The organism is Prochlorococcus sp. MIT 0603, from assembly GCF_000760215.1.
In the GTDB taxonomy this organism is placed as follows: Bacteria; Cyanobacteriota; Cyanobacteriia; order PCC-6307; family Cyanobiaceae; genus Prochlorococcus_E.
This window is the reverse complement of record NZ_JNAW01000003.1, coordinates 113,707-171,377: the sequence shown is the minus strand read 5'-3', so window position 1 is coordinate 171,377 and position 57,671 is coordinate 113,707. Positions and strand designations below refer to the sequence as shown.

The window sequence follows — 57,671 nt, the reverse complement described above, 5'->3', positions numbered from 1 at the left end:
TAACTCAAGTCCTCTCGACTGCAACATTAGGAACACCAAGTGATGCTCAAGAAATGGATGACTTAAACCCTAGTCCTGATAAAACTTATATTCATCACTATAATTTCCCTCCATATTCTGTTGGTGAAACTAGACCAATGAGGACTCCAGGGAGAAGAGAGGTTGGCCATGGTGCTTTAGCAGAACGAGCAATTATTCCAGTACTGCCAGCTAAAGAATCATTTCCTTATGTTTTGAGGGTTGTTAGCGAAGTACTTAGTTCAAATGGCTCAACATCAATGGGATCTGTATGTGGAAGTACAATCGCACTGCTTGATGCAGGAGTACCTTTAAAGGCTCCTGTTAGTGGAGCAGCTATGGGACTAATTAAAGAAGGAAAGGAAGTTAGGATTTTAACTGATATTCAAGGAATTGAAGATTTCTTGGGTGATATGGATTTCAAAGTTGCCGGTACCGAAAAAGGCATCACTGCTTTGCAGATGGATATGAAAGTATCTGGACTACCTGTAAAAACTATCGCAGATGCAATTAATCAAGCAAAACCTGCAAGAACGCATATCCTCGAAAAGATGGTCGAAGCAATAGACAAGCCTCGTGAGGCATTGTCCCCACATGCTCCACGACTTTTAAGTTTTAGAATAGACCCTGAGTTAATAGGAACTGTTATTGGTCCAGGTGGGAGAACAATTAAAGGAATTACAGAACGCACGAATACTAAAATCGATATTGAAGATGGTGGCATAGTCACAATCGCATCTCATGATGGCGTTGCAGCTGAAGAAGCTCAGAAGATAATTGAAGGTCTTACCAGGAAAGTTCATGAAGGTGAAGTGTTTAAAGGCTCAATAACACGAATTATCCCAATTGGCGCATTTGTAGAAATACTTCCTGGCAAAGAAGGAATGATTCACATATCACAATTATCGGAAGCAAGAGTTGAGAAGGTTGAAGACGTCGTGAAAGTAGGCGATGAGGTTACTGTAAGAGTTAGAGAAATTGATAATAGAGGAAGAATAAATCTTACTCTCAGAGGTATTCCACAGAATGGAGATATGCAGTATTACCCTCAACCAACGCCTACGCCAGTAGCTCCTTTAATGTAAATAGGACTTCTATCTTTTGATTAAAGTAAAATGTTTTGATCAATAGTTAATAACTCATATTGAATGGTTTTACATAGTTCTTCGTGGTGCCTTCCATGACTGGCAACTATGCATCCCCATTGATTGATATCTCCAGTGTTATAAGAAATTGCTTTATTATTAGCATGGGTAAATTTACCACCTGCAGCCTTAAGAATAATTTCAGGAGCAGCAATATCCCAGTCTTTTGGGGCTGATTTCCCAGATAGAGATAAATAAAAATCAGCCTCACCTTTTAAGATTTTAGCAATTTTGCAACCGATACTACCGACTGCTTTTTTTTCAGCAAAAGGTATGCGTTCCAGCAAATCTTCTAATATTCCGTCCCTATGATTTCTACTTGAAACAAGTATCATTTCTGAGATTTGATCTCTATCACTAAAGGAAAACGGTTTCTTATTACCCAATCTATCTTCGCACCATGATCCAGATCCAATTAATCCAATCCAAAGTTCTTCCAACTCAGGTATCAAAACAACTCCTAAAATAGGCTCATTGCTCTTAACTAAAGCTAAATGGACTGCGTACTCCCCTGTCTTCTGAAGGAAGTCCTTTGTTCCATCAAGAGGATCTAAAATCCATATCCACTCATCTTCTATAGGAACACCTTTTACAATTTGCTCCTTTGCCGTTTCTTCGCTAACCACAGTCCAAGAAACAAGAGGGAAATTAGAATTCAAGCCATTAATCAGCCAGCTATTAACTGCAAGATCTGCTGCTGAGACGGGACCATCTCCTCCCTCTTGAACATTTAAAGCTTGAGGGAATCCATATGGAGGTTTCTCTCCTTTTGCATAAGCCTTCAAGATGTCTGCGGCGCCCCAACTAAGGACCCTAAGCTTCTGCAACAAATCATCCAAATCTACTTTCTTTGGCAGTTCGACCTTTGTATTCATAATGGATCTAGAAACAGGTTTCATTTCAAAAAATCAACTTGAACCAAAACCAGGTGTTCTTTATATAGTAGGAACTCCTATAGGTAATCTTGGAGATTTCTCAACAAGAGCAAAAAATCTTCTTTCAAAAGTTTCAGTTATTGCATGCGAAGATACTAGACACAGTAAGAAACTTCTTAACAGCTTTAACATTAAAACTAAACTTTTAAGCTTTCATCAGCACAATACACGTGCAAGAGTCCCGATTATTATTGAACTACTTGATAAAGGTGAAAGCATTGCTCTAATAACTGATGCAGGTTTGCCTAGCATTAGTGATCCTGGAGAAGAGCTTATAGCTGCGGCAAGAAAAACGATGCATGATGTTATATGTGTGCCAGGACCATGTGCTGCAACAGTTGCCTTGGCAATAAGTGGGCTCCCCTCACAAAGATTTTGCTTCGAAGGATTCTTGCCTTCTAAAACAAAAGAGAGAAAATTAATTTTAAATTTAATTGCTCAAGAAAAAAGAACTACAGTAATCTATGAATCTCCATATAGGCTCCTGAAACTTTTAAAAGATTTAAGTGATTTATGTGGAGAAGAAAGGCCCATTAGTATTTCAAGAGAACTTACTAAAAAACATGAAGAGCAAATTGGACCAACAATTGGTGATGCAATTAATTATTTTTTAGATACAAAGCCAAGAGGTGAGTTTACCATTGTTTTAGGTGGTGCAAAAGGAATAAAGAAAGTAGAAATTAATGTCAATGAATTAATTGAAGAAGTTAAAAGGCTTATTAGCAATGGATCGAGTACAAATAATGCAGTCAAGGAAATAGCGCAAAGAACAGGATATCCACGAAACTTTCTTTATTCACTAATTCATGAAAATAATAACAAGAATATCAGTGCATAAATTATCTTATCTCTATAATATCTTCTATATAAATCCAACTTGCTATAATGCGCAAAGCCTTTATCTTGGGAATTAGCATAGCGCAGACTTCGCTTCTTGTTTTGATGTTAGCCTTAGGCTCTCAAAACCTAAGTGAAAGACATAGTGTTAATTTAGGTATCTCTTCTACAGAGAAATTGCCATCAGGCTTCTTAATTGGCATTTCAATTGCATTAGGTTCCTTAACCGGCGGTTTGGCAACAACTTTTTTGATGCCTCTTAAGCAGTCAAGATATTAGAAAATGTTATTTAGATAAATTATCAATAGCGATTAAAGATTCATCCATTATTAATCTAGTAATACCCTTGGAAAGTAAATACGAAGAAGAAAGAATGAATACTCTCGAATCAGGAACTTTTAAAACTTTTTGACTTCTACCACAATTTCTTTTAGCAACACGTTGATTTGAGTATAGAGGAATTGCCAATCTGGCTTTATCCTGATCTGAAAGGAAACTCCACTCTGAGAATTCATTTAGAGCTTTTGAATCAAGTTCATTCTTTTTATCAATTAACATATATACAATTTGTGGTAATGCTTCTGATTCAAGTGGAATGCAAGCAATCTCTTTCTGATCCTCGCAGAAAGGGTCTGAATTCAAAGGGGCAATCTCCCTAAACATACCTATTTGATTATCAGGAGAATTGGTCTCTAAATTGATTGGTTTTTCGTTCTCTCCATTTATCTCCCCAGCTAATTCCTTTGAATCAATATTAATGTTATTAGAGACATTGGATACCTCTGGCTTTATAGCAGTATCTTTTTCAGAAATTCTTGAAGCTTTAGACTTGCTTTCGAGCCTATTAGATGAGCGGGCTTTTTTAGCTCTTTTCTCTTTTAATTGAACATACTCATCCTCTGTTAAAAAAGTTTTAACTGCTCTTGTAATTGTTGCTGGAGTGCATCCATAGGACTTAGCAAGAGCGCTAAGGGAAATACCTGAAGAAAATCCTTCGAAGATTTCTTTTTTTAGAATTTCTGTGAGTTTTTTAGCCACAAAATTCTATTCAAATATCCTTATTAACTTACTTTGGAACCTATTCCACTAGGTGAAATTTAAATATTACTTCTTCCCTCTCTGACTATTAGAGTAACGAGAATTCTAGCTCTTAATGCAGAAAACTATAAAACATAAGCTAAACAGCCACTTCTCTGCTCTGCAAAGCAAGGCGCTTGAAAATAAATCTCAATTGAATTTAGACAACTTTGTTTGCAGCCCTGAATTTAGATGGCCTATATGACTAAATGTTAGTAATGTTGTACATACGGCAAAGCAATGGTGTCTTCCTGTCTTTTATTAAAGCTAATTTTGGGCATCATTAGTCTTCCGAGCTCCGTTAGCTCAGCTGGATAGAGCAACTGCCTTCTAAGCAGTGGGTCTCAGGTTCGAATCCTGAACGGAGCGTTAGAAATTTACTTTTATTAAACAGTTCATGAACAGATGAATGAAAAATTTCAAAGAAGATTTAGCTCTAAGAGTATTTCAATATAAATCTTATAAAAATTCAATTATAAATTTAATGGGGGTATAAGAATCCATTTGGATTTAAAGATTGCCATTTATAACCGTCATAGCACATATCTTCTAGACTTCTTTTTGGGGTCCAATTTAAAAGACATGTTGCCAATGAATTATCTGCTATTACTCGAAAGGCATCTCCTTCTCTTCGACCAGTAAAAACATAAGGTATTTTGATATTATTAACTTTTTCAAAAGTATGTATCAATTCTAAAACACTAGTACCTTTTCCTGTTCCTAAGTTCAAATTTAGAACTTGTGGTTCTTTACTTAATAAGTATTCGAAAGCCTTTTCATGACCATCTGCAACATCCATTACATGTATATAGTCTCTTACTCCAGTTCCATCTGGAGTTGGCCAATCATTGCCATAAATATTTAACTTTTCAATATTACCTGTCGCCACCTTTGAAATTAGAGGGAATATATTATTAGGTGTACCTAAAGGATCTTCACCTATCAGTCCTGAAGTATGAGCACCTATTGGATTGAAATAACGTAAGTTTGCGATTCGCCATTTCCCAGGCGAGCTAAGTGAGATATTACTTAATAGATTTTCCACAACAGCTTTTGTTGTTCCATAAGGATTAATTGGTTTTACTTCAGATTCCTCATTAATATTATTCTCATAAGTATTTCCATAAATGCTTGCGCTACTGCTAAAAACAATTGATCTACATTTATAATGATCCATAACTTTTAATAAATTAATTGCGCCATTTACATTTACGTCCCAATACTTTAAAGGGTTTCCAACGGATTCTCTAACTGATTTCAACCCAGCAAAATGAATAACACCATCAATAGATTGACCATCTAATGAGGCATCTGAAAATATTTTTTTTAAAATATGTTCATCTCTTAAATCACCTTTAATAACGTGCAATTTATTAGAAACTGAAAATTTATTGTCCTCACATATCTTAATTACTCTTTCAAGAGATTTATTAGAACTATTTATGTATGAATCTATCACAAAAACTTCATAACCTTTTTGAAGCAAAACCAAGCAAGTATGACTACCTATGAATCCAGCCCCACCAGTTATTAAAACTCTCTTCATTTATTAGCTATCTAGTATATTTTAATGATACATCGTTATTATGCTAAAAAACTCAATTGGATTAACTAAAGTTGCAATCATATGATCAAGAGCCTATAATTAGATTTTTCTAAAAGGCTTATATCATAATTAAATAAATGAGCATTCAAATTAAAGAAATTTGCTGTATAGGGGCTGGATACGTAGGTGGTCCTACAATGGCAGTAATTGCTCATCATTGCCCACATATTAATATAAATGTTGTTGATTTAAATGAAAAGCGTATAAAGGACTGGAATGATTCTGATCTCTCTAGGTTGCCAATTTTTGAGCCAGGTCTGAGAGAGTTAATTATAAAATCAAGAGGCATAAATCTCCATTTTTCAACTCAAATAGAAGAGAAACTTAGATTCGCAGACATGATATTTATATCTGTCAATACACCAACAAAAACCAAAGGTATAGGAGCAGGACAAGCTAGTGATCTCAAGTGGGTTGAAGCATCTGCAAGGCAAATCTCAAGATATGCTAAGGATAAAGCAATTGTGGTTGAGAAAAGTACACTGCCAGTTAGGACAGCACAAACTATTAAACAAATACTAGAGGCACCAAAAAGAGATTTAATTAATGATACATCTAAGCTTAAAAGTTTTTTTGTTTTATCAAACCCTGAATTTCTATCTGAAGGAACCGCAATAAATGACTTGGAGAATCCCGATAGAGTATTAATTGGTGGCGAAGATAATGAGGCTATTAATTCCTTAATAGAAATTTATTTAAATTGGGTAGATAAAGAGAAAATATTGACTACTAACCTTTGGAGCTCTGAACTGTCAAAGCTAATCTCAAATGCTTTTCTTGCCCAAAGAATTAGTTCTATTAACTCTTTCTCAGCTCTTTGTGAAGCTACAGGGGCAGATATTAGAGATGTTTCTCTAGCAATAGGAGCTGACAAGAGAATTGGGAAATATTTCTTGAATTCAGGGCCTGGTTTCGGAGGAAGTTGTTTCAAAAAGGATCTCCTGAATTTAGTATATATATGTAATCATTATGGACTCTATGAAGTTTCATCATATTGGCAAAAAGTTGTTGATATTAATAACTGGCAAAGAAAGAGAATAGCAAAAATCATTATAGAGAAGCTGTTTGGTACAATTACTGGGAAAAATATAGCTATTTTCGGATTTGCATTTAAAGCAAATACAAATGATACGAGAGAATCATCTGCTATAAGTATATGTAAGGAATTAATAGAAGAAGGTGCCAATTTATGTATTTATGACCCTAAAGTAAGTAAAAATCAAATAGAAAAAGATTTAGAATTAGATGAAAATAATCGAGACTCAAGCACTAATCAGGAAGGATCTTGGTCATTTTGCGAATCAATTGTTGAAGCAGCAAATGACGCTGATGCAATTGTAATTTTAACTGAATGGCGTGAATTTAAACAAATAAATTGGGAATTATTATCCAATGTTTTAAGAGAACCAGCATGGTTGTTTGATACAAGGTCCATTGCAAATACAAAGCAAGCAAAAGAATTTGGTATAAATGTATGGGAGTTAGGGAATGGAGTCTGAAAAGATAAATACTTCTAATTTGATCCCTTCACTATTAAAGTACTAATTAATGGAGTTTAATTATTAAAGTGAGAATTCTAGTTACAGGATCTGCAGGTTTTATTGGCTTCCACCTTTGTCAGAAACTTATAGAAAATGGGAATGATGTATACGGATTGGATAACCTTAACTCCTATTATGATATATCTCTAAAAGAAGCAAGATTAGGAGTCCTTGAAAAAACCTCAAGCAAACTTTTGGGGAAGTGGCATTTTTTTAAAGTAGATCTTGAGGATAAAGAATTATTGGAAAAACTTTTTAAAGATAACTCTCCTCAGGTGGTTGTTCACTTGGCAGCTCAGGCAGGGGTTAGATATTCTATAGATAACCCCAGTGCGTATGTCAATTCCAATCTAGTTGGTTTTGCCAATATCCTTGAATGTTGTAGAAGATTTCCAATAGATAACTTGATCTTTGCAAGTAGCAGCTCTGTATATGGAGGAAATACAAAGGTGCCATTTTCTGAAAAAGATGGAGTTGACCATCCCGTCAGTCTTTATGCAGCAACAAAAAAAGCAAATGAACTAATGGCACATAGCTATAGTCATTTATATGGGATATCTTGTACTGGAATAAGATTGTTTACTGTCTACGGCCCATGGGGGAGGCCAGATATGGCGCCAATGATTTTCACTAAAGCAATTCTTTCTAATAAGCCAATTCAAATTTTCAATAATGGAAATATGAGTAGAGACTTTACTTATATTGATGACGTTATAGAAATAATTACTAGATTAATTGCTAAGCCAGCAACTCCTGATATTAACTTTCAAAAGGATTCACCAGATCCTTCATCTAGTTGGAATGCATACAAAATAGTTAATATAGGTAATAGTAAGCCAGTGAATTTAATTGATTTTATTCAAACTATAGAAAATGAATTAGGAGTCAAGGCTAAAAAAATATTTTGCTCAATGCAAAGTGGAGATGTTCAGGCAACATCAGCTGAAACAAGTATAGTAGAAAACTGGACAGGGTTCAAGCCAAATACGCCTCTTTCTATAGGGATTAGGAAGTTTGTAAAATGGTATAAGGAATTCTATAATCATTAAAATATGATCAAGTTTTCTGGAATTAATTAGAGATTTAAATATTTACTCTTTCTTATTTTAGTGCAATAAATAATGCCAAAGAAGAACTACATAATGAGCCTGAGCAAATAGTTAGCAATGATTTGTTTAATGAAATACCCTTTGCAAGCATTCTATGATGTATGTGACTCCTATCAGGATGAAAAGGTGATCGACCACTCTTTAGTCGATTTAAAATAACAAAAACCATGTCTGCTAAGGGAATAAACAAAATTAATAATGCTAATAATGGATTTAGGCCAAGGTTCTCTTTAGAAAGACCAATTATACTAATAATAGAAAGGGAAAAGCCAAGGAAATAAGAACCACAATCTCCCATTAGTATTAAAGCTGGTTGACAATTATAGCGAAGGAAACCTAAGGAACTTCCTAAGAGAGCAGCAGAATATAAAGCAAATAAATAGTTATTAAATGACAAGCATATAATTATCAATGCTATAGAATTAATTGATAAGATAGTAGAAGCAAGACCGTCTAATCCATCAAGCCAATTGATTGAATTTGTAACACCTACTATCCAAATAACTGTAATTAATAAACTAAAGAAATCAGGTATTGATATTATTTCAATATTACTGGAAAGCCAACTTAAATCAATAACCTGAACACGAATATCAAAACCCCAAAGGATTATTGCTAGTAAGACTTGAAAAAACAATCTATAAAATGGTGAAATCTCAAACAAATCATCAAAAAGCCCTATTAGAAAAAAAGAGAATGCACCTCCTATAGCAATTAAGAAGATTTTATAGTTAAGAATTGATAGCCAATCTCCTGATAAAACTATTGAGAAAAGTAAAGCTAAAAAGAAACCTATGAAAATTGCAATTCCTCCAATTCTTACTAAAGGCTTTTTATGCTGTTTTCTTTCATTTGGGTTGTCAATTATGTTTAGCCTTTCTCCTAACCTTCTCAATGGAGGTGTTAAAACTATAGTTAGAAAGGTACTTGCAATTACGCTAAGCACTAGTAGCAGAGAGGTGCCTGACAAAGAATCCTAGTAAAGGGACAACTTATGATCACATTATAGTTAAAAGAAGGGGTTAAAAAAAGAACTCTTATTGTGAAAGCCAGTTTTTCAACGATTCAGTATCCTTTGAAAGTAGGTAAGAACTCTTGTTTTCCAAAAGCTGTTTATAAATCTCTATGGTTTCTAATGTAATTTTTCTCTCTGAGAAAGTTTCTTTGGTAAGTTCAAAACAAGTTTTTATTTTATTTGTTATGGAACCTTCTTGATATTGATGAATCAATTCTTTAAAAGAATCTTTATATGAGATAGGAGTATTATTCAAAGGGAGATAAATATTTTCTTTAGTAAATACATCACATGATGCTGATTGTGAACATATAACAGGTATCCCAACAGAAAATGCTTCAACAATAGACCTTGGGAATCCTTCGCCATAAGATGATGGTAAAACTAATATAGGAAAATCAAAATTACAATTAAGTAAAGGATCGATAGTTTCACCATGGAAATTTAGATTTTTGTGTTTTTTACTTAATAATTGTATTTCATTAGATGATAGTGAATCTTTACTAGATGGATCTATACCACCATAAACTTCAAATTCATGCTCAGGGAGAATTTCAGACAAAGATAAAAATATGCCTATACCTTTAGATTGCAAAAGTCTTCCACAGTAAATGAATGTACAAGTTGGTATTTCCTTTTCCGATTCTTTCTGTTTCATCCATAAATTAGAGTTGAAACCATGCTCTAAGTATCTATCTGGAACTCCAGAGCCATGAATTATTTTGCTATTATTAATGGGAGATGAAATAATCGCTTTATATAGATTCATATCTTTGGGATTCTGAAATATAAAGTAAGTCCTATTACGACTTAATTGCCATGACCACCTTGTATTTCTTTGCCTATTAGAAAAGAAATTAATTAGCTTTAAAATACATATAAATATTAGCCTATAGATAAACTTTTTTTTAGATAGTTTGCCCATTCCAGCAAAAGAAATTACAGTAGGTATTCCATAAATGGAAGAGACAAAGGCTGTAATAAGGTTGACTTTTAATGTATGCGAATGTAAGATTTTTGGCTTTATAGCTCTTATAAATATTGAAAGTTTTAAAGTAGATGCAAAAAGTGATATTAAGCTTAGATCATTCGATCTCTTTATTCTCCATGGTATATGAGTGAGTAAAGTCGAAAGAAATGCTGATGACGAATCATATGGACATAAAGCTAATACACTAAACCTTAGCTGTTTAAGTGAAGATATTAAGTGACTCCTATAATGCTGGAGATACCAACTGCTATTCGCTAACAAAAGTATTGGCCGATGTTCATATATGTTGGGAACTGATTCTTCAGCCTGATTCATTTTAAGATCTTAAAATAAGATAAACATGAATAAACATATCTTGCTATTACTATCAATGAAAGTCCAGAGAGCATTTCTTATATTAATCGCTTGTAACAAAATAAATTTATTACTAATAGCCTTACTCTAATAGAAAAGAAATTCGAGAGATGGATCTAATAAGCTAGATATGTAATTATTTTCATGAATATTATTTTGTCCATTCACACCCCTTTTCAATAAGTATGACTTGACCCCACATCCCTTTCCTGCTAATAGATCAGTAGTCTTATCTCCTATAAGTATAGAATTTTCTGAATTACATTGATAGTAATTCAATGCCTTTTCGATAAGACCAGTTTTTGGCTTTCTACAATTACATAAGTCAATTGGTTTATGCGGACAATAAAAGAATTTATCTATGCCTGGATGATCAGAGTTTTTTCTAATTAAACTATTAATTTTATTATTGAATTCATTCATTTGATTAAGACTAAATAAGCCTCTCCCTATACCTGATTGATTGGTAACAACACATACCTTTATATTATAATTTATTCTAGTAAAAAACTCATAAACATCATCAAATAATATGCATTTATTATAATCATGGGAGTAGCCATCTTCATCTATGTTTATTGTTCCATCTCTGTCAAGAAGCATTAGGTTATAATTCTTATGCATTTTCCAAATAGCATGGAATGGAAGAAATCATAAAAAAGATCTTATTTATAAGGAAATTTGAAGAGAAAATAATAGATGTGTACTCTTCCGACGTAATTAAGTCACCAGTTCATCTTAGTATTGGACAGGAATTGTTCAGCGTATTATTGGCTTCTCATGTTAAAAGGAAAGACAAGGTAATTGGGAACTATAGAAGTCATGCATTATCCCTGGCTTTGACTGACAACCCCCAGAAGATTACTGATGAACTATTCGCAAAAAAAACAGGAGAGTTTGGAGGAAGAGCTGGATCAATGCATCTGGGTTGCCATGACAAGGGGATGACATGGACGAGTGCGATAGTTGCATCAGGGATCCCAATTGCAGTGGGCATAGCCGAAGCACAACAACGCCTTAATCAAGAAGATGGTGGAAACAGGATTGTTATATGTCAGTTTGGTGACGGCGCAATGGAAGAAGGCGTTTTTATTGAGTCTATAAATTATGCATCATTAAAGTCATTACCTATTTTATTTGCATGTGAGGATAATGGGTTAGCCATTCATTCATCTAAAGAAGCAAGGACCCCTTCGAGCTCATACAAAACAAGAGTTCAATCATGGAATATGAATACTGATGAATCAACTTATGAGGATCCAATTAAGTTGGTTGGAAAAGTCCAAGATTCAATCAAGCAAGTAAGACTAGGTGAACCTTTATTCCATATTGTGAGGTGCTATAGATGGTATGAGCATGTTGGTGTCGCTACAGACTGGCATTTGGGTTATAGAGATGAGAGTGAGTTGAATTATTGGAAAAAATTTGATATTGAAAGTAACCCTAACTTATGGGGTGTATCTGATGAATTTGTTTTAAGAGAATCCAAAGATGCAGAAGATAAAGTTCAGAAGTTGTTTTCTTCTGCTTTAAAAGAGAAGGATTGTGACCTAACAAATCTGACCCAATTTGTATACTAATAATCATGGAAAAATATCAATTACTTAGTTATGGAGAAGCTTGTGGTCAGGCAATTAAACTTTCTATGCGTAGAGACACAAAAGTACTTGTATATGGCTTAGGCGTAGATGACCCTAAAGGAATGTACGGGACCACAGAAGGACTAGTAGAAGAATTTGGTGGCAACAGATGCTTTGATACACCTCTATCTGAAGATGCAATGACTGGGATAGGGATTGGCATGGCCTTAAATGGATTCAGGCCTATTCATGTACATCAGAGATTTGATTTTTTGTTGCTTTGCATGAATCAGCTTATTAATTTAGCTGCGAAAGTAAAATATTTATCAAATGGCAAGGATTCCTGCCCATTAATAGTTAGGGCAATTATAGGAAGGAGCTGGGGGCAAGGCGCACAACATTCTCAATCATTTCATAGTTTTTTATCATCAATACCTGGACTGACTGTAGTTGCACCTGTTACACCTCACGACATGTTTAATACTATATTATGGGCTACTAAGTATGAAAATCCAGTTATCATTGTGGAAAATAGAATGTTATATAGCAATAAAGGCAATGTATATATAGAAGAAGGTTATGAGCCTAGTATCAGGAAGCTAGAATCTGGCAATGATATTACAGTTGTTTCAATATCTCATATGTCTCTTGAGGCAAGTAGAGCTATTGAGGAATTAAGTTCTAAAATGAATATAACCTCAGATCATTTTAGTATTGTTAGACTAGATAATATTTCTACAGAAGTTATTCTCGAGTCTGCAATGAAAAATAAAAATCTATTAATCATAGATAATGGTTGGACAAAATGCTCAATAGCTAAAGATATTCTTTGTGAACTTTATTTAAATGGATTTATGGGAAAGTCTAAAATAATGGGCTATTCAGATAGCCCATGCCCAACTCCAAAAACTCTAGAAAATTATTATTATCCAAACCCAACCTCTATAGCAAAAAATATATTAGAATTATGTAACATAGATGATGATATAATGATCGATGAAAGTCCAGAGATTAAATCATTTAGGGGACCATTCTAATGTCTTATTTAAAACATGACAATGAATTTGGTGCTGAATTTGATTCTGCTTTAAACGAATTGCAAATATGTATACAAAAGCTATATTCAATAAGAGCTATTCAGGAAACTAACGAAAATAAACCAATTAGGTTACATGATTCCACTATAGAATCTTCCTCTGCTTATTCTTGCATTAGAGCAATAGTTAGAAATCAGATTACTATGGGTAAATTGGTTGATTTCTATGAAAAATCATATTCAGATTATTTAGGAGGCTCCTTTAAATCACTTTCATGCAACTCAGGTTCCTCTGCAAACCTATTAGCAATATCAACTCTAATGCAATCAGGCCGATTATCTGTAGGTGATAAAGTAATAGTGCCCGCTCTATCATGGTCCACTACTGTATTCCCTCTTGTCCAATATGGCCTTGTACCTGTTTTTTGTGATGCTAATGATACTGATTATAATATAGATACTTATCATCTAAAAAGCTTAATTAAAAAATATAATCCATCAGCTATAATGCTTATTCATACTTATGGATGTCCTGCAGATATGAATCAAATTTGTTCATTATGTAATGAAAATAATATGTTAATTATAGAAGATACTTGTGAAAGCATGGGCGCTGAATACTCTGGAAGAAAAGCAGGAACCTTTGGAGAAGTATCAACATTTAGTACTTATTACTCTCACCATATTTGCACACTTGAAGGAGGCTTTACATGCTTTAAAGACGAGGAATTATTATCACTTGCAAAATCAATAAGGTCTCATGGCTGGTTAAGACATTTAGAAGATAATGATCCAATATTTTCTCAATATAAAGAATTGGATAAAGGTTTTCTTTTTAGCAATATTGGCTATAACTTAAGGCTTTCTGAACCTCAAGCCGCAATTGGTATAGAGCAAATTAAAATGCTAGATAGCTTTATAGAAAATCGTAAACAGATGGCAATGATCTACAGTGAATATTTTCAAAACCATAAAGATATATTTTCTTTTATTGAGCCTTTACCAGAGGCAAACTCAAGTTGGTTTGGCTTCCCACTTGTACTAAAGGGGCGTTTAGACAAACAAAGAAGGCATTTCAGAGATTTCCTGCTCGACAAAAAAATTGAAACAAGACCATTTCTTGCAGGTGATTTTACAATTCAACCTGTAATGAACAAATTCCAGCATATAAAAGATGGCGATTTCTCTGTTACAAGTGCAATAACTTCTAGTGGCTTAGCATTGCCTTGTCATCAAGGTTTAAAGTCTAAGGATATTGAGAAAATATTATATTATGTAGACCAGTTTATTAAACTAGAAAATTATTCGACATGACAATATTAATTACTGGAATAACAGGAATGGTAGGGTCACATCTATTAGATTATGTTCTTGAAAATACAGACGAGCAAATTATTGGTTTATCTAGATGGAGGACTTCATTAGAAAATATCTCCAATCATATTCCTTTAATTAATCAAGGCAAAAGGATTAAACTCGAACATTGTGATATTAGAGATGCTATAGGTGTAGATAATATTTTCTCTAAATATAAGTTCAAATATATCTTTCATTTAGCAGCTCAAAGTTACCCGCATGTATCTTTTACGAATCCAATTGAAACTTATGAAACAAATATAAATGGAACTGAACATATTTTAAGATCAACTTTAAAATATTCCCCTATGGCAATAGTACATGTTTGCTCATCATCAGAAGTCTTTGGAAGGGTTAGTAAGGATAAGGTACCTATAGATGAAGAAACATCATTTCATCCAGCTTCACCATATGCAATTTCTAAATGTGGAACTGATTTAATTGGTAGATATTATGCAGAAGCTTTTTCATTAAACACTCAGATCACTCGTATGTTTACTCATACTGGACCTCGAAGAGGTGATGTGTTTATGGAGTCAACATTTGCAAAACAAATAGCTCTAATTGAGAAAGGTTATCAAGAGCCTATAGTTAAGGTTGGAAATCTTGATTCATTACGAACAATAGCTGATGTAAGAGATGCTGTTAGAGCATATTGGACCTTATTAAATAAGTCGCCTGAACCTGGATCATATTATAATATAGGTGGCAATACAACATTAAAGGTAGGAGAGATATTAGATAACTTAATTGCTTTGTCTACAAATAAATCAATTAAATATAAAGTAGATCCTGATAGACTTAGACCAATCGATGCAGATTTACAAGTACCTAATATTAGTAAGTTTGTTAAAAAAACAAATTGGTCGCCTAGCATTTCTTATCAACAAACAATTGAGGATCTATTGAATTACTGGCGTATAAAAATAAATAAGTCAGGCAATACATTTCTTCAACGATAAATGATTATAACTAGAGCTCCATTCAGGGTTTCATTTTTTGGTGGTGGAACAGACCATGAATCTTGGTATAAAAATAATGGAGCTGTCGTAATAGGAACAACAATCAATTCATTCTGCTATGTAACTCTTAGACCATTAACACCATTTTATGGAACAAGGTTTAGATTGTCTTGGTCAAAGATAGAGGAGGTCAAGGATCCTAGTGAAATTGATCATCCAGCAGTAAGAGGAGCCCTAAATCATTTTAAAATAAAACAAGGTTTAGAAATTCATACAGATGGTGATTTACCTGCAAGAAGTGGCCTTGGGTCCTCATCTTCTTTTTCTTCAGCTTTAATACTTGGCCTAAATACATATTTAGGTAAAAAAGTCTCAATAAGAGAGCTAACAGAAAGTACAATTAATTTTGAACAAAATATACTAAAGGAAAATGTAGGAATTCAAGATCAGATACAAGCATGCCAAGGAGGCTTTAGCTTGATTAATATACGTGAAGATGGTTTATATAGAACACTTAGACTAGACATTAGTGATGAATTAGTTAGAAAGATATCGCAGGAAATGTTGTTATTATATACTGGTATATCTAGGACATCTTCGGATATTCACAATGCAAATAAGAATTTAGATCAACAGATAAAGGATGAATCTCTTAAGCAAATTTGTCGTATAGCAAAAAAGGTTAACAGCAAGATTTTAGATGGAGAAATGAAGTATGAAGATTTCTGCAGTTATTTACGAGAATCTTGGCTACATAAATCAAGCTCATTCCCACGATCTAAACTTAGTGAAAACCTTCTATCGATATACGAAGAAGCTATCTCTGCTGGAGCTCATTCAGGCAAATTACTAGGAGCAGGTGGTGGTGGTTTCTATTTATTTTTAGTGCCTAAGGAAAAGCAAAATAGATTTAATGAAGCAATGAAATCTTATAAGATCAACGATCCTGAAATAACAAACGAAGGTTGTTCAATACTCTATAAGGATTAAAAAATATGGATACTTTTAATGCAATCAAATACATATATTTAATATTAAAAAGCTCTAAGGTTGATTCTTATAGATCTAGGATTATATGCTTGATAAGCTTAGTCTTAATATCATCCTTGGTTGAGTTTATATCTATATTTCTTGTTCAGCCAACCTATAGAGTTCTCATAGATAATTTTTCTTTAAATAGTGCCTTAAGTATACCTAAAAATTTAATTGATTTCAGCATTTATAATGAATTAGAACAGAAATTAATAGCCTTATCAATATTTTTATTTGTTTTTTGTTTTTCCAACGTTCTCCGCACCTTACTTATGTGGCAAGCCTGTAGGCAGTCTGGTGAAATAAGTGCAGGTATTTTCTCAGCATCATATTCTCAGTTATTAGCTCGAGATTATGGAGATTTAAGTTCTGCTAATCTTAGCAAATACTCTAGTATTTATAGAACAAACAATACTTATTTTGTAGCAGTATTTAAAAATATAATATTATTTTCTGGTTACCTTCTTTCTACGGTATTGATACTAATTTTACTAGCATATATCAATACAAATGTTACCATGCTTTCATCAATATTCTTAATAACACCGTATATAATATTATCTCGAATTATTAAACCTAAATTAAAAAGAATATCTAGTCAAATAGGTAATTTAAATGAAGATATATCACGATATACTCAAGAAGCTTTTTCCTCATTAAAAACAATTAAGCATTTTCATGCAGAAGGATATTATAGTAGTTATTTTGAGTCAAGAGAAAGAAAACTTCGCGAGAGGATAGCTACAGGAGAATTTCTTGAGCAGTACCCTAGATTTGCCTTGGAAGCATTAGGAGTTATATTAATAACTTTGTTATTTATATTATCTATTAAAATCAATTCTCTCAATATTCAGGTAACATTTATAATAACATTTGTATTTGCCTCTCAAAGGCTTTTGCCCACTTTACAGCAACTTTATCGAATATGGGCATATATATCAACCTATAAGTATTCTATAATAGGTTTATATGATAGTATTAAAGAAGAAAAAGAATTTTCCAATAAAGATCTAGATAGAAGAGATCCTCAAGGTATAATAAAAATCAAAAACTCTTCCAAAAGCATTGTTTTGAAGAATGTCTCATTTGCTTACTCTAGTAATTCAAATGCAGATGATATAAATTATATAATTAATAATACTAACCTTAAGATAGATATACCTAATACTATATCTATAACAGGAGCTTCTGGTTGCGGTAAAACTACTTTAGTCGATTTGATATCTGGGCTTTTGAAACCATCGCATGGAACAATTGAATTGCCAAGTTATTTAGAGAATGGATCATCTATAGGTTATGTTCCTCAGGAGGTCCCTATAATTAATGGTAATATCATAGATAATTTAACGCTAGGCAATACAAATTTAGATATTAATAGCGATTTCGTCTGGAATTGCTTGAGATTAGCTGAATTAGAAGATTATGTACAAAGTCTTCCCTTTAAACTTGATTCAATTTTAGGTGAACAAGCTATAAATATGAGTGGAGGACAAAAACAAAGACTAGGTATTGCAAGGGCCCTAATTGTTAAACCAAATATTTTAATATTAGATGAATCAACAAATGCATTAGACACAGATAAAGAGAATCGACTTATTGATAAACTATTAATAGAACTAAATCAAAGCCTTATTTTGATAATTACACATAATAAAACTATAGCAGCAAAATGTAGAAGCAATATAAATATTGATAGCCAAGGTAATGTCATTTTCAACAACATAATAGCAAATTGAATGAAAAACAGTTTTACTTTTAAAAAGCAATTTTTATTTTATGTACTTTATAGACTTATAATAGTTTGTGTAATGTATGGACTGCTAAATGAGCTTACTGATAGTTTAGGAGATGCAACCTATTATATGGGTCTTGCAGATGATCATGAACCTGAGAGTTGGAGGTCTCAATTAACTTTATGGATTTATGTAAATCTCTTTGGTCAAGATAAATTAATAGCGAGCTTTCTACTATCAATTGTAGGACCTATATTGCTGTGGAGTTCAGTTAAAAGGTTTATTTACGATAAATACACATACTTATGGTGGCTAGTTCTAGCATTGCCAAGTATGGTCGTTTGGACAGCAATTCCATCCAAAGAAGCTCTTGTATGGCCTGTTGCTATCTTTTATGCAGTAATTGAAGGAACGAATTTAGCAAGAAATGATATAGATAAATGGAATAACTTAAGGAGTTTAATCCTTAGGTTTAGTCTTTTATCACTACTTTATATATTAAGAGGGGTTTTGGTTACACCATTGTTTTTAATTGGCATAACTACAACTATATTCCCATTGATAAGACTTAAGTATAAACCATTGAGAACATCGCAATTGGGATTTAGTCTAATACCTATAATAACCCTTTCTTTAGGATTCTTGATTGTAACTATAGTTTATCTCACTAATAGATTTTTCATTGAGTGGATTGATATGGTTGTAACAGGAAGTTTTTTATCACTAGATGCTAATTTCTCTAGGTATTTTCTTGTTGACTTAGGGGGATTTTATCAGTTTAGTAATTTTATTAGGCTTCCCTTTCTTGCTTTGTTTCCCACAGTAAGTGAAGTATTAAATAGCCCTATGAAATCAATGTTTATTTTATTAGACTCTTTTATATTTCTATTTTTATATTATATCACTTGGACAAGGGCTTTGCGTAAATGTTCTGAAAATACTTATTTAAAGAGAGTATTGAATATTATTTTCTTTGGCATTACATTCATTTACTTAACATTATTTTGTGTCCCGGGAGCATTTAATGTCGGGACAGCTCAGAGACATAGAGTTAACTTTATACCACCAGGAATAGTTTTCCCTTTAGCAGTTATTAGTCAACTAGAGAAAGATAAAAAGTTTAATTACTCTATCTTGAAATGATCTTTTGTCATCTGAAAAATATTACATATATCTAAATATCCTGTTTTGCTGTCAACAAATTTTTTCAATACTTCTGTTTTATCACTATTAAATAATATTATACCATTTTTCGAATGATAGCCTGTCCCTGAATCCCTTTTTATTAGTTTAAACCCAGCTTCTTCTATCCTTATTTCTTTATTATCTAGATATATAATAGCAGCTTCGTTAAGGCCATGAACATTAGATATAATTATATTAACTGTATTTTGCTTAGGTTTATAACGTAATTGAAGAATAGGCATATTATTTATATCCTTTAACCTATTTATATTCTTTAATAGTAGATTTACATAATGTTCAGAATCACACTCAATATTTATATCTGGATACATGGCTGGAATAAATTCATACATCTTATAATCTAGTTGTAGAATCTTAAGTAATTTACTGTCTTCTTCTAGGAGTAGTTCATATTCCTGTAAATCATTCCTGAGAATTGCCTTTTGACCAAAACCTGAAATAATCCACAAATCTCCACCTCTATTTTCTTGCAATTTTAATAGATTTCCTATTTGAAAATCTGCTAAGTCCATTGCTTTAATTAAGCTTTTTGAATTGAATTGTTTATCTATAATTTTTTCGTCTTCTAGGATTCCAAAATCCTCTGGGAAAGAATGCATCCAATATCTATGCATTGTAGATGCTATATGATTAGAGAAAAAAGTAGAGTATTGTGGCTCAAGATCAATTAAATATTTTTTATATACATCAAATGAAATCAATGCTTGAATGTTAGCCCTTCTTTTTTTATTTCTATTATCATAAATCTCCTTTAACATGTGAATTGATGTTTTTAATAAAACGGAAATAGATATAATATTATTTTTGATTAATTTACTAAGATTAGTTATGTCTCTTTTTTGAATGCCTTGAGCAACTGCTTTATTTCTTTTAGCTAGATGAAGATTAAACCTTTGGAACAATTCCAGTTCTCTTGGGATAGCCTTGGATTCTGGAGAAAAGGTATCCGGAAGATAGAATTTTACATTGCCTCCCTTGTAAGGAGGATAAGATTGTAATGAACCAAATATTCCAATACTTATTCCGGATTTCTCTAATACCTGCCAAATAGGTGGATATTTACTCGCACAACTTAAATCTTGGTTAATAAACCGAATATCATGAAGATCATTCGTCACTCCTCTGTGGACAGAAGGCCAAGTACTCCAAGGATGCAATTCACCTGAATCCCTTGTAACAGTCTCAATAAATGAACCTCTTTTATATAGTTTAGAAATATTGCTATATGGTCGGTGCAAAATATAATGATCAATTACTCTCTTTGGGACCTCATTTAATTCGTAAACAATTAAATTTGGTGGCTTTATACTCATTACAGTTTGAACTTTTCCTTAATATAGTGATTTTAGCGATTATAGTAATATTAGGCAAATCGCTATAAATCTAATTATATGACAAATAGTTATTTAATAAATGGTATTTTAGACTCATCTAAAATCAGGCTTTTCAAAGACTTATTTAAAAATACTATGTTTTGATCATCTGTAATAAAAACGATTGAGCCAGAAGGCATCTCTTTTATATCTCTAATGCGATGACCTACATAAATACGTTCTACAGATAAGATATTCATAGTTAATGGATCAATATCTAATAGAAATAATGATTTTGCTTTTAAGCTAGAAACTATAAGCTTATCCTTCCAATATGGAAACTCATTTCCTTTATAGTGTATTATCTCGCTAATAGCAATTGATGGTGTAAAGTAAAATATTGGCTTCTTATATTTATTAGTGTGTTTAACTCTATGCTTTGCATGAAAGTCATAACCTATTCCATATGAATAGTAAGGCCATCCGTAATGCTTGCCATCGGAAATTAAATTAATTTCATCACCACCTCTTGGCCCATGCTCTGTTATAATAACTTTTCCATTAAATATAACCATACCTTGTTGATTACGATGTCCCATAGATATCACTTTGAAAGAACCATCATTGTCTATTGATATCACTTTCCCAATTGCATTCTTTTTAGACTGAGCAATCCTTATATCACCATCTAAATTATGGTCAAGATCTCCAACTGTAAATAATATTTTATTATTTAAACGATTAATTCTGCCACCCAATGCATGTCCACCAAAATCAGAATTACAAGAATTAGTTTTGAAAAGCTCTGTAAAATTTAGGCGCTTACTTTTGTCAAAGCTTGGGTTAAGTATAATTTTAGACTCATAAATTGCCATTCCATAGCAGCCTTGACCATTTACATCTACAACCATTGAGGCGAGGACTCTATCATACTTCCTATCTAAATAAATATCTCGAACTCCAAATCTACCTCTCAGATTTTTAATTACTTTACGCTTATAATTCTGACTGGCAAAGATTTCACTTAGATTTGAATTTAATTTATGCGCGGACTTCTTCTTTACATTAAATAAAAACATTTCTCCTTTCCCATTAGAGCCTATAATAATCTCATCATTTATTATATCGATATAACCCCCTGGTAACTCACTATAATCCTTATCTTTGCTGTAATGATATAGATAATTTTTCAACGATATAGTGCTTTTGTCTATATTGTGCCAAGCACTTGAGATATGCTCTTTATTTAAATTAAATAAACCCTTATTATTATCCGAGTATTTTAGACTATTATAAAATCTAGTGGTAAACTCAGATAAAGCCTCATTGGAAGAGTTGTTTTGAATACGGACTAGACTTTTTCCATTTTCAATAAATAAGAAAGCTGCAAAATACAATACAGAAATACTAACAAATCCATAAAATGATATAAAGATCTTAGATCTGATTTTCCGTAATTTTGAGCTCATGGTTTCAATATATACTATAAAATCTATCAAAACTATCTTAACAGAATTATTTTATTTATAACAATGGAACATATCTCATGATCTCGTTATTCCTATAAGGAATTGCACCGGGAATAATATTACCTTTTGCATTTAGAAATTTCCATTGTTCTTCTGCAAATTCTAAAAGAGTTTTTTCACAGCCGCTACCTATATTATTAATCAATGGCTTCCCCATCTCAATTTCCCTTGACACATAAGTCTCTATTATTCGAACTGTATCTTGAACACTTTGAAAATCTCTAATTTGCTCGCCTTTTGTCATTTTAAAGTCTTCATCATTTAAAGCAGCTTTTGATAGCGATCCCCAAAAACCTAATTCTGATTGGCCTCTACCGTATATATAGTTAGGTCTTAGAATTATTACTTCTATTGGGTGTTCAATGCACAAGCTAATAGCAGCCATTGTAGCAGCAGCTTTTGATGCTCCATATGCAGTTGTAGGAATCAATGGAGCATTAGAAGGAATATATTTGTAATTTAAGGCTGATAAGCCATATTCAGCACAAGAACCCAAGATGATAAGTCTTTTTACGCCAGCTTCAATTGCTTGTAGCCATAGATTTAGGGATTTCTCCACATTTGTCTTAAAGCAGTTAACCCAATCATTTGAACCTTCAAGAACACCATGGCTTGCAAAATGAATAAGAACATCAGAGACCGATAATTCTTTTTTCCAATTAGAGTCTAAAGAACCTCTTTTCCAAACAGGCTCTTTAAGAAGTTTGATTTTTGGAGAAGAACTATACCTTTTAATGGCAGTTATATCATGACCGCAATTAACAGCATGATTTAAAAAATGGCTGCCAACAAAACCAGTGCCTCCAGTTAAAAAAACCCTCATTTATAAATAAGTGTATGGGAAGAAAATCTATGCTATGGTTAAAATTTTAAGTAAATGAGCAGATAATGAAAGCTGTAATACTAGCAGGTGGATTTGGAACACGTCTTTCTGAGGAAACTAATATTCGACCAAAACCAATGGTTGAAATTGGAGAAAAACCAATTTTATGGCATATACTCAAGTCATATAGTTCCTATGGAATAAATGATTTTATTATATGTTGTGGTTATAAAGGTAATTTAATTAAACAATATTTTGCAAATTATTTTTTGTATACAAGTGATGTTACATTTTATATGGAAAAGAATGATATTGAGATTCATCATACTAAGACAGAACCTTGGAAGATTACTTTAGTGGATACTGGAATAGAAACAATGACTGGGGGAAGATTAGCTAGAGTAAGTGATTATCTTGACGAAACATTTTGTTTTACATATGGAGATGGAGTTGCAGATATAAACATAAAATCTTTAATTGATTTCCATTATCAGCATGGTAAAAAAGCAACATTAACTGCTGTTAAACCACCAGGAAGATTTGGTTTGATTAACTTGGATAGAAACAAAGTAACTGATTTCATTGAAAAACCTAAAGGAGATGGTTCTTGGATCAATGGTGGGTATTTTGTACTTCAAAAGTCTGTACTTGAATTAATAAGCGGTGATAAATGTACTTGGGAGGACTATCCTTTGAAAACTTTGGCTAGAAATGGGGAATTGTTAGCTTATAAACATGATGGTTTTTGGCAACCAATGGATACAATGAGGGATAAACACAAGTTAGAAGATTTATGGGCTTCTGATAATCCACCATGGAAAGTATGGGAATGAATAATAAGAACTTTTGGAAACAAAAAAGGGTATTAATAACTGGTCATACTGGTTTTAAAGGCTCATGGCTTTCACTTTGGTTAAAAGAATTTGGTTCTGAGGTTTGTGGATTAAGCCTTGAACCTTTAACACAGCCAAATTTATTTACCAAACTTAATTTACATAAAATCTTAGATAAACATTGCATAGTTGATATTAATAACCTTTCCAAAGTTGAGGATACATTTAATAGCTTTCAGCCAGAAATAATATTTCACTTGGCAGCGCAGCCTTTAGTAAAAAAAAGCTATCTTGAGCCAGTATATACATGGAAAACTAATGTAATGGGTACTATTAATATTTTAGAATCATTAAAGAAAATAAAAGGAAAGTGTGCCATAGTAATTGTAACTACAGATAAGGTTTATCAAAATAATGAATGGCAGTATGGATATAGAGAAAACGATCCTCTAGGCGGATATGATCCATATAGTTCAAGCAAAGCAGCAGCAGAAATTGCAATATCAAGTTGGAGATCTAGTTTTTTCACTAAAGCAAATTCACCTAATTTTAATCATGCTATAGCTTCAGCAAGAGCTGGTAATGTTATAGGAGGTGGAGATTGGTCTGAAAACAGGATATTACCTGATGCTATTAAAGCTCTTGCAAATGGAGCTGTGATAAAAGTAAGAAACCCTGCTTCAAAACGGCCTTGGCAACATGTATTAGAACCATTAAGTGGCTATATTAGTCTTGCGGAGAAACTGTTTTCTTCGGAAGGCTTAAACAATAAATACAACTCTGCATATAACTTTGGTCCCAATCAAGAATCAAACCGTTCTGTAAAAGATTTAGTTGAATGTGTCTTATCCTATTGGCCAGGTCAATGGGAAGATATAAGTACTATAAATCAAGAACATGAGGCAAAGAATCTTAATTTGCAAATAGATAAGGCATTTCAGGATCTAAATTGGAAACCAAAGTGGACATTTGAAGAAGCAATAAAAAAAACAATTTATTGGCACCAATCTTTTTCAGAAAATCCTTTATTAGCAAAAGACTTATGTATTAGTGACCTTAATGACTATTTGAGTGATTAACTGCTATAAAGATTTTTTTATACCATGGTTTTTTAATGCTTGCTAGGATTTTATATTTATAGCCAATATTGATATTTAGCTTATAAAAATAATTACTATCTAGCATGATAGAATAAATAAAAATAAACTATCAACTTATTTAATGGATCAGAAAATCTCTTATGCTAAAACTGTATATGGAAAGGAAGAGATAGATGCAGTTGTAAAGTGTCTAAATGAATCCACACAGATGGGCAAATATTCTAGGAAGTTCGAATCAAAGATAGCGGATTTATTTAGAAAGAGATATGGGCTTTATGTTAATTCAGGCTCATCAGCACTTTATTTAGCAATAGAAGCTTGTGAATTTAAAGAAGGTTCTGAGGTTATAACACCTGCGCTTACATTCTCTACAACTGTAGGGTGTTTAGTAAAGAACAATCTTGTACCAGTATTTACTGATATCAAAGAGAATACATACCTCATCGATACTAGTCAGATTGAGGATCTTATAAATGATAAAACAGTGGCTATATTAGCACCTAATTTGTTAGGTAATGTTTGCCAATGGGACTTAATACGTAAAATTGCAGACAAGTTTGGCTTGGTATTAATAGAAGATTCTGCTGATACTTTAGGTGCAACTATAAATAATGGCGAATCTACAGGAGTATATACTGATATTTCAATTACAAGTTTTTATGGTTCACATATTATTAATTGTGCAGGAAATGGTGGTGCACTTACTTTAAATGATTCAAAGATAATGAAAACTGCGAAACTTTTAAGATCATGGGGGCGCAGTTCATCATTATATGATGAAAATAGTGAGTCTATAGAAAATCGCTTTAACACTTGTCTTGATGGAATAGATTATGATGCTAAATTTGTCTTCGAAAGAGTTGGCTACAATCTTGAGGGTAATGAACTTGGAGCCGCATTTGGATTAAAGCAATTAAATAAACTCAAAGAGAATATAAAATTAAGACAAAATAACTTTATTAAGCAGTTTAAATATTTTTCTCAATATTCTGATTTATTCACAAATCCAGAAGAAACAAAAGGAGCAAATACAGCATGGCTGGCCTACCCTATTATTATAAATAAAGGAGCACCATTCACAAGAAAACAATTCCAAATATATTTAGAGGAAAGAGGTATTCAAACCAGAGTAGTTTTTACAGGGAACATATTGAGGCAGCCTATGAGTAAAAGTTTCTACAAGAAAGTAACCGCAATGGGGCTTGAAAAATCAGATAATGTTATGCAAAGAGGAGTCCTTCTACCAGTTCACCATGGAATGACTGATAAGATGTTTGATAAACTTCATAATACAATCGATGGATTTATAGCTCTACATAGATAAATATATAAAGCTCGAATAGATTATATAAATTAAATAAAATAATTTTTCACTCACCATTCCTTATTTTGATTAGTTTATTACGCATTCTGAAAACAAATTTAGAATAATACTTATTCTTTCTTGTAGGCTTTTTATAATAAACCAAGTATTGCAATTTAGCGGAAAGAACTAATATTGATCGATATAGCCTAGCTATTTTTAATTTTTTTAGCCAGCTAATTAATCGAAGCCGATCGATTTCATTCCTAATATTACTTGTCTGAAACTGATTTATCCTGTAACTATATAAATTAGAATTTTTGTGCTCTATAAATAAACCTCTGCTTGCTAAGTAGCATACTATCCTAACATCCTCAAATATAGATAGATTACGCAGTTTGTTGCTTCTCCAATAGTCACAGAGTACTTCTCTTTTATATGTAATTGTTGGAAAATCAACAGTACGTTCAAAGGGAAGAAAATATCTATTTAAAATGTTTGAAAGATTTAATTTAATTGACTTGTTCCTAGGAATATGTTTTCTATTTTTTAATTTATTAGACAATTTATCTATAGATTGAGTTCTATTTGAATATGCATAAGGCTTATTAGCTGTGATCATGCAAAAAGAATTTTGCAAATAATTTCTATCAAATATATCATCATCATGAAGGAAAGTTATATAGTCTGACTTGCTATAATTAGATAGCCATTCCATATGCCTCCAGAGGCTTTTGTGAGGTGATTTATGTAATATTAAATGAACTTTTTGAGTATTTATATAATCAGATAACTCTCCATATAAAACTTCAGTTGTAGATATATAAAACTTAATAGTTTCAGTACAAATTGAATTATTCAAGCAGCCTATCGCTTGCTTCGTGAAATCATTATTTGTATTAATAAGAAGGAACGCATCAAGGTTGACCATTTATGCATTAACCTCAACAATAAGATGCTAGCATATATCTTAAGATTAAACAAATATGAATATATAATAGCGAATTATACAATGACAATTATATAGGACTAGTATCAAAATTAGCAAGTAATTTTATTATTTTGATAGCCAAGGAATATCTCGAAGACATTAATCTTGCAGGAGAAATCCGTCTAGGAGTAGGTATAATTTTGTATAATCATAAGGGTATACTACTTGAGCAAAGAAGAGATTGTGGTAAATGGGGTCTTATAGGGGGTAGAGTTGAAGTGGGAGAACAAGTTGAGGAGTCTATCATTAGAGAAACTTTGGAAGAGACTTCATTTCGCATTCATACAAATGAGATAAGGATGTTAGGAGTTTTTTCTAACCCATTGCATAAACGTATAATTAAATACCCTGATAATATATTCCATGCAATTGACATAATCTACTATCTCAGGCTAGTGGAAAATAGAGAACCAATTATCAGTCATGAAAGTCTAAATCTATCTTTTTTCCAGCCAGAGAAACTGCCAATTGATATTGTTCCACCAGCTATTATTCCGCTTAAACAATTTATTAGAAGCATTTACTGATAATAAACTTTTTATACAGAGCATTATAAGTAAGATGCTCTATAATAGTATTAAACAAAATAAATAGATGAGTGTATTAATAACAGGAGCTACATCTTCTATAGGTCAAGCAACAAAAAACATCTTTAGTTCATATGGCAAAGAAATAATTCAATTAGGAAGAAATTCAAAAATAGATAGTGATTCCCTTTCAAAAAAGCAAATTCATTATTTTCAGTTGGACTTTTCTTCTTCTAAGTTTGAAGATGATATAGATTCTGTATTTTCTAATATTGATCTAAAATCAATTGAAACTGTTGTTCATTTGGCAGCAGAAGCAGGAGATAGGAATAATATTTCATCAATGACTTATGAAGAGATATCCAGGTTATCTAGAATTAACTTTATAAATTCTATTTGGTTCACAAAAGTATCTTGTGATGCATTAGCTTATAGGTCTATTTCTAATAATAAGGCATATATCTATGTTTCAACTCAATTAGCTAAATATCAGGCTCCTGGGCTTTCAATCTATAGTGCAGCAAAGGCAGGTATGAATAATTTATGTAAATCACTTGCTTATGAGTATGGACCTAATGATTTAAGAATAAATATAGTCAGCCCTGGCAAGGTTGATTTAATCAACCTTGAAAACCCTATAGCTCCTGTTAAGGGAATCCCCTTAGGCAGACTAGCTACACCAAAAGATATTGCTGAAACTATATACTTTCTCTCTTCAACTAGAAGTAGCTATATTAGTGGAACAAATATAGATGTAAATGGAGGGAGATGAATAATATTATAATATTACTAGTAACGATCTAGCATATTAATGTATACAGTCATATTGTGTGGAGGGAAAGGTACACGATTTCAAGAGGTATCTAGTACTTTACCTAAAATACTGGTAAAAATAAACAAAAATCAAACTATGCTTGATTGGTTGGCCAATGATTACCTCCCACAAAATTCAGAAATAATTTTAGCCACAGGTCATCTTCATAACATAATTGAAAATTACATCTCCTCAGTTAACTATCGTTCAAGGATAACCTTCTCCAAAGAAAATCAGCCTTTAGGAACTGGAGGAGCACTTGCTCTAGCTTCAAGACTAATAAAAACCAAAGACTTTATTGCTCTTAATGGAGATACAATTCAAGAAGTAAACTTACTTGAATTCTTACAAAAAACTAATATGGATGATTCAGTTAAGCTGAATATTGCATGTACTGATAATAATTATGATGATTCCGGATCTATCCATATAGATTATAATAACTATATTATAAAATTTGCTGAAAAGACATTACCTGAAAAACAACATCACTTATCTAAAATATACACAAGTATAGGCTTATATAGATGTAAAACAGAATACTTTAGGAGTCAGAGCGTAATTTCATCTTCCTTGGAATCAGATATTATCCCTATGCTTGTAAAAGAAAAGTCTGTAAAGGCAACTCCATTCAGTGTTAAATTTCATGATTACGGCACATTAGATAGATACAAAAAAATGAATAAGAGATAATTATTTGTGAAAATACCAAGATTCCATTTGAATCTAAATTACACTATAAATTAGATCTTATATACACAATGCAGCATAAATTTGATGTTATACATTTATCACCATCTAATAAGATTGGAGGGGCAGAGAATGCTGCAAGGCAAACGTCTCAAATTCGATCTAAATACTTTAATTTTAATGTTTTTTATATTAATACAGCTTATCACAAGAACTTCATCTTAAGGCAGATAAATTTTTTATATAAATACTTTCTTTCTGTTTATAATTTAACAAAAGAACCACCTGATATATTAATAGCCTCTTTATGGAAAAGTTATTTAGTCGCATTAACCGTTTCTATTTTTAGGCCAAATACAAAATATATCATGCTATTACATAGTGCTTATAATAAGCATTTTGCAGAAAAAATTGTGACATCTTTATTTTCATTACGTACCTCTGAAATATGGGCTGATTCCAAAACATCATATAATAATAGAGCTTCACATCTATATTTTAAACATAAGACCAATTACCAGATAATAAGTTTTATATTTCAAAATAATTTACCTTTTATAGACCACTCTGAATGTTCTGATTTTATTTATTGGGGAAGACTTTCTCCTTTAAAATCCATAGACATCTCATTGAGATTATTTTCTTTGTTTTCAAAAGAAAATACAGACTCTAAATTTTTTATTATAGGACCAGACGATGGTGATCTTGAACGATTGAAATCTCTAGTACGATCTTTTAATTTAGAAGAGAAAGTTTTTTTTCTAGGACAATTAAATTTTCAGCAGATTGTAGAAATTTCAAAGAAATGTAAGTTCTTTCTACAATTAAGTAAGAAAGAAGGCATGGCAATGTCTGTTGTGGAATCCATGCAATTGGGGCTTATTCCAATAGTAACTAGTATAGGGGAAATTAGTTCCTACTGCGTTGATGGATACAACTCCCTAATATTCTTAGATAATGATATGTCAATATTGGTTAATAAAATAAAAGATATTCATTCTGACCATTTAAGATTTAAGGCGATGCAATTAAATGCATTTAACCATTGGGAAGGTAAACCAAGTTATAAAAAAAGTTTATTAAAAGCATGTAAGGATTTAATGATAAATAGCTATACATAAATTTACTATATATAGTGTTTGTTATTATAATTTACTCCAAAGAACAAATAAGCATATTTATTAAATAATAACTAACAGATATAGAGCATTACTGCTTTAACCTGTAGAATCACTGTATAACATTATATAAGAACCTAAATGTCTAATGTTTTAGTAACAGGTGGAACAGGAATGATAGGAAGGTATCTAGTAGAACTACTAGTTCGTGATTCTCATAATGTTACTGTCGCATCACTTGATGGACAAGAGCTTTGTCATCCCAATGCTAAATTTAAACAACTAGATCTAAGAGATATCAACAATTGCATAGAAGCCTGTGAGGAAATTGAAGAGGTTTATCATTTAGCAGGAGTCAAGGGATCTCCAAAGATGTGCAGAGAACAGCCAGCAGATTTCTTTGTGCCTACAATTACATTTAGCTTAAATATGATGGAAGCTGCTAGAAGAGCAGGTGTAAAGAAGTATCTTTATACCAGTTCAGTAGGGGTCTATCATCCAGCAGAAATATTTAAAGAAGATGATGTTTGGTCTACATTCCCTTCTGAGAATGATCGTTTTGCAGGCTGGGCAAAAAGGATGGGAGAGTTACAAGCGGATGCATATAGGATCCAGTATCAAAACTCATCATCAATATATTCAATCGTTAGACCAGGCAATGTATACGGAAGGTATGACAACTTTGACCCTGAAAATGCAATGGTCATACCTTCATTAATTGCTCGTCTATATAAAGGAGAGAATCCATTGAAAGTATGGGGAGATGGCTGTCCTATAAGAGACTTTGTACATGCATCTGATGTTGCAAGAGCAATGAAGTATGTAATGGATAATAATATTCAAGAACCAGTCAACGTATCATCTGGGAACCCTACAACAATCAAGAATGTTGTAGAAGAGGTTATTAGAAATTTCCATAATGTAAGCTATGAATTTACAGAGTCGACTTTCCAAGGAGATAACAAAAGGCTTATGGATGTTAGTCGACTCAAGAGTAAAGGGTGGAATCCATTAATTACTTTAGAGGATGGAATTGCTGATACAGTTAAATGGTTTAAGGAAGAGGGCTATTTGGGGTATAAACGCTACAATTCCTTTAAGGAGAGCAAATAAGCATGAAAATTATTATTTGTGGTGCTACAGGCTTTATTGGTAGGAATTTATTAGAACACTTTTCGAGAGATCAAAGAAATGAAATTATTGCAATAAATTTCAAGAGACCACCTTTAGACGGATTCAATAACAATGTCCGATGGGTTAATACTGATTTAAGATTAGCAGGATCATTAAAAGAATATATTAATAATACTGATCTCTTCCTTCAATTTGCAGCCACTACTTCGGGCGCTAATGATATAAAAAATAGACCATATTTACATGTAACAGATAATGCCGTAATGAATTCTCATTTGCTTAGAGAATCTTTTGAATCTCATGTCAAGCATTTTATCTTTCCTAGCTGTACTGTTATGCTTGCATCATTAGAAAAACAAAAGGAAGAGGATTGGGATGAATCTACTCAAATAAACCCTACTTATTTTGGAGTTGGAAACACTAAAATATATATTGAGAAGATGTGCAAGTTTTATTCAAATCTTGGTATGAAAACAACAGTAATTAGACATTCTAATGTATTTGGACCTTACGATAAATTTGATTTAAATAAAAGCCATGTTCTTGGTGCTACTATAAGAAAAGTAATTAATTCACCACAAAAAGGTGAATTGAATGTTTGGGGAACAGGTAAGGCTAGAAGAGATTTTATATATATAAAAGATTTAATATCATTTATAGAAAAGTCATACTCTAATCAAACTGATTCTTTTGGACTCTATAACTGTGGTATGGGAGAATCTATCTCAATTAATAAACTGGCCGAATTAATAATAAGATTAAGTGGGAAAGACTTAGATATCTTTAATGATATATCAAAACCTGATATACCTACTGCCTTGTCATTGGATTGCTCAAAAGCTTTGGAAGACTTAGGATGGGAAATAAAATCAGACTTTACTCAATCATTAGAGTTAACATATAGATGGGCTGAGAATAATATAAATATTTTGTAGCATGATAGATAATAAATTAATCGACTTTTCATATTCAGATCATATACAAACACTTGATTTTGTAAAGAGTGATAATTTCTCTGTTTTATTTAAGCAATCTATTGATTTAATATACTCTAAAATAATCAAGGGGAAGAATATTTTTTCTTGTGGTAATGGTGGATCATTCTCTGATTCTCAGCATTTTATAGCAGAATTAGTTGTGCGTTACAAGAGAGAAAGAAAACCTTTCTCTGCTTATGCCTTGGGAGCAAATCAATCAGTTGTTACAGCTTCAGGTAATGACTATTGTTATGAGGATATATTCCTAAGAGAATTTAAAGCACTTAGTCGCAAGGATGACTTGGTAGTTGGAATATCAACAAGTGGCACTAGTAGAAATATATTAAAAGTTATAGAATATGCATCAGAAAATTCAATAGATTGGATTCTTCTAACATCAGATCTTAATACCATACAACATAGTGACGGCATTATTATTGATTTTCCATGGACTACTACTGCCTCTATTCAGGAAAGCCATATCTTTTTCCTTCATTTATTATGTAGAGCTTTAGATGAACTTGTACTAGGTAATGATAACTAAAAAATAAATTATATCTATACTTCACTGAATTCATTATTAATTGCCTCAGCCAATGTAAAAGGAGGGCACCAATCTAAAGACTTTTTAACATATGAATTGTCAATAATAAAATTTACTGATAACTTTTTGAAGGCTCCCCCTATAAATGGGATCATTTGCGCAATCTTCATAAGTATATAGTTCAACTTGAAAAAAGAATTCTTACTATTTCTTACCTTACATATATTAGCGATGAATTCTTTTGGAGATATAGATTCATTATCTGATAAAACATAAGTGTAATTACCAAACTTTTTACTCTTAATAATAGAGTCTATACAAGAAGTAAAATTACCTATAGAAAGAAATGATCTTTTGTTGTTAAAATTCATTATTGGTAATGGTAATCCCAAGTCAATAATACCTACCATTTTTTTAATATTTCCAGGGGCATTTTTACCATAGACAAGAGATGGTCGAACTATTGTTAATGCTGAAGATTTATCGTCTAATATTCTATTTAGACATGCCTCAGCTAATAACTTCGATCTAGCGTATGGACCATTTGCTCTTATAGCAGAAGATTCATTTATAGAATCAACGTGATCTGTATTATCACCATGAATAGCAATTGTACTTATGAAGATAAAGTTTTTTATACCTAGCCTTTTAGTTGTAATAGCTAATTTTCTAGTTAAGGTAACATTACTTCTATACATATTAAATATATGATATATGTTATTCGAGTATTCTTTATGGGCCAGACCAGCAGCATGAATTATATGTGTGCAATTATTTAGTTGGCAATCATTAGCTGTAGAATTAAATAAATCCGAATAAGAAATTTCCTTAAAACCATCATGATATTTATAAGCATTTCTCCTAACACCAATGACTTCATGTATTTCAGAAAGATATTCACATAAGGATTTGCCTAGAAATCCGTTAGAACCAGTCACAATGATTTTTGCCATTAATAGCTTTAGTTGCGATCTATAATCAATTATATATGATATAAAATATTACCTAACAATCGTTTCATGGTAGATATATTTCTTTTTCTTTAATGTAAGATTATCGTTATAAATTAGTTATAAACCATTGATAATGAACCCTTTAGCTCTTAAAAGCAAAAGATTATATACAAGAAGAAATAGCATCTTTTATTTCCATAAGGAGTTTTTTGCTAGAAATTTCACTTTTGGTATAATAGAGATGGTTAAAAGTTAAATTTATATTAGATGCTTCATCAAATTTTGAAGAAAGGCTCTAAAATTATTTTTTATGAGCAAACTATAAAAATCTCAAATATAGTAGATTTCTACTTTTATAAAAAACCTTCATATTATAGCTTTTAAAATGTCTATCTATGTATTAGGAGATCCAATACTCGACAAGTATATCATTGGCCAATGTCATAGGATATCTCCAGAAGCCCCTATCCCAATATTACAGATATCAAAAGAATATCAACGGAATGGCGGTTCCATGAACCTTTTGGAAAATATATTAGGCTTAGGGTCACATGTTAATTACATTTATCCATACAACCCCAATGACTTAAATAGTAAATATTTCTTAGGACTATCAAATAAATACCCAAACCTTCTATTCCATTTAATAGAAGATACATCAGTTTCGACACCTATAAAAACAAGATATATTTCTTCAAGTCAACAATTACTCCGAACTGATTATGAAAGAAAATTTAAATTATCAATAGAAACAATAAATAAGATTTACGATATAATAGAAAAAATTAAAATAGATGATATATTGGTACTATCAGATTATAACAAGGGTTCAATAGACCAAGAAGTCGTACACTATATCTCCGAAAGAGCTTCATTGAATAAAATACGCTATATAGTAGACCCTCATCCAAAAAACTTTCATTTATACAGTAATTCATATTTGATGACTCCTAATAACCGAGAAGTATCAGAATATTTAAGAGAGGAAGTTACTATATTTAATTACAAAGATATTCTTTTACGCTTAAAAGAAGAGTTGAATATATACTACCCATGCATTACATTTGGTAGTGAAGGATGCGTTGCCCTAATTGATAATCAATCTAAACATATACTAGCTAATTCAAAAGAAGTTTACGATGTTACTGGAGCAGGCGATACTTTTTTAGCAGGGCTAACACATTCAATTGATAAAGGAAAGAACATAGATGAATCATTGCAATTTGCAAATAAGCTAGCTGGGATAGCTGTTTCTCATTTCGGAGCTTATGTAGCAAATAACAAAGACTTGGAAAAATCATGAAACAAATAAAGGTTTTTACAAACGGATGTTTCGATATTGTTCATCAAGGACATATAGAATTATTATTATATTGTAAATCTATAGGAGATATATTAATAATAGGAATTAATAGTGACTTATCAGTTAAACTTAATAAAGGCACTCACCGTCCCTTCCTGGATGAAAAAATAAGGAAGGGGTTTTTACAATCATTGCAAATAGCAGATGAAGTATTGTTATTTAATGAACAGACTCCATATCACCTTATACAAACTTTACAACCAGATATAATAGTAAAAGGAGGCGATTATAACAAGAATGATGTAGTAGGTTTTGATCTTGTAAAAGATATCAGAATATTTCCTTTAAAGGACGGTTTTAGCTCTACTAAGATAGCTAATCAAATCATCCAAAAAAATTATCAAGAAAATCACATTACTAAAGATATAGATTCACTTATAGCAGCAATTAAAGAAAGTCGTCAAAGTATTCTGAACTATACAAATACTATTAGTCAGAAAATTAGATTAGCCATGTCAAATAATTCTCGTATTATAACCTTTGGTAATAATACTTCTAGGGATTTTTATCAACAGCTAAATAGTCTTACCTCTTTTAGACATAAGACTAATAACATATTGAATATTAAAACATTTATAGAGGATTCAAATGATTTACATGATATAGAAAATTTAACAGGTCCAAATGATGTCATAATCGCTATCAGCTACCAAGAAGATGATATAAAAATCAAAAATACACTAGATCACCTTAAAAGTAACCTTTGTATAGATAACGTATTTCAATTTGCTGGAAAATCTAAACTAACTCTAAACCAAACAAATATTTTCAATGTTGTTAGTAACAACAATTTTGTAATTGATACAGTTCATAGAATACTTATTAATGAAATATGTAAATCTTTAGATAAATAGAATGACCTCTACCAGCAAAATATATATTTTATCTCAGAGACAAGTTGGCGATATATTTTTAGATACCATAGTACTAGCGTCCATTGATAATATTCGACATGACTTGGAATTTATGCTTATAGTGCAACCACATTACTATTCAATAGCTAGACAAATACAGAAACTACTTAAAACCAATATCAATATTATAACTACAAACGATCCAGTAGAAAAACCTGTATTTGAGTTGAGCCCATTAGAACGATCATTTTTCCCTTTAATAGATTTAATAAAATATAAATTTAAGTACAATATAACCTTCTATAGATACTGGAGGCCTCTCAGGACAAAAGCACCCATTAATTTAAAGTTTGTATATCTAGCAGTACAATATATTTTCCTGTCACTAATTGGTTCCCGTAAACTTAAAGCGAATTCTTCAGATACTAAATTTTTCCTTAATGAATCGAAAAAATCAACCCATGTTTTGGACATATTAATTTCAACATCATCCAATTATTTTAGGATTGATCCACAATTAATACGAGATAATATAATTTTCAATGTTCACAATTCATATCTAGCAAGATCAAAAGATAAAGCTTATAATGATATCCTTGTTCTACCTTCTGTAGGAGTTGCCTCCAAAACAGGCCCAAATAAAGAAATACCACAATCAATTATAGACGAAATAATTACTCTAAACTCATCCAATAATAGAATCATGGTATCTTATTATGAATCAGATAAACGTATAGATTCTTATGCTAACCACTATGCAAGTTTAACTGATTTAGTAAATCTTATAACTTCTTCTAATCATATCATTGCATCAGATTCATTCCCTGCTCATTTAACAGTTTACTTAGGATCTCGTATAACAATCTTTTTACCTGGTTCACATTATGGCCTCTTCCACCCTTACCCTAAATGGTTTCCTAAAAACTCACTGACAGAATATATAATCGACCGAGATAATATTAAAAACTTTAATTGTTGTGGAAATTGTATTAAGTGTTTAGAAACAATGCATTGGGATAGAATACACAAGAATTTTATTTGACATCATAATCCAGTTTTAATAATGATACATTGTCAATACTATTTATAATTAACAAACTATCCTTATATTATTTTGGATAAAAAATAATAAGAAATTCATAATTCATCTAATATTTGCTATATAATCTAAATTAAGCTTATAACTTAAATTGAATACCAAACCTAATATCTACTTTGCAGAACAGTATTTTTATCCAGAGGATTGGTCTGGAGCTCAGTTGTCCAGAGATATAGTCAATCACCTTAATCAAAATGGTTATAATATTAATGTTATTTGTTCATCAGTCAGCTATCAAAACTCATCTACAATAATTTCTGGAAGACCACCTTCATTTAAAGGAATACCTATCAAGAGAGTAAACCCTATAATATTTAAACCCAGGAACTATTTCCATAGATTATTTAACGATATTTACTTTTCATTATCAGTTCTTATATATTTTCTCAGCTCTAATAAGCCTTCTCTATTTTTAATTCAAACTAATCCACCATTTTTGATCTTAGTAACAGCCTTAGCAGCCAGTCTCAGGAACATTCCATATAAAATAATTGCAATGGATCTTTATCCAGAGGTTTTCAACGCAACTTTCAACAATAGGTGGACAAAAATAATACAACCTCTAACCCAAATAATCTTTAACGCCTCTTATTCGCGAGCTCAAACTGTTTATTCATTGGGACCATATATGTCTAAAAGACTCATGATAAAAGGAGTCAAAAGTACAAATATAGATATTATTAGTAATTGGTCTACAGGTCCTATAGAAGATATAGATCCCGAAAAAAATCCCTTTGTTCAAAAATATAAACTATATGGTACATTTAATATCGTCTATTCAGGTAATATCGGGAATTCTCATGAGTTGGAATCTTTTTTAGAAGCAGTTGAGTATGTATCTTTATCTCTGTCAAATATCAAAGTACTTATCTTTACTAATTCAACGAAAGCAGATCAGATAAAAGTTAGAGTAAATAATTCCAAATTACATAATATTGTTTATATAATGCCTTTGGTTCAAATGGAAATGCTGCCAAAATCTTTATCATTATCAACATTAGGACTAGTTAGCCTAAAACAAAGTTTTTCAGGCTTAGTAGTTCCAAGTAAATTATTTGGTTATATGTCTAGGGGTATACCTGTCTTATATATTGGACCGCCTTCTGATATAAGTTATTATTTAGAACAAGCTGAGGCAGGTTTTTCTTTTCAAAATTATAATATATCAAAAATTTCTGAATTCCTATTATATTACGCAAGACAACCAGAGAAATTAGTAAAATATGGTCAAAATGGTAAGAATTATTATAATAAATATTTAGCTAAAGACGTAGCACTTCAAAAGTATTTGAATTCCATATAAGCTACAATGTTACTTATATATACTAGTATCATACAATACTGACTTTTATCGATGTTTTATTTAGAAACTTATATATTAAAGATTATATATTTTATTTTATCTTTTATTATCTCTTATATTTGTATATCTCTAATTATTCCAGTACTTACATCTAACTTCATAGATATACCCAATAACAGAAGCTCACATGTTTTGCCTAAGCCATCTGCTGGAGGCATTGTATTTGTAACCTTATCTCTATTAACCTCTACTATATTTTCATCTTTAAATACTTTAATTCTTTTACCGATAGCTATCGCAGGTCTTTTTGATGATAAGTATCACTTAAAACCATTTCACAAATATTTAATCCAACTCTTAACCTCATATTTTATTATTAATAACTCACCATTTCAGATCTATTTATTAGATCTTGATATCCCTTACCTAATTACTATTATAATTTCTTTGTTATTTTCGACATCAGTAATTAACTTTATTAATTTTATGGATGGAATAGATGGATTGCTTGCAGGATCTATGTTTGTAATATTGCTTTCAATTTCTTTTATATCTTTCCCGGTGCTTATACCTATCTGTGGCTCCATATTTGCATTCCTTCTTTTCAATTGGCAACCAGCAGCATTGTTTATGGGAGACATTGGAAGCCTATTCTTAGGAGCTTTGTTATCAACATTGATTTTCCATCTCCCAACACCACAGCTTTCAATCTTTGCTCTAACCATGGCATCCCCATTACTACTAGATGCATTTACTTGTGTGTTAAGGCGCTATATAGCAAAGCAACCTATTTTTTCTCCTCATAAAGTACATCTCTATCAAAGGCTTCATCAGGCTGGTATGAGTCATGCCTTTGTATCGACTCTTTACATAATTTCTACTTTTATATGCTCACTCCTTTACTTCTTATTCGATGTAAATGGGCTTTTCCTTTCATTGATCTATGTAATTGTAGCCGGATTAACTTTAGAAAAGTACTTTGCGATTCCATTCAATATAGCTATTCTTAGAAAACTATAATTATCTCTAGATAAATATATCTTGAAATATATTATATATTTGCTATATTTGTAATTATATTTATAAGCTCTATATAGTTTCTATCTGAATGACTATAATAAGCAAATATACTTCTTTCTTTCAAGCGCTTTTAAAGCTTAAGCCAAGGACTAAATTAACTTTGCTATTAGCATCAGATTTTTTACTAATACCATTTATCATTTTTTTATGTCTTTACCTTAGGCTAGACATACCTCTTTTAGGCCTTCCATCAGGACTGCTTTTGTATAAATCCAAAATTGCACATGCATATGGATGGATGTTTTATGCAGTTCCTCTTTCAGCCATATTAATTTATACTTTTACAGCTAGATATCAAAGTTTAACAAGATATTTTAGTAGTTTTGTTATATATTTCTTGGCATTTAGAAATCTCTCATTCCTTGTTTTAACATATCTCTATGGGATAATATTTCGATTATCTATACCTTCATTTAATACATGGTTCCTCTTTTGGATAGTGTTAACTTCAGCGACCTCTATATCTAGATTATTTTTCAGAGATATACTTAGATTTACAAATTCTTCATCTAATTCTAAGCTTCCACGAGTATCAATTTACGGAGCTGGATCGGCAGGTGCTCAACTAGCTATTTCGTTAGAGATTGGCAACACACATATCGTTAAAAATTTCATAGATGATGATCCAACTCTTTGGCAGAGAAGGTTATATGGCAAACCTATAAAATCACCAGATTTAATTCCCTCTTTTGTTGACAATATTGACCAAATATTAATAGCTATGCCTTCCTTAAGCCGAGCAAAGAGAATGGAGATATTCAACAATATACAAAAATATGAACTACCAATATTTCAGATCCCCTCAATAGATGACCTTATATCTGGGAGAACTAAAATTGAAGATCTTAAACCTATTTCTATAGATGACATACTATGTCGAAATTCTGTTCCTGCTGACCCTTCTTTACTTGGTCCAGGGATAACTTCTTCCATCGTATTTGTTACAGGAGCAGGTGGCTCTATAGGTAGTGAACTATGTCGTCAAATATTAGATCTTAAGCCATCTAAGCTAATACTTTTAGATATAAGTGAACCTAACCTTTATGCTGTTACGCAAGAGCTGAAAAAGTCAATTAATAATCAGATTCAAATAATATCTCTTTTAGGTGATGCTAAAGATGAAACACTTTTAAGAAAAATATTCAATACTTACAATATAGATATTGTCTATCATTCAGCAGCTTATAAACATGTTCCAATTGTAGAGGAAAACCCAATCGAAGGAATAATAAATAATGTTATTTCAACCTATATTCTTTGTGAAATAGTATCAGAATTTTCGGTAAAGAAGATGATCTTGATTTCAACCGATAAGGCTATAAGACCAACAAATATAATGGGAGCATCTAAAAGGCTAGCAGAGCTCATAATGCAAGCAGCAGCTCAACAGAGTGATGATATAAATAATAAAAGTAAGACTTCAATTGAATCTAAAACTTGTTATGCAATGGTACGGTTTGGCAATGTTTTAGGTTCCTCTGGTTCAGTAGTACCTTTATTTCTTAAGCAGATTAAAGAGGGAGGACCTTTAACAATCACACATGAAAATATGGTCCGATACTTTATGACTATTCCAGAAGCGGCACAGCTAGTAATTCAAGCATCAGTGCTTGCTCAAGGAGGGGATGTGTTTTTACTAGATATGGGAGAGCCAGTTCGCATTATAGATTTGGCAAAACAAATGATTAGATTAAGTGGCCTTAGTGTTTTAGATAATGATAATCCGAATGGGGACATTGAAATAATTTCCACAGGCTTACGACCTGGAGAAAAGCTTTATGAAGAATTACTTATTGATGCAAAACCTATCCCAACCCAACATAAACTTATTTATAAAGCTAAAGAAAAATCAATACCATATGAAAAATTGTGGAAAGAGGTTGAAATACTAAGGGAATTATTAAAAGAAAGAAACGTGATTAAAACCTTGGATTTATTATCAAAGCTTGTCCCAGAATGGAACAGAGTCGATCAAAAACTTTAATAAAATATTCAAATCATTGAAATATCAATATCTAGACTATATTTAAAAAGTTTTAAGGAGACAATTTAAAACATACTAATTTATCTTAAGCCAATCATCTTAAATCATTAGTTGAGACTTGAAGTAATTAATAGTCCTATCTAAACCATCATCGATGGAAATCAATGGTTCCCAGTCAAGCTCTTTTTTAGCAAGAGATATTATTGGCTGTCTTTGTAGAGGGTCTTCTTCCGGCAGACTTTTATTTACTAGTTTAATATTCCCATCTATTTTTGATCTGATCATTTCAGCTAGTTGTTTAATAGTAAATTCCTCGGTGTTCCCTAGATTTATTGGACCAGTATGATTGCATCCCATTAATTTTATAAGACCTTTGATTAAGTCATCAACATAACAAAATGATCTTGTCTGACTACCATCACCATAAATGGTAATAGGATTGTTTTTTAACCCTTGAACTACAAAATTACTAATTACTCTCCCATCTGATTGATCCATTCTTGGACCATACGTATTGAAGATGCGAGCAATACGAATATCTATTCCATGCATTCTGTAATAGTCATATGTAAGAGTTTCTGCTATCCTTTTGCCTTCATCGTAACAACTTCTTAAGCCAATTGTATTTACAGCACCTTTATAAGTCTCTGGTTGAGGGTGAACCTCTGGATTACCATATATTTCACTAGTAGAGGCTAATAAAAAACGAGCTTTTACACGACGAGCTAAGCCAAGCATATTATATGTACCTAGAAAATTTGTCTTAGAAGTCTTTATTGGATTGTATTGATAGCTAACAGGAGAAGCAGGACAAGCTAAGTGCCAAATTTTATCTACTTCAAGTTGGATTGGCTTGGTTACATCATGCCTAATCAATTCAAATCTAGGGTTGTGAATCCATTGAATAATATTTTCCTTACGACCTGTAAAGAAGTTGTCAAGACAAATGACCTCTTCCCCAGCTTCCATTAATCGATCTATTAAGTGAGAGCCTAAAAAACCTGCTCCTCCAGTCACTAGGTTTTTAACTAATTTAGTCACAATGGAATGCTTTCAGAACTAAAAATTATTCGTTACTACAACTTTATCGCAAATTGGAGCATGATTCCTTTTAACTAGACTTATGACCATTTCAGTTATATCTAATTTGCATTAAATTTAGAATATAGGAAGGTTTGTTTTTTACTAATAGCTAATTTGGCATGCTTTTAGATAAATCACAGATGAAAAATATTACATTCAACAGTATATAATTAGTATTAAACTTCATTTCAATTTAATTCTTAAGAGTATTTGCTTTGAGTAATCATGATAATGTAAATTCAAAATTGTTATTGATAGAATATCTATCTCTATCAATGAATTCAAACTATAGCTTAGATGAGAGACGAAGGAAAAATCTTTCACTTGCGTTATAGTTCAAAAAATATAATAAAAGAATGGCAAGTCTATATTCAAGTGATTTACTAAGAGTAAATAGAAAGCATCATTTATTATGCTTAGAAGAATCTAATAGTTGTATGAGTATATGTAATTCAGACTTTGTATTATATAAATATAAGATTGAGTTTTAGATATGATCGTCATATATTGGGAAGGATACCCTGTTTGTGCTACAAGAATAGAATCACTTTTTGATTGCGGTCTGGAAGTAACTGTCTTTTCAGATAAACCTAATGTACCATATCAAGGATTCTCTAACTTAAAGTATCCACCTATATATCTAAAAGAAAATGAAGACCCTATTCAATATCTTGGAGACAACCTAAGCAAGATAAAGCTTCTTATTATTACAGGATGGTCTCATAATGTATGGCTTGCATTGGCTAAGAAATTAAAACCCTTAGGAACTAAAGTTGTGATGATGGTAGATAATAACCTAAGATATACACCAAGACAATTAATTGGCTCTGTTTACTTTAGATTCTATATTTCTAAAATTGCAGACTTATATTTAGTTCCTGGTGAAAAGGCAAGAAATCTTTTGAGATTATTTGGTGTTGATTCAAGTAAAATCTATGGGGGATATTATGGTTATTCATCTAAATATTTTCCTAATATATTAGATATTAATTCAAAAATTAAAAGAAAAAAGACTTTTTTATTCGTAGGTCAAAAAATACATAGAAAAGGTATTGATATGCTTATTAAATCATTTATTAGATATAAGGAACTAGGAGGTGAATGGTCTCTAAAGATTGTTGGCAGTGGTAATTATGAGATACCTAAATCCAATTCTATCTCTGAAGAAGATTTCCTCCAACCAGAAAAATTATCTATGCTTTATAGATCACATTACACTCTTATTTTGCCAAGTAGAATAGAACACTGGGGAACTGTTGCTGTTGAGGCAGCCTCTTCAGGAATGCTTCTTGCTTTGTCTGAAAATGTTGGATCTTCATCAGACCTTCTAGTTAATGGTGTAAATGGATTTATTTTTAATGAAAGTGATTTGAATGAAATTGTTGATGTTATGTTTAGATTCGAGAATCTTACGGATATAGAGCTAAACAAAATGTCTAATTACTCTTCATTAATAGCAAAGCCATATTCTGAGGAATCATTTTCACTTTCTATAGTTTCTATTTTAAGAACATTCTAGTTTAAATTTTAATCCGTTGATCATTATATTTCTTTATAATCAAAGTAATAAGAGGTTTATCTAGCATTTTTGTTGATTGTACTTTCCCTTATCTTATGCTATTTTAAAAGAGTATTTAATCAAATCCGTGATACTCTTTTTTTGTATCCCTTTTAAAGTTGAGTTCAATCACAATATAAATCACTTGTAGATGGATAAATATGAATATGCTGTCTTCCTAAGCTTAGCTAACTTTTCACCTGTAGCAGAACTACATCTTGCTCATATTATAAATTTACAAAAGATAAGCAATAAATCATCTATTCTTGGAATTATATGTGATGGTAAATTTGGTGGTTGTAGCATCAACCCAACAGGCTTGCCAGCTACTTGTTATTTTTGCAGGTTAAGAGCTACTAGGATTTGCAATATTTCAGGCATAAAATATATTTATTTATCTGAGTTTAAACCTAAAGATATAACATATACACCTAACAGTCTTTTCTTGGGAGCTATGTCTAGTGTCGCCTCGCATACTAGAGCTGAATCTATATCAGATTTAAGTTGTATTTGGAAATTTATTCTAAAGCGATTACATATTGCATCTATAAAGACCTATAAGTCCATAAAGGAAATAATTAGAATTTATGATATAAAAGAGTTATATATCTTTAATGGTCGATACTCTTGTGGTAAAGCAGCTAAGGAAGCAGCAAGAAATTCTGGAATAGACTTTAGTGTTTATGATGTCAGACAGCAATATAGACCCTATATAAATAAAAACATAGACTTACATAATGCACATGAGGCTATAAAGCGAGCTAATCTACTCTTTTATAAAAATCCTGAACAATCTACCAAAGTAGCTATAAAATATTTTAATGATAGACGAAATCAGAAAAGCACATTTGAAACTTCTTATACTGATAAGCAGCAGTTAGGTTTTTATGGAAAATTAAATAAATCAAAGCAATTAATTGTAATCTATACTTCTTCTGATGACGAATATAGATTTTTAGGCAATGATTGGGGTATCAGTCAAAGGAAAGTATTACAGTCAAAGGAAATCTTTAAGTTAATTACAAACCTTCCTTCAGAAGACTTTGAGATAGTAATAAGAATCCATCCTAATCAAATAGGAGTGAGAACTTCTTCATTGCAATCAATAAGAAGTCTTCCAAAAAGAGATAATGTTACAGTACATGATCCTGATAGTGTTATTGACTCTTATGCTTTACTTGACAAAGCAGATGCAGTCATTACATTTGCGTCTTCGATCTCCCTTGAGGCCTCCTATTGGAAAAAATTATTAATTCAAATAGGACCTTCTCCATACTCTCCACTTAACATAGGATATAACTTTAATTCTGCTATAGATTGCATCGATTTCCTAAAAGCTAATAATCGTAAATTAAATAAAATTAAAATATTAGATTCCAAAAATGCAATTATCTTTGCTAATTATTTGATGAGTTATTTTGATCCTCTAGATGGCTTTGAAAGGGTTGATGGTATTTACAAAGTGCATTCAATCACATTGCCAGTCTCTAGACTATCTAGAATACTAAGCATACCAGAAAAATTAATTATATATATAACCAAACGTCCTAATGTATTTTCTAAACATTTTATAAGAAAGATATTAATAACTATAGAAGATATTATACAAGGAACATTTAGAGATATCATTTAACATTTTCACTCTCTATCTTGATTAGAATTTTATACTCAACTAAGTAATATTCTCTTTACAACTAACCAGATGTTTACTAAGGGATCACTTTTATATTTTTAGAATAAAGTTCTTACGTCTGTAACTATTAAACAACTCAATTGATCAAATACACTATTTTAATGTAAATTGATTAATGCTAGATATCACTTGTATGAAACCTGCTTATATGCTAGCTGAGATTGGAGTTAATCATGGAGGGTCATTAGACCTGGCTCTGGAGATGATTAAGACCGCTTCCATTGCAGGAGCAAGTGGTGTCAAATTTCAATGTTATGAAGCAGATAAATTAGCAGCACAACATTCTCCAGCTTATTGGGATACAGATAAAGAGTCAGAAAGAACTCAATACTCTTTATTTAAACGACTTGAGCAAAATGATCTTGACTTTTACAAACCTTTGATTGAAGCATGTAAAAAATATCACTTGGACTTTGTTGTTACCTGCTTTGATCCAGATTTAATTGATACCTTTGACCCTTATGTACCTTTTCATAAGATCAGCTCATCAGATATTACAAATTTGCCTTTAATAGATCATATAATAGAAAAAAATAAACCTATAGTTTTATCTACAGGTGCAAGTACAATTGATGAAATAGATTACACAGTTAATCATATAATAAAAAATACAAAGATACATTTAACGGTACTTCATTGTGTTCTTAACTATCCATGTGAAATTGATAATGCAAATATTTCAATGGTATCAACTCTAAAGGATCATTTTGCCGATCAGAATATTAGTATTGGTTATTCTTGCCACGTTCCAGTACCTGAAGGCTTTGACTGTATTTTGGCTGCTATTACTTCGGGAGCAGTATTTATAGAAAAGCATTTTACTACCTCACGAATAAAGGCAGGAAATGACCATTACCACGCAATGACAGCAGAAGATTTATTAGAGTTAAGAATAAGGGAAAAGAAATTAATTAAGTTGCTTGGAGAGGGAATTCCTGATTTAAAGAGTCAAGAGATGGCCAGATTACATGCTCGTCGAGGCCTATATGCAGCTAAAGCAATTCCAGCAGGAACTAGATTAGAGGGCCACCACATAGCTATTCTTAGACCTACAAACTCTTTATTACCAATACATATCGATAATGTTCTTGGTAAGAGTACAATTGTAGATCTGATTAAGGGTGATTCTTTATCAATGGAAGTTATAGAATAATGAAAAATATGCATCCACACGTTTCAATAGTAATACCTGCTTACAATTCGCAGTCATATATAGAGGCATGTATTAATTCTTGTATTATGCAAGAAACAGAAATTAACTATGAAGTTGTGGTTTGCGATGATGCATCTACAGATTCAACTAATGAAATACTAGGTTTTCTGTACAGTGATAATAAGTTGATAAAGATTATAACCAATACTTTAAATGTTGGTGTTGGCTTTGCTCGTAATAAAGCAATATCAATGGCAAGAGGTAGATATATTTTTCTATTAGACTCAGATGACTATATTCACCCTTTAACAATTCAAACGCTTACAGTAGCATTAGAATTAAGACCTGATATTGACATTGTATATTCAGATTATGTGTATGTAGATGATAATGATCAAAAGTCATCAAGGATTAATGCCTGCGAAAAACCTATAGCATGCGCAAGATTAGTTAGAAAAAGTGTTTTTGCTAGGCATGGTTTATATGAATCTCTTCGTATTGGAGAAGAGAGAGAATTTGCATCAAGATTAAATGCTAATGGTATAAACTCCCTACATTTACCTCTACCCTTGTATAGGTATAGACAACATTCTATGTCGTTAACATCTGAGTATGAGCAAAAACGAACTTATGATAAAAGTCATGATTAGTATATGCTTGATTAGTCATGTATAGATTTGATGTATATAATTATCTTGTTAGTAGATAAAGATTTATTGTGATTAAAAGTTTTAAGTCACTAGTTATAAATTTAATTATATGAAAGCTTTAATAATAGGCACAGGCTCTATAGCACAAAGGCACTCTAATATACTTCAATCTAAAGGCATTCATTGCATTCATTTAAGTCGAACTCGTAAACATCATGGAACAATTAAAAACCTTATATTTTTATCTTATATGGATTTCCTACCCAAAAAGTATCATAATTATTTTGACTTATCAGTAATAGCAGGATCACCTGAAAATCGCAAGGTCGATCTTGAAATAAGCTACATAGCAACGAGAGATAATTCATTAATAGCTGTAGAGAAACCTTTATTAAGTTGGAATGAATATGATATAAATATTCTTGATAAATTTAGAAAAAGAAAATTCTATACTTTATTTAATGTAAGATATAATCCAAATGTTCAAAAAATCAAAGATATAATAGAAGATTCATATTCGGAAATACAATCAATAAAACTATTTTTCCATGATAATCCTTTTAATTGGTATGGAGAGAGGTCCCTAACAAATTATGTAATTGATCCTGATCATGGGGGTGCTTTAAATATAAGTTGTCATGAAATAGATTTGCTTTTATACATAACAAAAACTTCTCAGGATGACTGGTTTATTCTTAATAAGAAAGAGCTGTTGAACCCCAAGTCCTCAAAAATAGAAGACAGTATTGAAATAAATCTAATCCATAGTAAATCAGAAATTAAAGCATTTATTTCACTTTCATTAGTTTCTCCTATAAGAAAAAGGTTTATAGAGCTTATTAAAACCAATAATAAAATCCCTTATATTTTTAATTTAGATAATTTTGAAGACTTTGAATCATGGTCAAACACATATGAAAGTATGTGGGATGAAATATTAAAAGGAGGAAAGCAAATCACAGCAAGAGGATCAGATGGTATAGTGATTGCAAGATTTTGTAAAAGAATTAAAGAATGGCTATAATCGTAACTGGATCAAATGGTCTTATTGGATCTTTCTTAGTTAAATCATTATTGGCTAAGAAAGAGTTTGTTATAGGAGTTGATATCTCAGACTACTCTTCTGTACAAGATGAAAGATTTTATTATAACTCAGTCGATATTAGTAATGATAAAGAGGTTGAAATACTTTATGAAAGAATATCTAAGAAGGAGATTGATTTGACAGCTTTAATAAATTGTCATCAATATAAACCAAAAGGCTTTTTATCAAAAGAAAGTGAGGATGATATTGAATTATGGAAATCAGTAATTGATGCTAACTTGAATGGATTATATTATATGTGTTTGGGCATAAAGAATTATAGGAGACCTGAGTTTTCAGATATCTCTATAGTAAACTTTGGATCTACTTATGGGCGAATATCTTCTAACCCCAATCTTTATAAGAACAATAGTATGGGTAACCCTGCTTGCTACTCAGCAAGTAAAGGTGGAGTTCATATGCTGACAAAATACTTAGCAGCAAATTGGATTCAGTTCGGAATCAGAACAAATACAATTGCTCCACATGGAGTACTTAATAATCATGAAACTGAGTTCATTAAAAAATTCTCCTCTTTAACTCCAATTAATAGAATGATGAAATTAGAGGAGCTTCTACCTGCTGTAGAGCTTCTACTGGATAAGCGTAATACTTATATGAATGGTAGTGAATTGGTTATTGATGGGGGCTGGAGTATATGGTGAAAATTCTTTGTATAATTCAAGCAAGATATTCATCAAAACGACTTCCAGGGAAATCTATCTTTGAACTAATTAAAGGCAAGACAGCATTAGAGGTTTGTATTGATAGGGTAAGTAGATCAAAAAGCCTTGATAAAGTAGTTGTTTCGACTGGATCAACTCTATCGAATCAAAAAATAATTAATATTGCCAATAGTTTGGATATAGAAACTTTCACAAATGAAGAAGAGGATAATGTCCTTCTTAGATTTGATGATATTTCAAGGAAATTACAAGAATTTCAATGGATAGTTAGGGTTACAGGAGATAACCCTCTAGTAGGACATGACGTCATTAATTACGCTATAGATTATGTAATGAAAAATAAAATTGTTTTCGGAAGTTGTTATTATGATCTCAATTGGCCTAATGGAACAATTGTAAGCGTAATATCCTCAGAATATTTGAGAAAGGCTAATTCCTTACTTGATAATAATAAAAATGATAAAGAACATGTTATATTTGCATTGGAAAAGTTGTGTGGTAGGGAGAGTATTCCATGCCCTAATTATTGGCAAGCTAAGGGTCTAAGATATTGTTTAGATACATCAGATGATTTAACCAAATTAAAGAAACTTATAGAAATGTATAATTATAATGACTTAGTAAATCTAACTACAGAAGAAATTATTTTTACCATGAAAGAAATAACTGGATCTCAGGAAATTAATAGAAACTGCATTCTAATAGAAAAGGGTTTTATGTGGTGAAAATTAAAGCTGATTTATATCTAATTGTTCATACTCCTCTATCAGTTACTAAGCATATTAATAATAAAATAGATTTAAAGTTTAATGACCTTGTAGCACTCACTCAGTTTAACATGGGAAGTTATAATTACTATTGTTGATGGAGGTAGTAATGTTGGTAATAATTTAGAAATATCATGGATCATCTCAGAATTAAGTGCTGAGAATGGCTCATCTAATATTAAAATTTTTGGTTTTTCTGATATTGCTTTTATTATCCATAATCTTTGCACCTCTCCACCACTTAATGACAGTGAGTTTATTAAAAATTTGTTGTAATCTTTTATCCTAAAGTTTTCAATAATACTTCTGGGAAATTTAAACAAATTCAACAAATCATCAATGTGACTCTTTTCTAACCCAGGTAGGAAATCTGAAATAACTAAAGGTGGTAATTGCTGAGACTGAGGTAAATAAAAGGCAATATCTTTAAGAAGTATATTTTTTTGATTAACTAATCTAGTCTCGCCTTTTAATTCTCTATTCAATACATTAACAGGTGAATTTAATAATCTCTTTAATATCAATGTTTTCCCAAAACCAGATGGAGCTGATATATGAACAGGCTGATCAGATGTAAAATTGAATCCAAAATCACTTTGGTAGATTCTCGTTTCTAATGATTTCTTTTTACTAAGGAAATCTAAGCTTAGTCTGCCTTCAAGAGTATATATACTTTTTCTCTTATCGAACCTTATAAATTGATTTGATGTATAATAGTTTGTCTTAAGATTATCAAACTGACTTTTAAATAAAAGCTCAAAAATATTATCTATAGTCTTGGAATTATTAAGGAAAACAGTGAAGGAATTTGCAATTTGTTGTGATGTACGGAATGTCTTCTGAAGACCAATTAGAGCAACTAGAATTGAAGAAACACCTAATGAATAATTTAACGTTTTGCTCCAAAATAAAACTATTATCACTATAAAAATAAATAAAAGCTCTAGTTGGTATATAGTAGAGAAAACCCCTTTACCCAAAATATAATAATTGTTAAGCTGATTATTAAACTCTCTAATGCTCTTCGTTGTTAATTTAGTAGATATATTTGAGTATATAAAACTCTGTATATTAGAGAAAATATATCTAATAATACCAGTATTATTAGATTGACTTTTGATAAAATTACTTGATGTATTTATTGTGTTTCTTGCCTTTAAACTGTAGTATATAAAGTAATAAATCAAAGATGATGAGAAGATTGGTAGGAAGATTATTCCTGAAGAGTATATGCAATAAAATACAACAGCTAAGAGAATTATAAAGTTTGAGAATAATCTTAGAGTAGGAATGCAAATGTCTCTATAGAATATAAATAATTCATTTTGCAATACATTATTTAAATTGCTGTCTAAATTTAAGGAATTACTATCAGAATCTCCTTTCCCTAAATGATTAGGTTCTTTCCCGTTGCTTACCATTTTTTCATATATTTTTACTTGCATATTGATGACTACATCTCTTGATACTATGTGTTGTATTGAGAGATTCTTGTAACGTAGAATATACAAAGTTATAGAACTAACTAAGAGATTAATGCCCACGTTGATAAATTCAAAAGAAAATATTTTTGGTATTATCAATATTGTCAAAGCACTTCCTGTTAATATTGAAGCTAATAACGAAATTGTGTAGACTTCTAGCAGTGATTGAAAAGGTAACAATATAAAAGCATAGAAGCAGAGTCTTAAATTCCTTTTAATATTTCCTGCAAAAAAGAAATGCTTATAAATTGTTAATAACTTTATTAGTATATCCATGATTTTATCTATTGTAAAATAACTCTGCGAAACTTCTTTCAAAAATTAGTCTAATTAATAGAGTGATTAATTTAGTGGGAGTATTCGATGTACGTAGACTTTCGGATCTTGAGCAGATAATCCAGTAATTGCATTTATTAAGCTTTATTTGATTCATTTAAGTTGCAATTCGGCAGTATAGAAGAGTACATTGATCTTCAGCGATAAGCAATATACATGATTTGTTTATTTTAACTATAACTAGTAATACTATGCTAGACATTTTAAATATCTTTTAATTCTCATGGCAATTACTATGGCTTTTGATACTTCCTATTTCCCAATGCTATTAGAGTAATTACTATATCAAAATAGCTTAGAACTTAACTCGAAAATAAGCCTAATCAATTCTTCTCTAACTAGCCTAATCAAATAGCTAATCATAGCTTTAAATTTCTATGGAGCCAAGCGGACTCGAACCGCTGACCCCCTGCATGCCATGCAGGTGCTCTACCAGCTGAGCTATGGCCCCAGGATGCTTTTAAGTGACTATAAAGAAAGATTCACTTTGGTTTGATGACCATTTTGAACTAACTGTCACTTGTTAATGTGTCAAATAGATTTCGAATTACTATAGAATATACTACATCTGACCAGAGAAGAGGTCATTATATAAAACATCATTAAGACAAGTGATTTTTATTTTGATAAGTTCCATCTTTCAAAAACTCAAAATAAATTATGTCCAAATTACGTTAAACAGTCTTTATCTTAAGCCTTTAAGTCTTTTGATGTGAGCTGTTAATAACTTTTTCAAGTCAGCCATTTAGGCCTTTGATTAGTATAATTATATTTAATTCTTTACTGTTTTTCAATTCCAACTAAGTTACTAATTAACTCAATTTTAAGCTCCTGCAATAGACTACAAAATAAATGTTGTAAAGGACTCCAGTACTTTTTCTGCCTTTTCTAATAAAATTAAAACGTTGGCTTGTAGCCGCAAAAATTTATATAGAATTTTCCTAATACTTGCAAAAAAGAACAAGTGCTCCCAAGAGAAATCCTATATGTTATATTCGTTCCTGAAGCTGATTGTTTTGAAAACGTACTCCCAGATTAATCTTATTAATACTATTTTTTTATGATTAAGCTTTCAAAATTGCTTTTATTTAATCGAGTAGCCCTTTTGTTAGTACTTTTACTTGGTATTACTTCAAGGGGAATTCTTTATGCAAATACAAATAATGATGCCAATACTGATTTAAATAATTCTAAGCTATTTATCGATAAGCCCCAATATATACTTGGTTCTGGCGATGTATTGTTTATATCATTTATTGGGTTGCCTCAATTTAATGCTAGTTATTCAGTTGGTCCCGATGGCCTAATGTATCTTCCTGAAGTTGGGAGTTTGCAGGCCGAGGGGCTAACAGTTAACGAGCTTAGAAACGCATTGCTCCAAAGTTATGATGAGTTCATAATCGATCCAAAGATAGAAATACAGGTAGTCAGATACAGGCCTATGAGAGTTTATATTTCAGGAGAGGTCAAAAGACCTGGCTTGTATACCTTTAAAGGAGGTAATACAGGAAATCTTGGAACTCCTACTAGTTCTTTAGGTGGTTTCAGTCAGGAGGAAAGGATTCAAGCTCAAACAATTGACCAAGCTGCCAGTTCAATAGCGAGTGTAGACTATGCACCACGAATATTTGATGCAATAAGGATTTCTAGCGGTGTCACACCAAATGCAAACCTTTCAGAAATTTCAATTATAAGAAACAATGCTAGGAGCAGTGGTGGTGGTAAAATTAAAACAACTATAAATTTATTGAAGCTTCTTACAAATGGAGATCAATCTCAGAATATAAGAATTTTTGATGGAGATACTATAATCATTTCCAGATCAGAAAAGGTATTAAAAGATCAAATACTTAAAGCAAATAAAACCAATTTGAGCCCTGAATATATAACTGTTTTTATAACTGGAAATGTTGAAAGAGCTGGAGCATCAAAAATTAGACAAGGATCAGGACTTATACAAGCTATATATTCAAGTGGAGGGAAAAAACTGATGACTGGAAATATAGAGTTTATAAGGTTTAATGATGATGGAACTACATTGAGAAATCAATTCAGGTATGATGCAAAGGCCCCCATTAATACAGCTAAAAACCCAATATTAATGAGTGGTGATGTTATTAATGTTAGAAAATCTGCTTTAGGAACTGCTTCAGAGGTTATTGGCGAAATCTCAAGACCAGTCCTTGGAGGCTATGCTCTTTACAATATATTCGACTAATTATTAATCATGATAAAAATGGACAATTCAAACAATCAAAGTTATTTAAATAATGATTATGATAAAGATGATATTGATTTAAGTAAAGTATATAAAAGGCTGAAAAGAAATAGATCAACTATATTACCCGTTTCATTTGTTATTACTTTTGGAGTAATTATTTCTACTTATATTAGGAAGCCTGTATGGGAAGGAAGCTTCCAAATAATTATCCAAAGAGATACACCAGCTGAACAAGCAGGGTCATTAGCAGATGTAAATAGAGTTGATGGATTACAAGTTAGCCTCCAAGGTTATACTTCCGATGATTTGAAAACCCAGGTAGTTATTTTAGAGAGCCCTTCTGTTCTTAAACCTGTTTACAAAAGCGTTAAAACTAAAAAGTATAGTCAAGGACTTACTAAATATAACCCTACTTATAAACAATGGATTGACGATCATTTATCTATAGATTTAAAAAAGGGCACAAAAGTTTTAACTGTAAATTATAAGGATACTGATAAGCAATTGATATTATCAACATTGAGAATGGTCTCATCTAAGTATCAAGCATATTCAAGGAAAGATCGATTGGAAAAGTTAGATAAAGGAATTGATTATTTAAAGTTACAAGTTAAGCAATCTAAAGAGAAGTCAAGTAAATCAATGAAAACTTTCAATAGCTTTTCTATACAACATGGGTTGGGGAATGCTGATGGATTATTTGGATCAGATGATCCAAGCCCAGGAATAGTTACTTACGATTTGTCAGGTAAGAAGGCAGCAGTAAAAGGCCGATTAGGAACCTATGGAGCTAATTTTGGAGCTGGTGACAATGGACGTTCAGGAGCTGCGAGAAGATATAAAACTCACTTTAAACTACTAGAGCAATATGAAGCTGATTATGCGGAGCTTTCCTCAAAATTAAAACCAAATTCTTCAGTTTTAAAAGAGCTAAAGAGTAGAGTTGAAGGCCTAAGGGTCTCTTTAGATAGGCCTAATAAAATAATTGCTGAATTTAGAGAGCTAAAAAGAATTGCTTTGCGAGATGAGGCTCTCTTGCAAAGTCTTGAGACTAATTTAGATATAGCTTTATTAGAACAAGCACGACAGGAAGATCCATGGGATCTTATTTCAGAACCGACATTAAGTGACTATAGAGTATCACCAAAGAGAAGTATTGAGACAGTTATTACATTCTTATCTTCAATAACTATTTTGGGCTTAATTCTAATATTAAGAGAAAAAAACTCAGGTATACTTTACTATTTTTATGAGTTAAATAACGAGATTCCATACAGATTTATGCAAACCATTTACAAGAATAATATTGAATTAAATGATAGAATTATTTCTAATATAATAGAATCTAACAAGATAAAAGCCTCCTCAAAGGGATTGATTGGCATAGCATCTATTTCAGATGACAGCATGATTAAAGGGCCTAATAATACTTATAGCTTGTTTAAAGCTGATAATAGCATCACTTTTATAGACCCATTTGATAAGAATGATATTGAAAAATGTTCAAGTATAATACTTTTATTTGAAAAGGGTTCTTTATCATCAACTAACCTTAAATTGACAAATGAATACCTTCAGCTCTATAAAGACAAGATTCTAGGCTGGTTATTGCTTGATACAAAAACAATATTTCCTAATATATAATTCTTTCACTAATTGATGTTTTATCAATAAATATAATTTACTTTCATTCCTGCTTTCAATTCATGATCTCCTAAGACTTGCCCAAAGTCTTGTAATCCAATAGCTGAACTCATATATATATCAAAATATAGCCTATCACTCATAAGTCTTCTGATCGCAAGTGTGGCATTACTCTCAGTTGCTCCAGATAAAATGATATTTGTTTCTGGTATTAGTTGTATTTTTTCAGATATCTGAAGATTCATAGATAATCCCAAACTTGTTATTGTAGAAAGTGAACTTTGTGCAGTTTTAGGATTTATATTTATAGCAAGATTATCACTAACTTCCCAAGTATTTATTAACTCATAGTATGAGTAACCTTGTTTTGACTGTTGATTCCTGCCCAAGCTAATTCTACCTGTTAGCCAAAAGGGTTTATTCCTTAGCGGACTAGCAAGAACAAACTTGCCTCCAACACGAGTGTTAAAATTATTGCTACTCATGAAAGTGTTGATAATATTTGCTGATTTAGAACTATCTTGATGAACATCATTAAACGATCCAAAATTTAATATTTCGAGTTGGAAAGCATTTGAGAGAGAGTAGCCTAGGAAACCAAAGCTATTTCCTTTGCTATCAATATTTGCGGAAAGATGGCTTCTCCCCTGTTGAGGTATAAAAGCTGTATTGACTGTTAAGCCACCAATTGCCAAAGATTCCTCTCTTCTCGAAAGGTTCCTTTGAGGTGAATCTATTTTACCTGGTCTATACTTTAAACCTGCAAAATATATAGGTCTATTAGATGAAGGTGTAAGGAGGAATCCTGTGGCAGGAGTTGCCCCAAAAGCATTTGTATATCTACCTTCAAGACCTATAATTGGGTTTATATCCCAATTAACTCCTATTGTGTATGTAGGCTGGTTGGAAAAATTTAAATTTGAATCAAATGTGTTGTTGCCAGGGCCAAAAGGTTGCGCAATAGATGCACTTGAATAAACATTTTGTCTGATTTTCCATGAGAAACCTGAACCAAGATAAAAATTATTGCCATAGAAATTGTTTTGATTTCCTCCGCCATGTTTGTCAGGTAGAAAAACCGCACCTGCTAATAAATTAAGATCTAAATTATTAGTTAATTTTCTAGTTAAAGGTAAATACAAAGAACCAATGATATCCTTAGAAGATACTTTAGAATTAATATTATTGAATATATTGTTTTGATTACTTCCACCGCTTGATTGATTCCAGGATTCAATTGAAGCTAAAATAGAAAAATCCCATTTTTCTTTATTCCAGAGTTTTTGCTTATAGGATATTCCATAGATTTCCCAATAGTTTGGTGTTAATTTAGTGCCATTAATTAATTCAAATAAAGGATCATCTGCCACTGAGTAAAAACCAGAAAACTGGATGTTCTCATTGATACCATAATCAAATACGAATGCATAATTTTGATTTCCTGCTC

At 31.5% G+C, this 57,671-nt stretch carries 51 protein-coding genes, 2 tRNA genes and 1 pseudogene (2 of these 54 only partly in view); 39 read left to right on the top strand and 15 right to left on the bottom strand.

Annotated features, from left to right (window positions below; all coding sequences use genetic code 11):
* Nucleotides 1-1,103: the 3' portion of a polyribonucleotide nucleotidyltransferase gene (locus EV07_RS06880; RefSeq protein ID WP_036918732.1), read on the top strand. It extends 1,066 nt beyond the left edge of the window; the window shows 1,103 of its 2,169 coding nt (coding positions 1,067-2,169); its start codon lies off the left edge, out of view; it ends in the stop codon at nt 1,101-1,103.
* Nucleotides 1,104-1,123: 20 nt separating this feature from the next.
* Here EV07_RS06880 and EV07_RS06875 read toward each other — a convergent pair whose 3' ends face one another.
* Nucleotides 1,124-2,038, bottom strand: a complete 915-nt coding sequence (locus EV07_RS06875) for a 3'(2'),5'-bisphosphate nucleotidase CysQ family protein (RefSeq protein ID WP_152557479.1) — start codon at nt 2,036-2,038, stop codon at nt 1,124-1,126.
* Nucleotide 2,039: 1 nt separating this feature from the next.
* Here EV07_RS06875 and rsmI point away from each other — a divergent pair, with 1 nt between their 5' ends.
* Both rsmI and EV07_RS06865 read left to right on the top strand, forming a co-directional pair.
* Nucleotides 2,040-2,936: a 16S rRNA (cytidine(1402)-2'-O)-methyltransferase gene (gene rsmI / locus EV07_RS06870; protein ID WP_036918730.1), complete on the top strand. Its 897-nt coding sequence runs from the start codon at nt 2,040-2,042 to the stop codon at nt 2,934-2,936.
* A 65-nt stretch (nt 2,937-3,001) separates the two neighbouring features.
* Nucleotides 3,002-3,214, top strand: a complete 213-nt coding sequence (locus tag EV07_RS06865) for a hypothetical protein (protein WP_241434022.1) — start codon at nt 3,002-3,004, stop codon at nt 3,212-3,214.
* Between the two features lie 6 nt (nt 3,215-3,220).
* Here the strand turns inward: EV07_RS06865 and EV07_RS06860 are convergent, their stop codons facing one another.
* Entirely contained in the window at nt 3,221-3,973 is a 753-nt protein-coding gene (locus EV07_RS06860) for a hypothetical protein (protein WP_036918726.1), read from the bottom strand.
* A gap of 334 nt (nt 3,974-4,307) precedes the next feature.
* Here EV07_RS06860 and EV07_RS06855 point away from each other — a divergent pair.
* Nucleotides 4,308-4,381 (top strand) — tRNA-Arg (locus EV07_RS06855).
* A gap of 112 nt (nt 4,382-4,493) precedes the next feature.
* On the opposite strand, the gene galE is transcribed toward EV07_RS06855, so the two are convergent.
* Entirely contained in the window at nt 4,494-5,558 is a 1,065-nt protein-coding gene (galE, locus tag EV07_RS06850; RefSeq protein ID WP_036918725.1) for a UDP-glucose 4-epimerase GalE, read from the bottom strand.
* Nucleotides 5,559-5,695: 137 nt separating this feature from the next.
* On the opposite strand from galE, the gene EV07_RS06845 reads away from it, so the two are divergent.
* Together EV07_RS06845 and EV07_RS06840 are read left to right on the top strand one after the other, a co-directional pair.
* The gene (locus tag EV07_RS06845) at nt 5,696-7,117 is read left to right on the top strand and encodes a nucleotide sugar dehydrogenase (protein ID WP_036918723.1); all 1,422 of its coding nucleotides are present in this window, start codon (nt 5,696-5,698) and stop codon (nt 7,115-7,117) included.
* 68 nt (nt 7,118-7,185) lie between these two features.
* Nucleotides 7,186-8,208 (top strand): NAD-dependent epimerase, encoded by a 1,023-nt coding sequence (locus tag EV07_RS06840; RefSeq protein WP_081936968.1) that lies wholly within the window; start codon nt 7,186-7,188, stop codon nt 8,206-8,208.
* Nucleotides 8,209-8,260: 52 nt separating this feature from the next.
* Here EV07_RS06840 and EV07_RS06835 read toward each other — a convergent pair whose 3' ends face one another.
* The 3 genes from EV07_RS06835 to EV07_RS06825 form a co-directional block, all read right to left on the bottom strand.
* On the bottom strand, nt 8,261-9,238 hold the full coding sequence (locus tag EV07_RS06835) for an MraY family glycosyltransferase (protein ID WP_052051466.1): 978 nt from the start codon (nt 9,236-9,238) through the stop codon (nt 8,261-8,263).
* Nucleotides 9,239-9,305: 67 nt separating this feature from the next.
* Nucleotides 9,306-10,589 carry a glycosyltransferase gene (locus tag EV07_RS06830; RefSeq protein WP_036918719.1) on the bottom strand — a complete coding sequence of 428 codons (1,284 nt, stop codon included), beginning with the start codon at nt 10,587-10,589 and terminating at the stop codon, nt 9,306-9,308.
* A 126-nt stretch (nt 10,590-10,715) separates the two neighbouring features.
* Nucleotides 10,716-11,231 (bottom strand): D-glycero-alpha-D-manno-heptose-1,7-bisphosphate 7-phosphatase, encoded by a 516-nt coding sequence (locus EV07_RS06825; protein ID WP_052043750.1) that lies wholly within the window; start codon nt 11,229-11,231, stop codon nt 10,716-10,718.
* Nucleotides 11,232-11,269: 38 nt separating this feature from the next.
* Between EV07_RS06825 and EV07_RS06820 the strand changes: the two genes are divergently transcribed.
* The 7 genes from EV07_RS06820 to EV07_RS06790 are packed head-to-tail and all read left to right on the top strand — an operon-like array spanning nt 11,270 to nt 19,470.
* Entirely contained in the window at nt 11,270-12,208 is a 939-nt protein-coding gene (locus tag EV07_RS06820; RefSeq protein ID WP_052043751.1) for a thiamine pyrophosphate-dependent dehydrogenase E1 component subunit alpha, read from the top strand.
* A 5-nt stretch (nt 12,209-12,213) separates the two neighbouring features.
* Nucleotides 12,214-13,245 carry an alpha-ketoacid dehydrogenase subunit beta gene (locus EV07_RS06815; RefSeq protein WP_036918716.1) on the top strand — a complete coding sequence of 344 codons (1,032 nt, stop codon included), beginning with the start codon at nt 12,214-12,216 and terminating at the stop codon, nt 13,243-13,245.
* The gene (locus EV07_RS06810; RefSeq protein ID WP_052043752.1) at nt 13,245-14,558 is read left to right on the top strand and encodes a DegT/DnrJ/EryC1/StrS family aminotransferase; all 1,314 of its coding nucleotides are present in this window, start codon (nt 13,245-13,247) and stop codon (nt 14,556-14,558) included. Before EV07_RS06815 ends, EV07_RS06810 begins: the two co-directional genes overlap by 1 nt.
* Nucleotides 14,555-15,562, top strand: coding sequence for a GDP-mannose 4,6-dehydratase (locus EV07_RS06805; protein ID WP_036918714.1), 1,008 nt, complete (start codon nt 14,555-14,557; stop codon nt 15,560-15,562). Before EV07_RS06810 ends, EV07_RS06805 begins: the two co-directional genes overlap by 4 nt.
* A complete protein-coding gene (locus tag EV07_RS06800; protein ID WP_036918712.1) occupies nt 15,563-16,552 on the top strand; it encodes a GHMP family kinase ATP-binding protein in 990 nt (329 codons plus the stop codon).
* 5 nt (nt 16,553-16,557) lie between these two features.
* Nucleotides 16,558-18,330 carry an ATP-binding cassette domain-containing protein gene (locus EV07_RS06795; protein ID WP_036918710.1) on the top strand — a complete coding sequence of 591 codons (1,773 nt, stop codon included), beginning with the start codon at nt 16,558-16,560 and terminating at the stop codon, nt 18,328-18,330.
* Nucleotides 18,331-19,470: a hypothetical protein gene (locus EV07_RS06790; RefSeq protein WP_036918708.1), complete on the top strand. Its 1,140-nt coding sequence runs from the start codon at nt 18,331-18,333 to the stop codon at nt 19,468-19,470.
* Here EV07_RS06790 and EV07_RS06785 read toward each other — a convergent pair.
* From EV07_RS06785 to EV07_RS06775, 3 genes are all read right to left on the bottom strand, one after another.
* A complete protein-coding gene (locus EV07_RS06785; protein WP_036918705.1) occupies nt 19,452-20,846 on the bottom strand; it encodes a hypothetical protein in 1,395 nt (464 codons plus the stop codon). The two genes, EV07_RS06790 and EV07_RS06785, sit on opposite strands and share 19 nt — an antisense overlap.
* A gap of 89 nt (nt 20,847-20,935) precedes the next feature.
* Nucleotides 20,936-22,315, bottom strand: coding sequence for a PQQ-dependent sugar dehydrogenase (locus EV07_RS06780; protein ID WP_036918702.1), 1,380 nt, complete (start codon nt 22,313-22,315; stop codon nt 20,936-20,938).
* A gap of 55 nt (nt 22,316-22,370) precedes the next feature.
* The gene (locus EV07_RS06775; protein WP_036918700.1) at nt 22,371-23,198 is read right to left on the bottom strand and encodes an NAD-dependent epimerase/dehydratase family protein; all 828 of its coding nucleotides are present in this window, start codon (nt 23,196-23,198) and stop codon (nt 22,371-22,373) included.
* A 65-nt stretch (nt 23,199-23,263) separates the two neighbouring features.
* Between EV07_RS06775 and rfbF the strand changes: the two genes are divergently transcribed.
* From rfbF to EV07_RS06760, 3 genes are all read left to right on the top strand, one after another.
* A complete protein-coding gene (gene rfbF, locus EV07_RS06770; RefSeq protein ID WP_036918697.1) occupies nt 23,264-24,031 on the top strand; it encodes a glucose-1-phosphate cytidylyltransferase in 768 nt (255 codons plus the stop codon).
* Nucleotides 24,028-25,110: a CDP-glucose 4,6-dehydratase gene (gene rfbG, locus EV07_RS06765; protein ID WP_241434021.1), complete on the top strand. Its 1,083-nt coding sequence runs from the start codon at nt 24,028-24,030 to the stop codon at nt 25,108-25,110. Before rfbF ends, rfbG begins: the two co-directional genes overlap by 4 nt.
* 142 nt (nt 25,111-25,252) lie before the next feature.
* Nucleotides 25,253-26,455 (top strand): DegT/DnrJ/EryC1/StrS family aminotransferase, encoded by a 1,203-nt coding sequence (locus tag EV07_RS06760; RefSeq protein ID WP_036918691.1) that lies wholly within the window; start codon nt 25,253-25,255, stop codon nt 26,453-26,455.
* 46 nt (nt 26,456-26,501) lie between these two features.
* On the opposite strand, the gene EV07_RS06755 is transcribed toward EV07_RS06760, so the two are convergent.
* A complete protein-coding gene (locus EV07_RS06755; RefSeq protein WP_036918689.1) occupies nt 26,502-27,365 on the bottom strand; it encodes a hypothetical protein in 864 nt (287 codons plus the stop codon).
* Between the two features lie 131 nt (nt 27,366-27,496).
* On the opposite strand from EV07_RS06755, the gene EV07_RS06750 reads away from it, so the two are divergent.
* The 7 genes from EV07_RS06750 (at nt 27,497) to EV07_RS06720 (ending at nt 33,229) form a co-directional block, all read left to right on the top strand.
* Nucleotides 27,497-27,952 carry an NUDIX domain-containing protein gene (locus EV07_RS06750; RefSeq protein ID WP_036918687.1) on the top strand — a complete coding sequence of 152 codons (456 nt, stop codon included), beginning with the start codon at nt 27,497-27,499 and terminating at the stop codon, nt 27,950-27,952.
* 67 nt (nt 27,953-28,019) lie between these two features.
* Nucleotides 28,020-28,724 (top strand): SDR family NAD(P)-dependent oxidoreductase, encoded by a 705-nt coding sequence (locus EV07_RS06745; RefSeq protein ID WP_036918685.1) that lies wholly within the window; start codon nt 28,020-28,022, stop codon nt 28,722-28,724.
* Between the two features lie 54 nt (nt 28,725-28,778).
* Nucleotides 28,779-29,459: a nucleotidyltransferase family protein gene (locus EV07_RS09275; RefSeq protein ID WP_052043753.1), complete on the top strand. Its 681-nt coding sequence runs from the start codon at nt 28,779-28,781 to the stop codon at nt 29,457-29,459.
* Nucleotides 29,460-29,527: 68 nt separating this feature from the next.
* Nucleotides 29,528-30,577, top strand: coding sequence for a glycosyltransferase (locus EV07_RS06735; RefSeq protein WP_036918682.1), 1,050 nt, complete (start codon nt 29,528-29,530; stop codon nt 30,575-30,577).
* Nucleotides 30,578-30,715: 138 nt separating this feature from the next.
* A complete protein-coding gene (locus EV07_RS06730; protein ID WP_036918680.1) occupies nt 30,716-31,687 on the top strand; it encodes an NAD-dependent epimerase/dehydratase family protein in 972 nt (323 codons plus the stop codon).
* Nucleotides 31,688-31,689: 2 nt separating this feature from the next.
* Nucleotides 31,690-32,643, top strand: a complete 954-nt coding sequence (locus tag EV07_RS06725) for an NAD-dependent epimerase/dehydratase family protein (RefSeq protein WP_036918677.1) — start codon at nt 31,690-31,692, stop codon at nt 32,641-32,643.
* Nucleotide 32,644: 1 nt separating this feature from the next.
* Nucleotides 32,645-33,229: a D-sedoheptulose-7-phosphate isomerase gene (locus tag EV07_RS06720; RefSeq protein ID WP_052043754.1), complete on the top strand. Its 585-nt coding sequence runs from the start codon at nt 32,645-32,647 to the stop codon at nt 33,227-33,229.
* A gap of 14 nt (nt 33,230-33,243) precedes the next feature.
* On the opposite strand, the gene EV07_RS06715 is transcribed toward EV07_RS06720, so the two are convergent.
* Nucleotides 33,244-34,182: an NAD-dependent epimerase/dehydratase family protein gene (locus EV07_RS06715; RefSeq protein ID WP_036918676.1), complete on the bottom strand. Its 939-nt coding sequence runs from the start codon at nt 34,180-34,182 to the stop codon at nt 33,244-33,246.
* Between the two features lie 385 nt (nt 34,183-34,567).
* Between EV07_RS06715 and EV07_RS06710 the strand changes: the two genes are divergently transcribed.
* From EV07_RS06710 to EV07_RS06685, 7 genes and pseudogenes are all read left to right on the top strand, one after another.
* Nucleotides 34,568-35,485, top strand: coding sequence for a PfkB family carbohydrate kinase (locus EV07_RS06710; protein ID WP_036918673.1), 918 nt, complete (start codon nt 34,568-34,570; stop codon nt 35,483-35,485).
* Nucleotides 35,482-36,399 (top strand): adenylyltransferase/cytidyltransferase family protein, encoded by a 918-nt coding sequence (locus EV07_RS09270; RefSeq protein ID WP_052043755.1) that lies wholly within the window; start codon nt 35,482-35,484, stop codon nt 36,397-36,399. Before EV07_RS06710 ends, EV07_RS09270 begins: the two co-directional genes overlap by 4 nt.
* A 1-nt stretch (nt 36,400) precedes the next feature.
* A complete protein-coding gene (locus EV07_RS06700) occupies nt 36,401-37,441 on the top strand; it encodes a hypothetical protein (RefSeq protein ID WP_036918671.1) in 1,041 nt (346 codons plus the stop codon).
* 148 nt (nt 37,442-37,589) lie between these two features.
* Entirely contained in the window at nt 37,590-38,801 is a 1,212-nt protein-coding gene (locus EV07_RS06695; RefSeq protein WP_036918669.1) for a glycosyltransferase family 4 protein, read from the top strand.
* Between the two features lie 192 nt (nt 38,802-38,993).
* A pseudogene (locus EV07_RS10200) lies at nt 38,994-39,422 on the top strand (hypothetical protein); the annotation flags it as partial.
* 102 nt (nt 39,423-39,524) lie between these two features.
* Nucleotides 39,525-39,821, top strand: a complete 297-nt coding sequence (locus EV07_RS10065) for a hypothetical protein (RefSeq protein ID WP_241434019.1) — start codon at nt 39,525-39,527, stop codon at nt 39,819-39,821.
* Between the two features lie 160 nt (nt 39,822-39,981).
* Complete coding sequence (locus tag EV07_RS06685; protein WP_241434018.1) at nt 39,982-41,865, top strand: polysaccharide biosynthesis protein; 1,884 nt, start codon at nt 39,982-39,984, stop codon at nt 41,863-41,865.
* A 99-nt stretch (nt 41,866-41,964) separates the two neighbouring features.
* Here the strand turns inward: EV07_RS06685 and EV07_RS06680 are convergent, their stop codons facing one another.
* On the bottom strand, nt 41,965-42,909 hold the full coding sequence (locus EV07_RS06680) for a UDP-glucuronic acid decarboxylase family protein (protein ID WP_413293954.1): 945 nt from the start codon (nt 42,907-42,909) through the stop codon (nt 41,965-41,967).
* A 532-nt stretch (nt 42,910-43,441) separates the two neighbouring features.
* Between EV07_RS06680 and EV07_RS06675 the strand changes: the two genes are divergently transcribed.
* The 7 genes from EV07_RS06675 to EV07_RS06645 all read left to right on the top strand — a co-directional run bounded on the left by EV07_RS06675 (nt 43,442) and on the right by EV07_RS06645 (nt 50,497).
* On the top strand, nt 43,442-44,467 hold the full coding sequence (locus tag EV07_RS06675; RefSeq protein WP_036918661.1) for a glycosyltransferase family 4 protein: 1,026 nt from the start codon (nt 43,442-43,444) through the stop codon (nt 44,465-44,467).
* Nucleotides 44,468-44,657: 190 nt separating this feature from the next.
* Nucleotides 44,658-46,139, top strand: a complete 1,482-nt coding sequence (locus EV07_RS06670) for a hypothetical protein (RefSeq protein ID WP_036918659.1) — start codon at nt 44,658-44,660, stop codon at nt 46,137-46,139.
* Nucleotides 46,140-46,332: 193 nt separating this feature from the next.
* Nucleotides 46,333-47,352: an N-acetylneuraminate synthase family protein gene (locus tag EV07_RS06665; protein ID WP_052043757.1), complete on the top strand. Its 1,020-nt coding sequence runs from the start codon at nt 46,333-46,335 to the stop codon at nt 47,350-47,352.
* Complete coding sequence (locus tag EV07_RS06660) at nt 47,352-48,002, top strand: glycosyltransferase family 2 protein (protein ID WP_072013338.1); 651 nt, start codon at nt 47,352-47,354, stop codon at nt 48,000-48,002. The genes EV07_RS06665 and EV07_RS06660 overlap by 1 nt, the downstream gene beginning before the upstream one ends.
* A gap of 109 nt (nt 48,003-48,111) precedes the next feature.
* Nucleotides 48,112-49,026 carry a hypothetical protein gene (locus EV07_RS06655; RefSeq protein ID WP_036918653.1) on the top strand — a complete coding sequence of 305 codons (915 nt, stop codon included), beginning with the start codon at nt 48,112-48,114 and terminating at the stop codon, nt 49,024-49,026.
* Nucleotides 49,017-49,751 (top strand): SDR family oxidoreductase, encoded by a 735-nt coding sequence (locus EV07_RS06650; RefSeq protein ID WP_036918651.1) that lies wholly within the window; start codon nt 49,017-49,019, stop codon nt 49,749-49,751. The genes EV07_RS06655 and EV07_RS06650 overlap by 10 nt, the downstream gene beginning before the upstream one ends.
* Entirely contained in the window at nt 49,745-50,497 is a 753-nt protein-coding gene (locus EV07_RS06645; RefSeq protein ID WP_036918649.1) for a cytidylyltransferase domain-containing protein, read from the top strand. The genes EV07_RS06650 and EV07_RS06645 overlap by 7 nt, the downstream gene beginning before the upstream one ends.
* A gap of 74 nt (nt 50,498-50,571) precedes the next feature.
* Here the strand turns inward: EV07_RS06645 and EV07_RS09265 are convergent, their stop codons facing one another.
* Together EV07_RS09265 and EV07_RS06635 are read right to left on the bottom strand one after the other, a co-directional pair.
* Nucleotides 50,572-51,960: an ATP-binding cassette domain-containing protein gene (locus tag EV07_RS09265; RefSeq protein ID WP_193742766.1), complete on the bottom strand. Its 1,389-nt coding sequence runs from the start codon at nt 51,958-51,960 to the stop codon at nt 50,572-50,574.
* A gap of 777 nt (nt 51,961-52,737) precedes the next feature.
* A tRNA-Ala gene (locus EV07_RS06635) sits at nt 52,738-52,810 on the bottom strand.
* A 609-nt stretch (nt 52,811-53,419) separates the two neighbouring features.
* Between EV07_RS06635 and EV07_RS06630 the strand changes: the two genes are divergently transcribed.
* Together EV07_RS06630 and EV07_RS06625 are read left to right on the top strand one after the other, a co-directional pair.
* Nucleotides 53,420-54,577 carry a polysaccharide biosynthesis/export family protein gene (locus EV07_RS06630; protein WP_052043759.1) on the top strand — a complete coding sequence of 386 codons (1,158 nt, stop codon included), beginning with the start codon at nt 53,420-53,422 and terminating at the stop codon, nt 54,575-54,577.
* Nucleotides 54,578-54,595: 18 nt separating this feature from the next.
* Nucleotides 54,596-56,224 (top strand): Wzz/FepE/Etk N-terminal domain-containing protein, encoded by a 1,629-nt coding sequence (locus EV07_RS06625; RefSeq protein WP_036918647.1) that lies wholly within the window; start codon nt 54,596-54,598, stop codon nt 56,222-56,224.
* Between the two features lie 23 nt (nt 56,225-56,247).
* Here EV07_RS06625 and EV07_RS06620 read toward each other — a convergent pair whose 3' ends face one another.
* Nucleotides 56,248-57,671: the 3' portion of a hypothetical protein gene (locus tag EV07_RS06620; RefSeq protein ID WP_052043760.1), read on the bottom strand. It continues 463 nt past the right edge of the window; 1,424 of the gene's 1,887 nt are visible here — the last part of the coding sequence; its start codon lies beyond the right edge, outside the window; the stop codon is at nt 56,248-56,250.

Excerpts from the sequence above, each read along its gene's own strand:
- EV07_RS06875 (WP_152557479.1), bottom strand. The coding sequence starts at position 2,038 with ATGAATACAAAGGTCGAACTGCCAAAGAAAGTAGATTTGGATGATTTG.
- rsmI (WP_036918730.1), top strand. The coding sequence starts at position 2,040 with ATGGATCTAGAAACAGGTTTCATTTCAAAAAATCAACTTGAACCAAAA.
- galE (WP_036918725.1), bottom strand. The coding sequence starts at position 5,558 with ATGAAGAGAGTTTTAATAACTGGTGGGGCTGGATTCATAGGTAGTCAT.
- EV07_RS06845 (WP_036918723.1), top strand. The coding sequence starts at position 5,696 with ATGAGCATTCAAATTAAAGAAATTTGCTGTATAGGGGCTGGATACGTA.
- EV07_RS06830 (WP_036918719.1), bottom strand. The coding sequence starts at position 10,589 with ATGAATCAGGCTGAAGAATCAGTTCCCAACATATATGAACATCGGCCA.
- EV07_RS06825 (WP_052043750.1), bottom strand. The coding sequence starts at position 11,231 with ATGCTTCTTGACAGAGATGGAACAATAAACATAGATGAAGATGGCTAC.
- EV07_RS06820 (WP_052043751.1), top strand. The coding sequence starts at position 11,270 with ATGGAAGAAATCATAAAAAAGATCTTATTTATAAGGAAATTTGAAGAG.
- EV07_RS06815 (WP_036918716.1), top strand. The coding sequence starts at position 12,214 with ATGGAAAAATATCAATTACTTAGTTATGGAGAAGCTTGTGGTCAGGCA.
- EV07_RS06810 (WP_052043752.1), top strand. The coding sequence starts at position 13,245 with ATGTCTTATTTAAAACATGACAATGAATTTGGTGCTGAATTTGATTCT.
- EV07_RS06805 (WP_036918714.1), top strand. The coding sequence starts at position 14,555 with ATGACAATATTAATTACTGGAATAACAGGAATGGTAGGGTCACATCTA.
- EV07_RS06800 (WP_036918712.1), top strand. The coding sequence starts at position 15,563 with ATGATTATAACTAGAGCTCCATTCAGGGTTTCATTTTTTGGTGGTGGA.
- EV07_RS06795 (WP_036918710.1), top strand. The coding sequence starts at position 16,558 with ATGGATACTTTTAATGCAATCAAATACATATATTTAATATTAAAAAGC.
- EV07_RS06790 (WP_036918708.1), top strand. The coding sequence starts at position 18,331 with ATGAAAAACAGTTTTACTTTTAAAAAGCAATTTTTATTTTATGTACTT.
- EV07_RS06785 (WP_036918705.1), bottom strand. The coding sequence starts at position 20,846 with ATGAGTATAAAGCCACCAAATTTAATTGTTTACGAATTAAATGAGGTC.
- EV07_RS06780 (WP_036918702.1), bottom strand. The coding sequence starts at position 22,315 with ATGAGCTCAAAATTACGGAAAATCAGATCTAAGATCTTTATATCATTT.
- EV07_RS06775 (WP_036918700.1), bottom strand. The coding sequence starts at position 23,198 with ATGAGGGTTTTTTTAACTGGAGGCACTGGTTTTGTTGGCAGCCATTTT.
- rfbF (WP_036918697.1), top strand. The coding sequence starts at position 23,264 with ATGAAAGCTGTAATACTAGCAGGTGGATTTGGAACACGTCTTTCTGAG.
- rfbG (WP_241434021.1), top strand. The coding sequence starts at position 24,028 with ATGAATAATAAGAACTTTTGGAAACAAAAAAGGGTATTAATAACTGGT.
- EV07_RS06760 (WP_036918691.1), top strand. The coding sequence starts at position 25,253 with ATGGATCAGAAAATCTCTTATGCTAAAACTGTATATGGAAAGGAAGAG.
- EV07_RS06755 (WP_036918689.1), bottom strand. The coding sequence starts at position 27,365 with ATGGTCAACCTTGATGCGTTCCTTCTTATTAATACAAATAATGATTTC.
- EV07_RS06745 (WP_036918685.1), top strand. The coding sequence starts at position 28,020 with ATGAGTGTATTAATAACAGGAGCTACATCTTCTATAGGTCAAGCAACA.
- EV07_RS06735 (WP_036918682.1), top strand. The coding sequence starts at position 29,528 with ATGCAGCATAAATTTGATGTTATACATTTATCACCATCTAATAAGATT.
- EV07_RS06730 (WP_036918680.1), top strand. The coding sequence starts at position 30,716 with ATGTCTAATGTTTTAGTAACAGGTGGAACAGGAATGATAGGAAGGTAT.
- EV07_RS06725 (WP_036918677.1), top strand. The coding sequence starts at position 31,690 with ATGAAAATTATTATTTGTGGTGCTACAGGCTTTATTGGTAGGAATTTA.
- EV07_RS06720 (WP_052043754.1), top strand. The coding sequence starts at position 32,645 with ATGATAGATAATAAATTAATCGACTTTTCATATTCAGATCATATACAA.
- EV07_RS06715 (WP_036918676.1), bottom strand. The coding sequence starts at position 34,182 with ATGGCAAAAATCATTGTGACTGGTTCTAACGGATTTCTAGGCAAATCC.
- EV07_RS06710 (WP_036918673.1), top strand. The coding sequence starts at position 34,568 with ATGTCTATCTATGTATTAGGAGATCCAATACTCGACAAGTATATCATT.
- EV07_RS09270 (WP_052043755.1), top strand. The coding sequence starts at position 35,482 with ATGAAACAAATAAAGGTTTTTACAAACGGATGTTTCGATATTGTTCAT.
- EV07_RS06700 (WP_036918671.1), top strand. The coding sequence starts at position 36,401 with ATGACCTCTACCAGCAAAATATATATTTTATCTCAGAGACAAGTTGGC.
- EV07_RS10065 (WP_241434019.1), top strand. The coding sequence starts at position 39,525 with ATGGCATCCCCATTACTACTAGATGCATTTACTTGTGTGTTAAGGCGC.
- EV07_RS06675 (WP_036918661.1), top strand. The coding sequence starts at position 43,442 with ATGATCGTCATATATTGGGAAGGATACCCTGTTTGTGCTACAAGAATA.
- EV07_RS06670 (WP_036918659.1), top strand. The coding sequence starts at position 44,658 with ATGGATAAATATGAATATGCTGTCTTCCTAAGCTTAGCTAACTTTTCA.
- EV07_RS06665 (WP_052043757.1), top strand. The coding sequence starts at position 46,333 with ATGAAACCTGCTTATATGCTAGCTGAGATTGGAGTTAATCATGGAGGG.
- EV07_RS06660 (WP_072013338.1), top strand. The coding sequence starts at position 47,352 with ATGAAAAATATGCATCCACACGTTTCAATAGTAATACCTGCTTACAAT.
- EV07_RS06655 (WP_036918653.1), top strand. The coding sequence starts at position 48,112 with ATGAAAGCTTTAATAATAGGCACAGGCTCTATAGCACAAAGGCACTCT.
- EV07_RS06650 (WP_036918651.1), top strand. The coding sequence starts at position 49,017 with ATGGCTATAATCGTAACTGGATCAAATGGTCTTATTGGATCTTTCTTA.
- EV07_RS06645 (WP_036918649.1), top strand. The coding sequence starts at position 49,745 with ATGGTGAAAATTCTTTGTATAATTCAAGCAAGATATTCATCAAAACGA.
- EV07_RS09265 (WP_193742766.1), bottom strand. The coding sequence starts at position 51,960 with ATGGTAAGCAACGGGAAAGAACCTAATCATTTAGGGAAAGGAGATTCT.
- EV07_RS06630 (WP_052043759.1), top strand. The coding sequence starts at position 53,420 with ATGATTAAGCTTTCAAAATTGCTTTTATTTAATCGAGTAGCCCTTTTG.
- EV07_RS06625 (WP_036918647.1), top strand. The coding sequence starts at position 54,596 with ATGGACAATTCAAACAATCAAAGTTATTTAAATAATGATTATGATAAA.